This window comes from Streptomyces sp. NPDC058000 (assembly GCF_042886435.1).
In the GTDB taxonomy this organism is placed as follows: domain Bacteria; phylum Actinomycetota; class Actinomycetes; order Streptomycetales; family Streptomycetaceae; genus Streptomyces.
The window spans coordinates 54,857-110,942 of sequence record NZ_JBHVQS010000027.1 but is presented as its reverse complement, the minus strand read 5'-3'; the positions used below and the strand labels follow the sequence as shown (position 1 = coordinate 110,942).

The window sequence follows — 56,086 nt, the reverse complement described above, 5'->3', positions numbered from 1 at the left end:
GGGAGATCCTCCCGGTCTGGCTCACCGCGGCGCTGCTCGCCCGTGAGTTGATGTTGCTGATCGCGGTCGGGCTCCTCGGACGCCACGGATACGGTCCGCCCCAGGTGAACTTCCTGGGCAAAGCGGCTACGTTCAACTTGATGTACGCCTTCCCGTTGCTGCTGCTCAGTGACGGAAGTGGCTGGCTTCACTCACTCGCTGCTATTTTCGGATGGGCGTTCGCCGGATGGGGTACAGCGCTGTACTGGTGGGCAGGGATCCTCTACGTGGTCCAGGTCCGCCGGATCATCAGGGCGGACGCCACGGCCGACTGAGCTCGCCGAAGCGGCAGATCGTGCCAAGGCCCGGCGCCCGCGACGGGGGATACAGCGGGCGCTCTTGACAAGTGAAGTCGGCAAGACCGTCGTCTCTTCGAGGAGGACGCTTCCGACATGAAGGCCGTTGTGATGGCCGGCGGCGAAGGCACACGCCTTCGCCCCATGACGTCCAGCATGCCCAAGCCGCTGCTCCCCGTGGCCAATAGGCCGATCATGGAGCATGTACTGCGGCTGTTGAAAAGGCATGGTCTCACCGAGACCGTCGTGACCGTGCAATTCCTGGCCTCGCTCGTCCGGAACTATTTCGGCGACGGGGAAGAGCTCGGAATGGAGCTCACGTATGCCAATGAGGAAAAGCCACTCGGCACCGCCGGGAGCGTGAAGAACGCCGAGGAGGCCCTCAAGGACGATGCCTTCCTCGTCATCTCCGGTGACGCCCTCACCGACTTCGACCTCACCGATCTCATCCGGTTCCACAAGGAAAAGGGTGCCCTCGTCACCGTCTGCCTCACGCGGGTGCCCAATCCGCTGGAGTTCGGCATCACCATCGTCGACGAGGGCGGTCAGGTCGAACGATTCCTGGAGAAGCCCACCTGGGGTCAGGTCTTCTCGGACACGGTCAACACCGGTATCTATGTGATGGAGCCGGAAGTGTTCGACTACGTCGATCCCGATGTTCCGGTGGACTGGTCCGGTGACGTCTTCCCCCAGTTGATGAAGGAAGGCAAGCCCATCTACGGCTATGTCGCCGAGGGCTACTGGGAGGACGTCGGCACGCACGAAAGCTATGTGAAGGCCCAGGCCGATGTGCTCGAAGGCAAGGTCGATGTCGATATCGACGGTTTCGAGATCTCACCGGGAGTGTGGGTCGCCGAAGGCGCCGAAGTGCACCCGGATGCGGTGTTGCGCGGCCCGTTGTACATCGGTGACTACGCCAAGGTCGAGGCGGACGTGGAGATCCGCGAGCACACCGTCGTCGGCTCCAACGTCGTTGTGAAGAGCGGTGCGTTCCTCCACCGAGCAGTCGTGCACGACAACGTCTACATCGGTCAGCAGAGCAATCTGCGCGGCTGTGTGATCGGAAAGAACACCGACATCATGCGGGCCGCGCGGATCGAGGACGGCGCGGTCATCGGCGATGAGTGCCTCATCGGTGAGGAGTCGATCGTCCAGGGCAATGTGCGGGTCTATCCCTTCAAGACGATCGAGGCCGGTGCGTTTGTAAACACCTCGGTCATCTGGGAGTCCCGTGGGCAGGCGCACCTCTTCGGGGCGCGCGGGGTGTCGGGGATCCTCAACGTCGAGATCACCCCGGAACTCGCCGTGCGGCTCGCCGGTGCGTACGCCACCACGTTGAAGAAGGGCTCGACGGTCACCACGGCACGCGACCACTCCCGCGGTGCCCGGGCCCTGAAGCGCGCGGTGATCTCCGCGTTGCAGGCGAGTGCCATCGACGTCCGTGACCTGGAGAACGTGCCCTTGCCGGTCGCCCGGCAGCAGACCGCGCGGGGCAGCGCCGGCGGGATCATGGTGCGGACCACGCCGGGGGTACCGGACTCCGTAGACATCATGTTCTTCGACGAGCGGGGCGCGGACCTCTCGCAGGCCGGGCAGCGCAAACTCGACCGGGTCTACGCCCGGCAGGAATACCGACGGGCTTTCCCTGGTGAGATCGGTGATCTCCAATTCCCGTCCAGCATCTTCGACTCCTATACGGGAGCGCTGCTGCGGGCGGTGGACACCACGGGTATCAGCGATTCCGGTCTGAAGGTCGTGGTGGACGCCTCGAACGGCAGCGCCGGTCTGGTGTTGCCCAGCCTCCTGGGCCGGCTCGGCGTCGACTCGTTGACCATCAACCCCGGTCTCGACGAGTCCCGGCCGACCGAGACGGCCGATGCCCGCCGCTCCGGTCTGGTCCGGCTCGGTGAGATCGTGGCCTCGGCCCGGGCCGCGTTCGGTGTGCGCTTCGATCCGGTCGGCGAGCGGCTCTCCTTGGTGGACGAGCGCGGCCGGATCATCGAGGACGACCGTGCGCTGCTGGTGATGCTGGACCTGGTCGCCGCAGAGCGGCGCAGCGGACGGGTGGCGCTGCCGGTGACCACGACCCGGATCGCCGAGCAGGTGGCGGCGTACCACGGCACGCAGGTCGAATGGACGACGACCTCGCCGGACGACCTCACTCGGGTGGGGCGGTCGGACGGCACGGTGTTCGGTGGTGACGGGATGGGAGGTTTCATCATCCCGGAGTTCAGCAGTGTCTTCGACGGTGCCGCGGCGTTCGTCCGGCTGATCGGGCTGGTGGCTCGTACGCAGCTCACGCTCAGCCAGATCGACGCGCGGATCCCGCGGGCGCACGTCCAGCGGCGTGACCTGGCGACGCCGTGGGCGGTCAAGGGCCTGGTGATGCGGCACGTCGTGGAGGCGGCCGGCGACCGGGACGTGGACACCACCGACGGCGTGCGGATCGTGGAGGCCGACGGGCGCTGGGTGCTGGTGCTGCCCGACCCGGCCGAGGCGGTCACCCATCTCTGGGCGGAAGGTCCGGACGACGTCTCCGCCCAGCAGCTGCTGGACGAGTGGGCGGCAGTGGTGGACAGCGCCGGACGCTGACCTCCCCCCACCGGCGTGCCGCCCGATCGGCACGCCGGTGGGGCCATTGGGAGACCTCGGCGCCGACGTGCGACGATGTGCGGCATGTCGCCGCAGCGCCCCGATCGGAGCAACCCCCACCCCTCGGCCGGGCGTCCCGACGCGTCCATGTCGCTGCTGACCAACGTGATGGACCACAGCCTCGACGACGGATACGCCGAGGCCGCCGCGCGGAAGTCCGCCGAGGGCGTCAGCGGTCTGCCACGCACGCTGCGGGCGAAGTTGGGCCTGGCGGCCGGTCTGGTGCTGGCGGCGCTGGTGGTGACCGTAGGGGCGGCACAGGCCCGGGTGTCGGCGCCGACACTGGCCAAGGAACGCGAGGAGCTGATCCACCGCATCCAGAAGGGCACCGCCGAGGCCGACACCCAGCAGCAGCGGGTGGACACGACCCGGGACGCGGTGGACCGGATGCAGCGGGAGGCGCTGAAGCAGCACGGCGACGGCAAGGCCGAACTGCTCGCGCTGCTGGCCGGTTCCACCCAGGTCACCGGACCGGGCGTGAAGCTCGTCGTGGACGACGCCAAGGGGTCGGAGGCCGGGACCGGGGGCCCGCGGGAGAGCAGCGATTTCTCGGACACCGGGCGGGTACGCGACCGTGACATGCAGCGTGTCGTCAATGGCCTCTGGCAGTCCGGTGCGGAGGCCATCTCCGTCAATGGGCAGCGGCTTACGTCGCTCTCGGCGATCAGGGCTGCGGGAGACGCCATACTGGTCGACAACAAGCCACTGGTGCCGCCTTATACGGTGCTGGCGGTGGGGAACGGGCAGCGGCTGAGCACCGAGTTCCAGGACAGTGCCGACGGCCAGTATCTGCACGTGCTGCAGGAGAACTACGGCGTGCGCACCAGGATTTCCGTGGAGAGCGAGGTCACGCTGCCGCCCGCGCCCAGTTTGACCGTACGTACTGCAAAGCCGAAGGCCGGTGCCGCGAAGGCGGACGGCGCCGACACAGGGAAGGGCACATCGTGATCGCCGTACTGGGCCTCATCGTGGGAGTCGTGGTCGGAATTGTCGTCCGACCCGTGGTGCCGACGGTGGTCGAGCCCTACTTGCCGATCGCTGTCGTCGCCGCATTGGACGCCGTGTTCGGTGGTCTGCGGGCGATGCTGGACGGCATCTTCGACGACAAGGTCTTCGTCGTCTCCTTCCTGTCCAACGTCGTGGTTGCCGCCCTGATCGTCTTCCTCGGCGACAAGCTGGGCGTCGGCGCTCAACTTTCCACCGGCGTCGTCGTGGTGCTCGGTATCCGCATCTTCTCCAACGCTGCCGCGATCCGCCGGCACGTCTTCCGGGCGTGAGGCCGATGGCAGCGGACGAGACCCCGGAGCCGGAGCGCACGCCCGAGGAGCGGTCGGAGCGGAAGCCCGGCCCGGCGCAGGACGGTTCTCAGGAGCGCCCCGCCGAGCGGCGGCCGATGCCGCCCGAGCGACCCCGTAGGCCCGGAGGGGCGGAGGAGCGCACCGGCGGGCCGGAACCGGAGCGCGAAGAGCCGGAAGCGGGGCAGAAGGGGACGGAACCGGCAGTTGGTGCCGACACGGATGCGACGGCGGACAAGGAAGCCGTGCCGTCTCCGGCGACCGGTCGGCAGCGGCTGCGGGCCAGTCTGTGGCCGCCGCGATTGACCCGGGCTCAACTGATCGTCGCGTTGCTCCTGTTCATTCTCGGCCTCGGCCTCGCGATTCAGGTACGTTCCACCAGTGACAGCAGTGCGCTGCGGGGTGCACGCCAAGAGGACTTGGTGCGCATCCTGGACGAACTGGACAATCGCTCCCAGCGGTTGACGGATGAGCAGCGGCGCCTGGAAGGGCAGAAGACCGAGCTGGAGAACAGCTCGGACCAGGCTGAGGAGGCCCGTAAGCAGACCGTGGAGAAGGAACAGCAGCTGGGCGTACTGGCCGGGACCGTCGCGGCGCAAGGCCCCGGCATAAACCTGACCATCGACGACCCCCACCACTCCGTGGAAGCGGACAAACTGCTGGACACCATCCAGGAACTGCGGGCGGCCGGAGCCGAGGCCATCCAGGTCAATGACGTTCGCGTCGTCGCGAGCACCTCCCTCTCGGATCTCCGGGGCGGGGTGGAGATCGACGGCAAGCGCGTCACGCCGCCGTACCGGTTCAAGGTCATCGGGAAGCCGGAGGACCTGGAGCCGGCGCTCAACATCCCTGGCGGAGTGGTCCAGACGCTGGAAAAGGAGCAGGCCAAGGTGTCTGTGACCCGTGAGGAGAAGATCGTTGTGGACGCCTTGAGGGCGGCGAAGCGGCCTGACTACGCTCGGTCGTCATCCCAGTGAGGCATCTGCGTATGGTGATGGCCCGGCGAGGGCATGAGGTAGCGGGGGGTCGACGCACCGTGCGTGTGGTGTGTGGTGGAAACTGTCTGAAGGCCACGGACGTTCACAGGATGTCCGGATCGGCCGGTGTGTGCATCGAGGGTTCGTCCTGCCCCACGGGCGGGTCTGTGTCGTACAAGGGGAATCGCCCGTGAAGTTGTTTGGAAAGCTGTTCGGCAAGAGTGCGCGCCAGGAAGGCGACGGCGGCTCTGCGCGGCATCGCGCCCCGCGCCGGCCGGAGGAAGAAGGTGCGTCCGAGAACCGTCCGCTCTTCCGTGATGAGGTCGGCGGTCCGTCCGGGGGGCACGGCGCGGGTTCTGTTGACCCCTCCGGTGCCGGCCGCATAGGTTCCCAGGAACCATCAGCCGCACACACGGGTGGAGGGTCGACCTTGCCGGTTTGTACGAGGTGTGGGCACCGGAACGCCGAGGCGAGCCGGTTCTGCTCCAACTGCGGCGCGCCGCTGCGTGCTGGCGCCCAGCCCGAGCGGGCCTCCGAGACGACCTCGACGATCTCCATCTCGGGGATCGAGGCGTACGAGGCGGAGACGACCGGGCAGAACCTCTCGCCCGCGCTCTCCCCGGAGGCCCAGGCGGCCGTCGATGCCCTCCCGATGGGCTCGGCGCTGCTGGTCGTCCGCCGGGGTCCGAACGCCGGCAGCCGCTTCCTCCTGGACAGTGAGCTGACGACGGCGGGTCGTCACCCGCAGGGCGACATCTTCCTCGACGACGTGACGGTCTCCCGCAGTCATGTGGAGTTCCGCCGCGGTTCGGACGGTCGCTTCACGGTCACCGACGTCGGCAGCCTCAACGGCACCTACGTCAACCGCGAGCCGATCGACTCCGCGGTCCTCTCCAACGGCGACGAGGTGCAGATCGGCAAGTACCGCCTGGTCTTCTACGCGAGCCAGCGGGGCGTCGGTATCTGACCGCCAGGGAAGGCATATGCGCCACACACCGACAGGCGGTGCCGGCTCGTCCGGCGCCGCCTCCTCGGACCGCAAACCGATGAGCATCGGCACCGTGCTCACCGTGCTGCGCGAGGAGTTCCCCGAGGTCACCATCTCCAAGATCCGGTTCCTGGAGGCCGAGGGGCTGGTCGAACCGCAGCGCACGCCTTCCGGGTACCGCAAGTTCACCGCGGCCGACGTCGAGCGGCTGGCCGGCGTGCTGCGGATGCAGCGGGACCACTACCTCCCCCTGAAGGTCATCAGGGAGCATCTCGACGCCCTGGAGCGGGGCGAGCAGGTGCAACTGCCCGCTCCGGCGGCGCCGCCCCGGGATCTGGTCGAGGGCGTGACGGACCCGGACGAGGAGCGCCCGACGGCCGCCCGGATCGGCCGGGCGGAACTGCTGGCCGCCACCGAGGTGGACGAGGCGACGTTCGCCGACTGGGAGTCGTACGGACTCATCGTCCCCCACGAGGGCGGCGGGTACGACATCGAAGCGGTCACCGTCGCCAAACTCGTGGCGGACCTCGGTCGCTTCGGCCTGGAGCCGCGGCACCTGCGTGCCGTGAAGGCGGCCGCGGAGCGCGAGGCGGGGCTGGTCGAGCAGGTCGTCGCACCCCTTCGGCGGCACCGCAATCCGCAGACCCGGGCCCATGCCGAGGCCACCGCCAGGGAGCTGGCGATGCTGTCGGTGCGGCTGCACGCGGCGCTGTTGCAGAGCGCCCTTCGCGTCCGTCTGCCGTGAGCAAACGAGTGCCCGACTACCCAAACCTGCCGGGCACGGCCTAGGGTTGCTGTGTGAACGAGCTCGACGTCGTGGGTGTCCGGGTGGAGATGCCTTCCAGCCAACCGATCGTGCTGCTGCGGGAGGTGGGAGGCGACCGTTACCTGCCCATTTGGATCGGGCCGGGAGAGGCCACCGCCATTGCGTTCGCCCAGCAGGGCATGGTCCCTGCCAGGCCGCTGACACATGACCTCTTCAAGGATGTGCTCGAAGCCGTGGGGCAGGAACTCACGCAGGTCCGGATCACGGATCTGCGTGAAGGGGTCTTCTACGCCGAACTGGTCTTCGCCAGTGGCGTCGAGGTCAGTGCCCGGCCGTCGGACGCGATAGCGCTGGCGCTGCGCACCGGGACGCCGATCTTCGGTACCGACGGTGTGTTGGACGATGCGGGGATCGCCATCCCGGACGAGCAGGAGGACGAGGTGGAGAAGTTCCGCGAGTTCCTCGACCAGATCTCGCCCGAGGACTTCGGCACCAACCAGTGAATCGGCCAGGTGAACCACCTGTTTCCGGCCAACCTGTAATCCCTTCCCCGTGACAAGTCACGAGAAACCACTCGTAGGGTGATTATCACTCGGCGTGGCGAGCGCGGCGATCGTTGACGCACCCCGAGCGACTGCATACCGTCGATATGGCAGGTCCCGTCCGGGACGTGGAGGACGGAGGGCGGCGTGGCAATCACCGGCGACGGTACGGCGGCGGAAGGGGCATTGCCGCTCCACGCGGGCGCGGCGACGAACCGCAGCCCGGTACAGGCCGCTGCGATGTCGGGGGACCGCGAGGCGGAGAGCATCGGCTACCGCGGACCGACCGCATGCGCGGCGGCGGGCATCACCTACCGACAGCTGGACTACTGGGCGCGGACGGGCCTCGTGGAGCCCAGCATCCGGCCGGCCTACGGGTCCGGGACCCAGCGGCTCTACAGCTTCCGGGACGTCGTCGTCCTGAAGATCGTCAAGCGACTGTTGGACACCGGGGTGTCGCTGCAGAACATCCGCGCCGCCGTCCAGCATCTGCGGGCGCGGGGGCTGGACGATCTGACGCGGATGACGCTGATGAGCGATGGCGCGACGGTCTACGAGTGCACCTCGCCCGACCAGGTCGTGGATCTGCTCCAGGGCGGCCAGGGCGTCTTCGGGATCGCCGTGGGCGTGGTGTGGCGGGACGTGGAGGGTGCACTGTCACAGCTCCACGGGGAGCGGGTGGACACCGGCGAGACGCTGATCGGGAAGAACCCGCACGACGAGCTGGCGCGGCGCCGCAACCGGGCCGGCTGACGGCTCCCGGGCGGTTCACGGCCCGGGACCGGGTCGATTGTCAGTGGTGTGCGGCAGCATCAGTGGTGTGAGACGTGCGCCGACGATCCTGCATCTGGACATGGATGCGTTCTACGCGGCCGCCGAGCAGGCGGCCAAGCCGAGCCTGCGGGGAAAGCCCGTGGTCGTCGGCGGGATCGGGCCGCGCGGCGTGGTCGCCACCGCTTCGTACGAGGCGCGGGTCTTTGGAGTGCGTTCGGCGATGCCGACGGCGCAGGCGCGCCGGCTGTGCCCCAATGCCGCTTATCTCAGTCCCCGGTTCACGCTGTACCGCCAGGTGAGTGAATCGGTCATGGAGCTGCTGCGGGCGTTGTCACCGCTCGTGGAGCCGCTGAGCCTGGACGAGGCCTTCGTGGACCTGGAGGCCGGCGGGGTGGCGGCGGAGACTGCCGCGGCCCGGGCCGTGGGGGAGCGGCTGCGGCGCGACATCCGGGCGGCCACCGGGCTGACCGGTTCGGTGGGGCTGGCCGGCGCCAAGATGCTCGCCAAGATCGCTTCCGAGGCGGCGAAACCGGACGGCCTGGTGGTCATCGAGCCCGGTACCGAGCGGGAACTGCTGCGGCCGATGCCGGTGCGGACGCTGCCCGGGGTCGGGCCGGCGACGGCCGAGACGCTGCGCCGGGCCGGGATCCACACCGTCGCGGAGACCGCGGAGGCCGGTGAGGCGGAGCTGGTGCGGTTGCTCGGCAAGGCGCACGGCGCCGGGCTGTACGGGATGGCGCTGGGCCGGGACGAGCGGCCGGTGGTGGCCGAGCGGGACGCGAAGTCGGTGTCGGTGGAGGACACCTTCGAGGTCGACCTGACCGACCGGACGCGGGTGCGGACCGAGGTGCTGCGGCTGGCCGATCGGTGCGTGGCGCGGCTGCGGGCGGCCGGGCGGTCTGGGCGCACGGTGGTGATCAAGGTGCGGAACTACGACTTCTCGACGCTGACCCGGTCCGAGACGCTGCGCGGGCCGACCGACGACCCGGCGGTCGTCCGGGAGGCCGCCGTGCGGCTGCTGGAGACGGTGGACACCACGGGTGGGGTGCGGCTGCTGGGTGTGGGGGTGAGTGGGCTGGCCGACTTCACGCAGGAGGACCTGTTCGCCCAGCTGGCCACGGAGCGGGCGGCGGAGGAGCAGGCGGCGGGCGGGACGGCGGAGCCGGAAGGGGAGGCGGCTGGGGCGCCGGAGTCCGTTGTGGAGCTGCCGCGGCGCTGGCACCCGGGGCTGGACGTGGTCCACGAGGAGTTCGGCGCCGGATGGGTGCAGGGCAGTGGCGTGGGGAGGGTGACCGTGCGGTTCGAGACGCCGTGGTCCGCACCGGGGAGGGTGCGGACCTTCGCCGTCGATGATCCGGCGCTGCGGCCGGGCGAGCCTCTGCCGCTGGTGGGCGGACCGGGTCAGTCGTCCGCGCCGGCGATCCGCCCGAAGTCGGTGTCGCCGGCCGACGAGGCGGAGTCCGCGGCCGGCGGTGCGGAGATATCCAGGCGGTAGTGGTGGTAGAGCTGGAGTTCCTGCTCGGGGGAGAGGTGCCGGCCGACGCCGAAGTCCGGGGCATCCTTGATCAGCTTGCGGTCGTAGGGGATGTGCAGGCTGTCGCCGACCATCCTGCTCGGTTCCAGGGGAACGAACGCATCCCGACTGAACAGGCCGGTGCGGACGGCCGCCCATTCTGGTTCGCCCGTCGCGTCGTCGAGGTAGACCTCGTCGACGGTCCCTATTTTCGCGCCGTTCCGGTCGAACGCTTTGCGGCCGATGAGGCTCCGGGGATCGATATCGGTTTGCACGGTCCCTCCAATTGGTCGCAACTGCCTTGTGACAACTACGAAACGGCACATTTCATGCCTCGGCCACTCGAAGGATCGTTCCGGCAGTGCGCTGGTAGGCTGGCGAATGGCCGTCGACCCCATGCGGGAGAGTCCTTGTCGTTCGCGACCGGGGCGCCGAAGGAGCAAATCCTCCCCGGAATCTCTCAGGCACACGTACCGCATGGATGAGGTCACTCTGGAAAGCAGGGCGGGCCACGGGCATGCACATGCCTGAACCCTTCCTCACCGACGGTGAAAGCCGGACCGCAGCTCGCGGGCCGGTGAAGCTCTCAGGTTGAGATGACAGAGGGGGAGGCCGTCCGGGCACCAGCGCCGTGGTGCCCCTCGTAGGTCGTGCTGACCAGGAGGCCCCCGCAGATGACCACCAACCGCATCTCCCTGACCGAGCTGGAGCGCGGCACTCCGTTCGAGCACCGGCACATCGGGCCCGACCACGAGGCGCAGGCCAAGATGCTCGCGCAGGTCGGCTTCGGATCGCTGGACGAGCTCACCGCCACCGCCGTCCCCGACGTGATCAAGAGCGCCGAGGCGCTCGGCCTGCCGCAGGCCCGTACCGAGGCCGAGGTCCTCGCGGAGCTGCGCGCGCTCGCCGACCGCAACCAGGTCCTGTCGTCCATGATCGGACTCGGCTACTACGGCACGTTCACCCCGCCGGTGATCCTGCGCAACGTCATGGAGAACCCGTCCTGGTACACGGCCTACACGCCCTACCAGCCGGAGATCTCGCAGGGCCGCCTGGAGGCCCTGCTGAACTTCCAGACCGTGGTCGCCGACCTGACCGGACTGCCCACCTCCGGTGCGTCCCTCCTGGACGAGGGCACCGCGGCCGCCGAGGCGATGGCGCTCTCCCGCCGGGTAGGCAAGGTCAAGCAGGGCGTCTTCCTGATCGACGCGGACTGTCTGCCGCAGACCGTCGCCGTCATCCAGACCCGCGCCGAACCGACCGGCGTGGAGGTCGTGGTCGCCGACCTCACCGACGGCATCCCGGACGAGATCGCCGCGCGCGGTGTCTTCGGCGTGCTGCTCCAGTACCCGGGCGCGTCCGGCGCCGTGCGCGACCCGCGGGCGGTGATCGAGCGGGCGCACGAGCTGGGCGCGATCGTCACCGTCGCCGCCGACCTGCTGGCGCTGACGCTGCTCACCTCGCCCGGCGAGCTCGGCGCCGACATCGCGATCGGCACCAGCCAGCGCTTCGGCGTCCCGATGGGCTTCGGTGGGCCGCACGCCGGCTACATGGCCGTCCGCGAGCAGTACGCCCGCAGCCTGCCCGGGCGCCTGGTGGGCGTCTCCGTCGACGCCGACGGCAACAAGGCATACCGCCTGGCACTGCAGACCCGTGAGCAGCACATCCGCCGCGAGAAGGCCACCAGCAACATCTGCACCGCGCAGGTGCTGCTCGCCGTCATGGCCGGGATGTACGCCGTCTACCACGGCCCCGACGGGCTGCGTACCATCGCCCGCCGCACCCACCGGTACGCCGCGATCCTGGCCGAGGGCCTCAAGGCCGGCGGCGTGGAGCTGCTCCACGACGGCTACTTCGACACCCTGACCGCCCGGGCGCCCGGCCGGGCGGCCGAGGTCGTCGCCGCGGCCCGCGAGGCCGGCGTCAACCTCCGCCAGGTCGACGCCGACCTGGTCGGCATCGCCTGCGACGAGACCACCGGGCGCGCCCAGCTGGCCGGCGTCTGGGGTGCGTTCGGGGTCCACGGCGACATCGACGCGCTGGACGCGGCCGCCGCCGACGCCCTGCCGCAGTCGCTGCAGCGCACCGACGACTACCTCGGCCACCCGGTCTTCCACCAGCACCGTTCCGAGACCGCGATGCTGCGCTACCTGCGCACCCTCGCCGACAAGGACTACGCGCTGGACCGCGGCATGATCCCGCTCGGTTCCTGCACGATGAAGCTGAACGCCACCACCGAGATGGAGCCGGTCACCTGGCCCGAGTTCGGCCAGCTGCACCCCTTCGCCCCGGCCGACCAGGCCGAGGGCTACCTCACGCTCATCCGGGAGCTGGAGGAGCGGCTCGCCGCGGTCACCGGCTACGACAAGGTGTCCCTCCAGCCCAACGCCGGTTCCCAGGGCGAGCTGGCCGGTCTGCTCGCCGTCCGCGCCTACCACCGCGCCAACGGGGACGAGCAGCGCACCGTCTGCCTGATCCCGTCGTCGGCGCACGGCACCAACGCCGCCAGCGCCGTGATGGCCGGCATGAAGGTCGTCGTCGTCAAGACCGGTGAGGACGGTGAGGTCGACGCCGACGACCTGCACGCCAAGATCGAGAAGCACCGGGACGAACTCGCCGTCCTGATGGTCACCTACCCGTCCACCCACGGCGTGTTCGAGGAGCACATCACCCAGATCTGCGCCGCGGTGCACGAGGCCGGCGGTCAGGTCTACGTGGACGGTGCCAACCTCAACGCCCTGGTCGGCCTCGCCGAGCCGGGGAAGTTCGGCGGCGACGTCTCGCACCTCAACCTGCACAAGACGTTCTGCATCCCGCACGGCGGCGGTGGCCCCGGCGTCGGTCCGGTCGGCGTCCGCGCCCACCTGGCGCCGTACCTGCCCAACCACCCGCTACAGCCCACCGCGGGTCCGGAGACCGGCGTCGGCCCGATCTCGGCCGCCCCCTGGGGCTCGGCCGGCATCCTGCCGATCTCCTGGGCGTACGTCCGCCTGATGGGTGGCGAGGGCCTCAAGCGGGCCACCCAGGTCGCGGTGCTCAGCGCCAACTACGTCGCCAAGCGCCTGGAGCCGCACTACCCGGTGCTCTACACCGGTCCCGGCGGGCTGGTCGCCCACGAGTGCATCATCGACGTCCGGCCGCTGACCAAGGCGACCGGCGTGAGCATCGACGACGTCGCCAAGCGGCTCATCGACTACGGCTTCCACGCGCCGACGATGTCCTTCCCCGTGGCCGGCACGCTGATGATCGAGCCGACCGAGAGCGAGGACCTCGCCGAGCTGGACCGGTTCTGCGACGCGATGATCGCCATCCGCGCCGAGATCGACAAGGTCGGCTCGGGGGAGTGGGACAAGGACGACAACCCGCTGCGCAACGCCCCGCACACCGCGGCCGCGCTCGGTGGCGAGTGGACCCACCCGTACACCCGCGCGGAGGCCGTCTTCCCGGCCGGGGGTGCCACCGCTGAGAAGTACTGGCCGCCGGTGCGCCGGATCGACGGCGCCTTCGGCGACCGCAACCTCGTCTGCTCGTGCCCGCCGCTGGACGAGTACGACGCCTGATCACCTGGGCCACCGGTGACCGGTGGCAACATCAAGGGCCCTCGGCGGATGCGCCGGGGGCCCTGGTGTACGTGCCGGGTGGCGGCGGGATCAAGCGGCGGCGGTGACCCGGGTCGGGGCGATGACCTGCCCGTCCGGCAGCAGCTCACCGGTGTCCTCGAAGAGCAGGACGCCGTTGCACAGCAGGCTCCAGCCCTGCTCCGGGTGGTGCGCCACCAGGTGCGCGGCCTCCCGGTCGGTGGAGTCGGCTGACGGGCATGGCGGTTGATGCTGGCACATGGAAGTTGTCTTTCGCTGCGGAGTGGTGAACGTCGTGCGGCTCGATGAGGTGGTCATGGCCGCTCCCCCGTTTCATGTCAGTCCCAGTCTTGCCCCACGGACGGGATTCCGCAGGGATTTCGCAGCAGCGGTACACACTCGATAGTGACGCGTCACCCGTGCGGGCGGTTGCTCCCAATTGAGCGTGTGCCCCCGGGGGTTGGCGCGCCACCGGCGCACGGGGGCGGACACGGCGGTGCGCCCCGCGGTCGAGGAGTCCACGGGGCGCATCGGTGCAGGGCGGGCGTGCGGGTGAGGGGCGCCCGTCAGGCCGGTTCGCGGAGCAGGGGCGCCGGGCCCAGGCGGAGGGTCAGGCGGGGTAGGAGATCGGCGACCCGCTGCGGGAGGTGGGAGGCGATCCCGGGCGGGGCGGGCGCCAGCGGCACCAGGAGGTCACCGGTGGTGGGCATCCCGTCGGCGCCGTCCGCGGTGAGGTCGTGGTGCAGCCACAGGGTCAGCATGTAAAGCTCCGGCACGGACAGCAGACGTGGCTGGTAGGGCGCGGCGAGGGACTCGGCCTGGTGCAGGGCCCGCTCCGTGGCGGCGACGTAGGGGCCGTCGCAGAAGTGCGAGAACGTCCAGCCGTCGGCCGTGAGCCGGGCCTCGGCGGCGGCCACGGCGCGCTCTCGGCCGCGGACCAGGAAACGCCAGCCGGCGAGGCGGGTGCGCGGCGGACCGGTCTGGCTGACGTCGTCCCAGACGTGCACCGGCAGCGGGTGGTCGGGGCTCAGCGGCCCCTGATGGGTGCGGAGCGCGGAGGCCGGGGCCTCGCGGACCGCGGTGGGGGAGCCGAGGGCGCTGAGGACGCTGCGCAGGGCGGGCGCAGGGGCGGGAGGTACGTGCAGCGGCATGGCGGGTCGCCTCTCACTTAGGAGACACGGTGGAGCGTGGCAGTGCGGACGGCGCTGTCTGCGGGCGGGTCAGAGCCTGGCTGACCGGAGCTGCGGACCGGGTGGGTCGGCAGCGGTGCCGGGCACCGATGGGGGCACCGCCACGCTGACGCCAAATCTCTGCCTCGTCTGCGAAGTTTATACGACATACGTTCCGGAAGTGTTTCGGCTACCCGCCTTGCGGATTTCCGGCAAGGTGGAATTCGGCCCGGTGTACGGGGCGATTTCCGCCGCTTTGTGCGGGGGGCAGGGGAGGTCGCCTCGTAATTCTGCGACGGAGTGGTAGGCCGGAACCCGTCGGTGTTTTTTACGAGCGAATTGCGGACGGCGCTGGCCACCCAGATATGCCGGTGGAAAATGCCCCGTGCTCGTCTCCACGAGAGTAACGGTACCGGCATGCCCTTGAGGCGTTATCGATCAGATTGCCGGGGCATCATCGACCGTAGCCCGTGCTCGGGGTGCCGGGGCGGCGTCCCGCTGCCCGTGGTCGCCAGCCGTTCACTCTAGGAGGGACCCGCCGATGGGGGAGAAGGTCGCCGCGGACGGGATCGACCTGGCGGACCGGGAGCGCTATCGAAGAAAGCTGCACGACTGTCTGGAGGGATTGCACCGGCTCCTGGCGGAGAAGCGGTTCGACCGCCCCAAGAATCTCATGGGGCTGGAGATCGAACTCAATCTCGCAGGTGCCGACGGTCTCCCCCGCATGCTGAACTCACAGGTCCTCGAAAGGATCGCCAGCGGCGATTTCCAGACCGAACTCGCCCAGTGCAATCTTGAGGTCAACATCACCCCGCACCGATTGTCCGGCCGCGTTCTGGACCAGCTCTCCGAAGAACTCCGCACCGGACTCGGCTACGCGGAGCGAAAGGCCCGCGAAGTCGCCGCCCGCATCGTCATGATCGGCATTCTGCCGACCCTGCACGCCGACGACCTCACCGTCGCCAGCCTCTCCGCCAACGACCGCTACGTCCTGCTCAACGATCAGATGAGGGCCGCCCGCGGCGAGGACTTCGCCATCGACATCCAGGGCGTCGAGCGCCTGGTCACCCGGTCGCCGTCGATCGCCCCCGAAGCCGCCTGCACCTCCGTCCAACTGCACCTCCAGGTGACGCCCGGTCGGTTCGCCGCCGTCTGGAACGCGGCCCAGGCGATCGCCGCCGTCCAGATAGCCGTCGGCGCCAACTCGCCGTTCCTGTTCGGGCGGGAGCTCTGGCGCGAATCGCGGCCGCCGGTCTTCCAGCAGGCCACCGACACCCGCGCCCCCGAACTCCAGGCCCAGGGAGTGCGCCCGCGCACCTGGTTCGGCGAGCGCTGGGTGAACTGCGCCTACGACCTGTTCGAGGAGAACCTGCGCTTCTTCCCGCCGCTGCTGCCGCTGTACGGACCGCAGGATCCGCTGCGCGTCCTCGATGCGGGCGGGGTCCCCGACCTCGCCGAACTGGTCCTGCACAACGGCACGATCTACCGCTGGAACCGACCCGTCTACGCGGTCGCCGACGGCGTCCCGCACCTCCGCGTGGAGAACCGGGTCCTGCCGGCCGGTCCCACCGTCGCCGACGTCATGGCCAACACCGCCTTCTACTACGGCCTGGTGCGCGCCCTGGCCGAACAACCGCGCCCGGTGTGGACCCGGCTCCCGTTCAGTGCCGCGGCCACCAACTTCGACACCGCCTGCCGGCACGGCATCGACGCCACCCTCCGCTGGCCCCGGCCCGGCCGCGCCGGTGGCCTCACCGAGGTCCCCGCGGTACGTCTCGTCCAACAGGAACTGCTGCCGCTGGCGGCCGCCGGGCTGGACGCCTGGGGCATCGAACCGGCCGACCGGGACCACTATCTGGGCATCATCGAGGCCCGCTGCGCACGCCGGACCAACGGGGCGGCCTGGCAGGCCGCGGCGTTCCACCACGCGTTGCGGCAGGGCCTGCCCCGGGACGCCGCGCTGGCCGCGATGACCCGGCGCTACAGCGAGCTGATGCACACCGGGGAGCCGGTGCACACCTGGCCGGTGGCGTGGCCGGTCGGCGGGGCCGTCGTACCGGCGCAGCGGCGGACGGCGCCCGAGGGGAGCGTGTCGTAGCCCCGCCACGCGGCGCGTCCGGCGGGGCCGTCCGTCAGCTGATGCCGGTGCCGCAGTCGGTGCGGATCCGGCACCGTCCTGGTCCGGGCTAGCGGGGGCCGTGGCTGCCCGCCGCCATGATGGCCTTGAGGATCACCTCGCGGATCTGCGACGGGTCGTTGACCTGGTGCGCGGAGCCACCGGTGGGGGCCACGATCCGGTCCAGTGCCGCCCGGTCCGCCTGCGGGCCGATCGCGATGGCGATCAGCGGCACCGGCCGCTTGGGGTCGGCGAGCCGCTTGAGGTCGGCGGCCAGGGAATCCAGGTCGATGCTGCCGACGTCGTCGTTGGCACCGTCGGTGACGATCACCAGCGTGTTGAACTTCCCGGTGGTGTACGTCGCGGTCGCCCGCTGATAGGCGGCGAGGGTGGTGTCGTAGAGGCCGGTGGCGCTCTGTGGCACGGGGGCCAGCGAAGTGAAGGCGGCGGTGAGTTCATCGCGGTGGGTGCCGCCGTCCGCGCCGCGGTTCCCGAGCCGGCTGGTCGGCGACAGTTCCACGTAGTCCCGGTCGCCGTCCAGGTGGGTGGCGAACTTCCACAGTCCGATCTCGTCCTCGGGCGTGAACGTGGACAGCGCCTGGAGGAGGGAGTTCTTCGCGAGGTCCATACGGGACCGGCCGCCCTGCCCGGGGACGGACACGGCCATCGAGGGCGAGGCGTCGACGGCGGTGGTGATCCGGGCGCTCTGCACCGTGATGGTCCACATGCCCAGCAGCGCCTGGAGTTCCTTGGCCGACGGCGGGTCGGCGGGCGCGGCGGTGTACGGCTGTGGTGCGCGACCGCCGGCCGTGCCGGTCAGCTTCGGGTCGGCACTGCCGTTGCCGGCCCGGAAGCCGTGGTCGTGCAGGGTCTCCTGCCCCGAAGTGTCGTCCAGCAGGGTCATGAAGCGGTTGGCGGCGCGGCTCTGGTCGGCGCTCAGGGCATTGTCGTCGACGAGGGTGTACGGGTAGGTGAGCTGCGCGGTGCCGTCCGTCGGGTAGAAGAGGTCGAGCGGGGGGCCGCCGTCCCCACTGGCGTTGTGGGCGTACGCGGCCTGTTCGGAGAGGAGCACCGCCTGGTTGCGCCGCGGATTGCCCTGTTCGGCACCGGAGTCGTTGCGCGGCAGCGTGGCCAGCACCTGGTCGTCGCCGTCCGCGACCCGCTCGTAGAGGAGTTTGGCCGTGGCAGCGGTGCGGGTGGCGGCCTCGTCGGCGCTCTCGGCCTCCTTGTGGTTGGCGGCGTTGATACGGGCCAGGGAGAGCAGACCAGTGGCGCTGCGGGCCGGGTCGGCGACGCCCAGGCGCAGCGTCCCGCCGGTGGTCGCGGTCCGGGTCAGGGCGGTCCAGGAGTAGCTCTTCCCCGGCCAGCCGAGGGTCTGGGCGGCGTTGCGGACCGCGCCCAGGGCGATCGGCGAGGAGGCGAGGGTGCCGACGGACGTCAGGGACGAGCCCCGCTCGGCGGTGACCCGGTCCACCCACAGGTCGGAGTCCGGTACCCATACCTGGAACTCGGGGTCGGCGGGCCGCTGGGCGAGCGAGTCGGCGACCTCGGAGGAGGGCTGCGCGTTGATCTTGACGTCCAGGCATTTGCCGTCGGTGCGGACCGCGTCCTTGCGGGCCTCGTCCGCCACCGCTTCCAGCGCCGGGGCGATGTCGGGCGAGGCGACCACGGAGAGCTGCACGGCGTCGCCGCCGCACGCTTTGCCGAAGGGGAGGAGTCCGCCGCGCACCGCCACGATGGAGCCGGCGGCGGCCGCGACGACGACGGCGGTGGCGAGGGCGACCGTCCGCCGGCGGCGCGGGCGGGGGGACCCCGTGCCCGGTGGTGCGGAGTCGTCAGGCAAGCTGTGACGTCCCATGCGGTAGCGCCTCTCCTGATACTCGGCGGTCCGGAGCCCCGGACCGCCATCGGGATCGATGCGGACGGGAACACCCCACATGGAGGGCGCCCGTCCCCGGCCTGTCGCGAGCGATCTTCGTACCTGCTTTCGAGACCCTAGCGGTGCGACGGTGGTGAAGAGGCGGTATTGCGGAAGTGGAGGAACCTTTGCAGTCGGATACAAGTCCCGTGTCGGACGCGGACGTTCCGGGCGCGGGGAACGGCTCGGGGCGGCTGCTGGAGGCGGCCGGGGAGCCCGCCCGGAGCGTGCTGCGGAACGAAACACTGATCGTCCTGGCGCTCTCCCTAGGGGCCAGCGCGGTCTCCGCGCTCATCAGTTTCCTCGGGGCGCTGACCAGACCCGGCGGTCTCAAGCACCAGGCGGCGACGCTCAACGCCTCGCACGCCCCCGGCCGACCCTGGCTGGATCTCGCCTGGCAACTGTTCGGGATTGCAACCGCGCTGGTGCCGGTGGTGCTGGTGGCCCATCTGCTGCTGCGCGAACGGGTTGGCGGGCTGCGCGCCATCGGCTTCGACCGGCGGCGGCCCGGCTTCGACCTGGGGATGGGCACCGCACTGGCGGCGATCATCGGAGGGAGCGGCCTGCTGCTCTATCTGGGCGCGCGGGCGGCCGGGTTCAACCTGACGGTGGTGCCCGAGGCTCTGCCCGAAGTGTGGTGGAAGGTCCCGGTATTGATCGCTTCCGCGGTGCAGAACGCCGTCCTGGAGGAGGTCATCGTCGTCGGGTATCTGCTGCGCAGGCTTGGGCAGCTGGGGTGGACACCGTGGGCGGCGGTGGCGGCCAGTTCGGTGCTGCGCGGTTCGTACCACCTCTACCAGGGCATCGGCGGGTTCTTCGGCAACATGGTGATGGGCGTGATCTTCGCCCTGGTGTACCGGCGCTGGGGGCGGGTGGGACCGCTGGTCGCCGCGCACGCCCTGATCGACATCGTCGCGTTCCTGGGCTACGCGCTGCTCGCGGGGCGGGTGCCCTGGTTGCCCACGGCGTGAGGCGCGGCATCCGGTGGTGCGGGGCGGGTGGCCTGGTGGCCCCCGCCCCTTGCCGTACCGGGGTGGCGTCAGGGGGCGGAGAGCAGTTCGCCGTCGATGACGGTCACCGCCGAGCCGGACAGCAGTGTGCGGTCGCCGCGCAGCTCGGTCCGGACGAACCCGGTCCGGGCGCCGCCCTGGAGGCCGACCAGGGTGTCGCGGCCCAGGCGTGCCGACCAGAAGGGGGCGAGTGCGGTGTGCGCGCTGCCGGTCACCGGGTCCTCGGCGATGCCGACCGCGGGGAAGAAGCCGCGGGAGACGAAGTCGTAGCCGCCGTCGGGGTCTTCGGCGCGGGCGGTGGCGATCACGCCCCGGCCGCCGTGCCCGGCGAGCAGGGCGAAGTCCGGTGACAGGCCCCGCACGGCCTTCTCGTCGGCCAGCTCGATCAGCAGGTCGCCGACGTTGGGCCCGGTGTCGTGGGCGGAGCGGATCTCGGCGCCGAGCGCCCGGGTGACGGCGTCGGGCACGTTCACGGGGGTCAGCGGGGCGGTGGGGAAGTCCATGGTGATCGAGCCGCCGTCGTCGGCGGTGGTGATCAACACGCCGCTGCGGGTGCGGAACCGGACGGTGCCGGTGGCGGTGCCCGTGGTGTGCAGTACGTGCGCGGTGGCCAGGGTGGCGTGTCCGCACATGTTGACCTCGGCGGCCGGGGTGAGCCAGCGCAGCGCCCAGTCGGCGTCGCCGCCCGGGGGCAGCGGGTGCGCGAAGGCCGTTTCGGAGAGATTGACCTCGGTGGCGACGTGTTGGAGCCAGGCGTCCTCGGGGAACGCGGCGGAGTCGAACAGCACGACCCCGGCGGGGTTGCCGGCGAACGGGCGCTCGGTGAAGGCATCGACGATGCGGATCCTCATGGCCGGAGCGTAGGTTCGGCGCAAAGCCGCAGGCCAAGGCCAATCCCGGAAAACTGGACCCGGATGTCCTGGGCCGGCGCGGATTGTGCGGGTGCCGTCCACGGGTGAGTGGCCCGGGCTACTCACTCATGAGGTGACGTCATCGAAGGGCGTCGGGTCGGTTCGGTCGCTGACTCATGAACGACCGCTGTCGTGGGCTGTGAGCCGTGAGTCGTGAACTGCGGGCCGTGGGCGAAGTGACGGTGGTGTGAGGCGTGTTCACGGGCGCTGTAGCCACTCGGTGTACCAGGTGCGAAAACCGGGGCTCCTCGGGACGAAGCCGCCCCAGTCCGGGTCAATGCGCCAGACCTCACCCGCTCGTGGGCCGTTCAGGATCAGCCGGAGGTAGCTGCCGCAGCCCTCTTCGGCCAGCATGAGCGTGCCCCGGGTCAGTTCGACGGCCGGTGCGCCGATACGGCCGGGCAGGGGTTCGGTGAGGGGGAACGGTTCGGCGAGCCGGCCCGGCAGCCGGTCTTCTTCCCACTCGTCATCCACGGCCCACTCCTCGCCGGCCTCCGCACGGGGGACGGTCAACGGCATCAACCCGTGACCGGGACCGGCGGGCCCGTTACCCACCTGCGCGACGAAGGACCGGTACTCCGCCGGCAGATCGATGCCGTGGGCTGCCTCGAACGCCTCGATCTCCGGCTCCGGAAGCGCCGGCGCCAACTCGTACCGGTGACTGTCCGCCCCGAATCGCTCCCGCCCCGGGTCCCCTGCCGCCATCTGCCGTATCCGAACGCGTACGCCGCCCTCATCCCAGCTCTCCATCCGGCGACCGTAACAACGACCGCGGTGCCCGGCCCGCCGCGCCTTCGCGCTACCCGGCTGCCGGTGGCGGCGCCCCCCCCGGGGCACTGATGGCGTCCGGCCCTGGTCTCTGACCAGCGCGCTCGCGCTTCGGAGGCGCGGACTCGCAGCCAGCAAGGCTTCGGCGCCACGCGCTCGGGGATCGGCGTCACAGGACAGGACACCGGTGACCTGTGCCAGTGATCGCTGATCGATTGCCACTGAAGGATGATCAACACTAGTTTGTGCCACCGCAGGTTGATCATTCGATGTACAGGTACGCGGGGGACGTGGTGGGGGCACCTGTCGGTGTGTTCGAAGGGGCTGCCCTTGCGGCTTTTGACCTGGCCTTTTCCGTCAACGGCACGCTTGTACGCCGATCGCTGGGGGCCAGCTGGGCCGCGCCGTTCGAGGCTGTGGACCCGGTGCGAGAATTCAACTGGCACAAGGACGGTCGCGGGTTCGCCGGCTGGTACTACGCGGCGACGTTGCGGGATCACGTGGGCTATGAGTCGTGGCTGGAGCGGGACCGGCTGATCTTGCTGGACCGTGATCCGCAGGTGGTCGCGATCGCCTCGCAGCCGTTCTGGCTGCACTGGCACGACGGCACACGCAAGCGTCGGCACGCACCTGACTACTTCGTCCGGCTGGCCGATGGCCGCGCCCGCGTCGTTGACGTCCGTGCTGCGGACGAGATGGACGGGGCGATGCGCGAGGCGTTCGAGGCGACCCAACATGCCTGCAGAGCCGTGGGCTGGGAGTTCGAGTGGGTCGGGCGGCCCGAGCCGGTGTTCATGGCGAACATCCGCTGGCTGTCCCGATACCGGCGGGCCCGCTGCGGCCGACCGGTGGCGGTGGCGGATCGGCTCCGGGAGGTCTTCCGCGAACCGATGGGGCTATGGGAGGGCGCCGGGCTGGTCGGAGACCGGTTGCAGGTTCTGCCGGTGCTGTTCCATCTGTTGTGGTCCGGCGCTCTGATGACCGATCTGGCGGGAGGACTTATGGAGACCGACAGTCTCGTCTGGACGGAGGGAATCCGATGGGCAGCTTGAAGCGGCCGCCAGCCTTGGTGGTCGGCCAGAGGGTCCGGTTCGAGGGCCAAGTGAGGGGGGTTCTTGAGGTCACCGCACGGGCCGCGGTGCTGGAGGACGCCGAGGCACCGCACCGCGTTGTCGCTCTGATCGACCTATTCGAGACCGCGGACTTCGAGATCCTGTTCCAGCCCGAACGCATGCCTCTGCCCCAGTCCGGGCTGCTGGAGACCTTCGCACCCGAGGTGATGAAGCGGGCACTGTGGTGGGAAGGACACGTCCTTGAGGTCCTGCACGGGCTGCCGCCAGGCGCCGAACCGGGCACACCACCGCGACCGGGCTACGGACCGGGCACATCGGTGACCTCGCGCCAGAAAATCAAGGCGGCTGAACTCGCAGCCCTTGGCCACGAGATCAAAACCGGAGCGGTCGGCCTCCGGCGACGCCGTTACACGGAGGAAGGCCTGGTCGGCCTGGCTCGGCTGGTCGATCACCGCTCGGTCCGCAAGCACAAGGAGTTCGGTGACGTGCCCGACGCCGTCGTCGAGGCGATGCGGCAGGCGATCAAGGAGGGCGTCGAGACCTCCACACGCAACGGGGCCTACCTGATCTGGAGGACCGGGGAGATCATTCGGGAGAATGGCGGGAACCTGGCCGAGCTGCCCTCGCGACGGACTCTCTACCGACTGGTGGCGAAGCTGACGGCAGGCACGCATGCGACTGGGTCGGCCGTCACACGCAGGTCGAAGGCCCATGGGGCTGCTGCCCCGTTCGGTGAGTTGACGGTGTCGGCTCCGGGTGAAGTCATGCAGATCGACTCCACACCGCTGGACGTCATGGTCCGCCTCGACAACGGAGTGGTCGGCAAGGTCGAACTCACCGGCATGATCGACGTCGCCACCAGGACACTGGCCGCGGCGGTGCTCAGGCCCACGACGAAGTCCGTCGACGCCAGCGTGCTGCTGGCCCGCACGGTCACCCCGGAGCTGATGAGACCGGGCTGGGTCGACGCGCTGAAGATGTCCCGCTCGGTGCTGCCGCATGCCCGGATGCTGACCCTCGATGAGCGTCTGGAGCATGCGGCAGCCAAGCCGGTGATCGTCCCGGAGATGATCGTCTGCGATCACGGCAAGGTGTTCGTCTCGCGCAACTTCCGGGCCTCCTGCCGGTTCCTGGAGATCGACTTCCAGCCCACGCACAAGGGCTCGCCCTTCGAAAAGGGCCACATCGAGAAGATGCTCGGCTCCGTCGCCACGATGTTCGCCCAGTTCCTCCCCGGCTACACCAGCCGCAACACCGACCACCGTGGCCGTCACCCGGAGCGCGAGAACCTGTGGGCTCTGCCCGAACTGCAGGAACTACTGGACGAGTGGATCGTCGCCCACTGGCAGAACCGCCCTCACGAGGGGCTGCGAGATCCCGACCATCCGGGCCGGCTGTTCACGCCGAACCAGAAGTACGCCGCGCTGGTCGAGGCCTGCGGCTACGTCCCGGTCGCTCTCAGCGGCCAGGACTACGTGGAACTCCTCCCAGCGGCCTGGCGGGCCGTCAACTCCTACGGAATTCGGATCAACAACCGCACCTACGACGCCCCCGAGCTGGGGCCGATGCGACGGCGCGACTCAGGGGTCACCGCCAAGCGTGGGCTCTGGGAAGTCCACCGTGACCCCTACGACGTCTCCCGCGTCTGGGTACGCAACCACCGCGGCGAAGGCGAGTGGATCCAGGCAACCTGGAAGTACCTGAACCGCGCGCCCGTTCCCTTCGGTGACCTCGCCTGGGACCACGTCAGCCACCAGCTGCCCAAGGCCACGGAGGAAGAACTCGCCGAGGCCGTCTCCGCCCTGCTGACCCGCGCCCACGCCGGCCCTGAACAGCCGGCGGCAAACAACCGGAAGGCCAAGCGGTCCAAGGCGGACCGTCGTGTCACGGCCCGGACCAAGGCCACTACACCGGCAGCAGCCATGCCTCCGCCGCGACCGGAGACGCAACCCTCGCCGGAGCCGCCGGCGGAGGACGAGGAAACGATGGCCGAAGTGATCCCGCTGGGCATCTTCGACCCGCTTGAGGACCCCTGGAGACGTTCGTGAGCACGCCGCTGGCAGACCAGCCGGAAGACAAGTTCGGCCGCTATCTGACAGCCCTGCCCGGCTGGCGCGAGTTCATCGCGGAGGCGATCAGCGAGCCGATGGCCATGGTGACGCAGGACGAGTACGACGCCCTGACCAAAGAGGACAGGTATCAGTACGACGAGGACCGGCTCGACCACCATGCCCGCCTGCAGGTGGTCGCCACCTCAACCGTCCGGCACACCGTCACCTGCGGACGCCGCCTGGTCATCCTCAACCGCGGCGCCATCAGCGCCCGTCGGGGCCTTATCGTCACCGGCCCGGCCAACACCGGCAAGACGATCGCCCTGACCCAGCTCGGGCTGGCGCACGAGCTGCAGGACCGCCGCCGGCACCCTGGCCAGGACGAGCGCATACCGGCCATCTACATCACCGTCCCGCCCGCCGCGACACCCCGCATGATCGCGGCTGAGTTCGCCCGTTTCCTCGGCCTCCCGGTCCTGCGAAGCTCCAACATCACCGACCTCACCGAAGCCGTGGTCGGCGTCTGCACCAAGGCCCGCACCGGCCTCGTCCTGGTCGACGAGATCCACAACATCTCCCTGCACACCCGCACGGGAGCCGAGGCGTCCGACACGCTCAAGTACTTCTCCGAGCGCATCCCCGCGACGTTCGCCTACGCCGGCATCGACATCGAGGGCAGCGGCCTGTTGTCCGGCACACGCGGCGACCAGATCGCCGCCCGCTTCACCTCGGTGGCCACCCACCCCTTCCCCTACAACAAGGAGTGGAAGGGCCTGGTCGCGCAGATGGAGGCGAACCTCCTGCTGCACCAGCACACACGTGGCACCCTGACTCGCTTGGACCGCTTCCTGCACACCCGAACGGGCGGCATGATCGGCACCCTTGCCCATCAGCTCCGCGGAGCTGCCGTGGATGCCATCCTCACCGGCGCAGAGAAGATCACCAAGCCCGGCCTACTGGCAGTCGACCTGGACATCGCCTCTCGTCGCAGGCACCCCGGCGGCCTCTCGGACGCGGATAAGTGACCCACCCCACCGCGGACAGTGAGCCGATCGCTAAACTTCCCTTCCAGGTCCGGCCGATTGCCGGTGAAGGCTGCTACTCCTTCGTCGCCCGCCTCGCCCGCGCCAACTGCCTTCCGCCCGCCTACCTGCGGCGCTTCCTCGCAGGACCGCCCAGATATCAGGGCCGTCCAACTTGGGCACGGATCGCCGCCGTCACCGGCCGTGACCCCGAACAGCTACGGAAGACGCTCGACACCGTCAAGTGCAAGAGATGCGGCTCCGACTTTGCGGTCACCCGCACGTTCGGCGTCATGCCCGTTTACTGCTCGACTCGATGCCGCGTCCCCCAGAAGCATCCAGTCATGGAACCCTGCCGAATCTGCCGGCAGCCGATGAAGATCCAGTTCGGTCAACGTCACCGGCTCTGTTCCTCTGCCTGCCGCAGAGTGGCCTACCTCGAACGTCGTTCCCGCGAAGAGGACGCGGCTGACCGGCAGCCATTCCGCGATTGCGCCGCTTGCGAAGGCCCCATGCCGCCGACCCCTCAAATCGCCAAGCGCACCTGCTCGGAGACATGCGAACTGCAGGTCTCCCGCTGGGACCTGCTGATCGAGAGGGACGGGCTTCCCCTGCCTTCCAGGACATGCGTGTTCTGCGGCATCCCGATAGAAGCGAAGTCGCCCGCCGATCCCCCTCGCCGTTGGTGCAGCCGCCGTTGCCGCACATGGTCGTCTGGGGGTGCTGACCCATCCATCTTCTTCGGGCCGGTGTCCTGCGGCCAGTGCCAGAAACCCATTGACCGCCGCAAGGACGGCTGGACTCGGCGATGGTGCTCGCGTAAGTGCTATCGGTTGTCCCGTGGCTGGCCTGAGCAGCCGCGACGAAGTTAGGCCGTGCTTTGAACGTGGCTAGATGTACTGACCGGGCACGTTGATTGAGAACAGGGGACCTGATCGGCAATCACGATGCGGGGGTTGAGTGTCTGTCAGCCAGGTCCCTGGCGAGCTGACTGATGCGTGCGCGGGCCGTCTCAGGGGCGAGCACCTCGATGTGGTCGCCGAACTGAAGAAGCTGACGCACCGACTCGATGTCGGGGTAGCGCACGACGACGACGCACGAGCCTTTTTCCGCGTCGGAGACATGGTGGATGCGGGTGCCGAGGATGCGCCGCGCCAGGTCGAGACCCTTTTCCGGCAGGCGGATGGTCACGCTCACGCGATCTTGCTCCTCAGTGCGTTTCTTCAACTCGGCCCATCTGGTGCGGAGGGTTTCGCCTGGTTGGAGCACGGCTGGTGCGTCTAGCTGTTCGAAGGCCGACAGTCGTTCCAGAGCGAGCAGCCGGCTGTCGCCCTGGTCATCGGCGACGAGATACCAGCGACCTGATTTCGCCACGATCCCGTACGGGTCGACCACCCGTGTCGAGGCCTGGCTCTCGGCGCTGCGCCGGTACAGGATCCGAAGGCGTCGCCGGTGTCGCAGGGTCGAGGCCAGATCCGATACTTCGACCGCTGCCTGGGGGGCAGCAAACCACGCGGTGCTGTCGACAAGCACAAGGTCAGCCAGCCGCAGCGGGCTCGGCGACTCAGGTGCTGCAGCCTGGCGGGCGGCGATCTTGCGCTCGGCCGACTCCCACGCCGCAGTTAGGCCCATTCGCTCACGTAGTGCGCTGTCCAAGCCGGCCACGGATAGGGCCTCCAGTTCTGGTGGTTCCAGATGGGATGCGCTGAGCCGTGCACTGGGGAGCAGGACGATCCCGCCGTTCCGCCCACGTTCGGCATAGACGGGCACGCCCGCTGTCGATAGCGCCTCGACGTCCCGCAGCACAGTCCGCCGGGACACCTCAAGACGCGCGGCGAGCTCCGTGGTAGTGAGCCGCTGACGGGTCTGCAGGAGCAGCAGGAGATGCAGGAGCCTTGAAGCCTTCATGCTCACCCATGTTCTCAGAAAAGGTGACAGGTTCCGTCGCGATTGGGTGATCCACTGGGTGCTGGACCGAGAAATCAACGAGTTGAGGAGCACTCCATGCCCGCACCGAACCTGTTCCTGATCGGCGTCCGCGACGCCGAGGCCGCCACCGCCTTCTACAGCGACCTGTTCGAGATCGAACCGACCTTCACCAGTCCCCACTACGTAGCCTTCGAAGCTGCCCCCGGTGTCCTGTTCGCACTGTGGACGGGCTACAGCGAGCACGCGGTCCCGAGCCTCCCTCGTACGACAGAGATCGGACTCATGGTGCCGGGGCCATCGCAGGCGATTGACGAGATCTTCACGAGGTGGGCCTCGAAGGGGGTCCACGTTGTGCAGGAGCCGCATGATGCTGTCTTCGGCCGCACGTTCGTGATTACGGACCCTGACGGCAACCTCATCCGAGTCTCCCCGGTCGACTGACCTGCACTATCCCTCCTCGCATATCTCCAAGCTGAAGGGCCGGCCACACACCATGGCCGGCCTTTCACCCTGTCTAGGAGCTCAGAAATGTCGCATTCGAACGCGGCCCTCACCCCGCGTCACCGGCTGAAAGTCGCTCGACTCGTCGCTGACGACGGCTGGCCAATCAGCGAAGTCGCGGCCCGCTTCCAGGTGTCCTGGCCGACCGTGAAGCGCTGGCGACTCCGCGGACGAACCAGGGCGTGTTGTCCAGCCGCACCGTGCTGTCGCCGAGGTCTACGGCCCAAAGGCTCTCGACACTTGCCGGCGGCCAGCCGTCTTCGTCTATGTCCATGCGGAAGTGGACCTTCACATGGTCGTCACTGATGTTCGTCACCGAACCATCATCCACTTCGCATCCACCAGACCGGACGGCGGAGTGCGGAAGGCGGGCGCCTCCGGATCCGGCTGGCAGCCCGCCACGCTCGCCGACAGGCAGCCTCCAGGTGATCGGCTTCTAAAGCACGACCGGCAGGCGATCGATCACGGTCCCAGACCGTCGGCGCCGAGGCGATCAACCTTCACCGAGACAGGTCAAACACGCAATGGTCAGCCTGAGCTGGCACAAACAGCCATGCAGTCGCTCTTAGCTGACACAAACAAGCTTTGATCAACTCTCCCTGGCAACCGATCAACGATCGCTGTCACAGGTCAACCGGAAGGTGCGGGCGGACCCTTGTCTACCGAACGGTTCCGATATATCGTTGACGCATCGCGATCGATCAACGATTGCGAGCGATAGTGCATGCGTGATGCACCGACGATGAGAAGGAGGACGCACTATGCGTTCCCAGGGATACGAGTACGGACCCGAGCGCCGGCACGAGCACCAGGGCCCCGGGCACCGCGGTGGCCGCGGGGAGTTCGGCGGCGGATTCGAGCGCCGGCGGGCGGCCTTCGGTGGATTCGGCCCGCCTTTCGGCGGCCCGCCCTTCGGGGGTGGTCGAGGGCGCGGCGGACCGCGCGGCCGGGCCCGGCGCGGCGATGTGCGCGCCTCGATACTGGCGCTGCTCAAGGACCGCCCGATGCACGGGTACGAGATGATCCAGGAGATCGCCGAGCGCAGCGGCGGGGCGTGGAAGCCCAGCCCCGGCTCGGTCTACCCCACCCTCCAACTGCTGGAGGACGAGGGGCTGATCACCAGCGCCAGCGAGGGCGGCAAGAAGCTGTTCTCGCTGACCGACGCCGGTCGCGCCGAAGCCGACAGCGGCTCCGACGCCCCCTGGGAGGACGCCGGCCGTGGCGTCGACTGGGAGGCCATGAACGAGATACGGAAGGCGGGCGGCGGTCTGGTCGAGGCGTTCCGTCAGGTGTGGGCCACCGGCAGTCCCGAGCAGCGGGAGAAGGCCATGGCGGTGGTCAACAAGGCCCGCAAGGAGCTGTATCTGATCCTCGCCGAGGAGGACTGAGGCAGTCGGTCGGGGCGGCGGGGCCGGGCGGTGCCGCCGCCCCGGCGGCTCAGGTCACCAGGCCGGCGAGCTTGCGCAGCGACTCGTCCAGTGCGGTGCTCGCCGAGTCCGTCAGCTTGGCCGCCATCAGGGAGACCGCGGCGCCGGTGAAGGACCCGTCGATCCGGACCGTGGTGGCCCCGCCGTCGGGCGTCAACTGGTAGCGCATGCCGAGGTTGACGCCCATCGGGCCCTTGCCCTTGAGGGCGAGCAGTCGGCCCGGCTCCAGTTCCTGCACGGTCCAGCTCACCTCGGCGGGGAAGCCCATCAGCTTCATGTTCTCCGCGTAGGCCGCGCCCACCTGGAGGGGCTGCGGGCCGCCGTGCGGGAAATTGGTGTGGGTGGCGTTCCACTGCCCGTAGGAGTCGAAGTCGGTGAGCCGGCCCCAGACCTTCTCGGTCGGTGCCTCGATCCGGGTCTGGGCGGTGACATCGGCCATGCGAGCACCCCTTCGGTGACGGCTTCCTGGCTGGTGCGCGGAACGTAGTCGCACCAGGGCGAAGGTTCAATACCGATGACCCGGCTTTGCTGATGGATCGTCAGTTCTGGGTGGAAGCAGGGCCGCGACGGGCGGGTCGGCGGGCGGTCCACGTGATGTCGGCGCGGCCCGTGTGCCGGCTCCATCGGTAGCGGCGGCCGGTCCGGCCGTCGGTGACTGCACCGCACCAAACTGTCCGGCGTCACGTCGTCGACCCAGGCGGACGGGTATCGGCCCGCATGGTGCAGAAGCGGCGCCCACTTCCGGGCCGGCGGGTTTTTACGAGGCCGGACGGACGAGTGCACCCGTTTGCGATGGATGCCCGTCCTTCACGATCTCTCCGCATATCCTCCGTAAGGATGAGATCGTGTGTGGGGTTCCCCAACCAAGGTGGGATGCGCAAATGCTTCCCGCCGGGGATGCTCCAGCCTTTCAGGACTGGTGGGGTGGGGGCTGTGCAAAACCGTACTGCGTACAGCGGCGGGGAACGCTCCGCCCAGGAAGACCTCGACAGTCAGCTCACCGTGGAGCTGGCGTCGGTGGTTTCCGCTGCCCGCAGACGAGCCACCCGCGACGGCGACCGTCACGTCGACACCGCACACCTCCTCCACGGACTCCTGGAGTGGGACCCCGCGGTCCGCGAGGTCTTCGACGGCGGTCACCAGATCGCCCGCCTGCTCGGCTACCTCGTTCAACGCAGCATCGGCTACGGACTCCAATGGCACGGCACCGTCGAGGACTCCGGCGCGGTCCCCATGGTCACCGAAGGCGGTGTCCCCGGCTGGTCGCCGGCCGCGGCCGCCGCCATGGACGGCGCCCTCGACCGCGCGCACGCCCGCTATGCCACCCGCGCCGGCTGCCTCGACCTGCTCGCCGCACTGGTCGACGACCCCGAATCCCGAGCCGTCGAAGTCCTGCGCCGCGCCTCCGTCGACACCACCCGCCTCGCCGCCCGCCTCGACGGCGAACAGCGCCCCGGACCGGACTGACCAGGCCGCCGCGCACCGCCCCGCCCCGGCCGCGTATCGCCTGGTGAGACAGGAGTTTCGGGGGGTGACGCTGCTGACCGCGGCTGTCATGATGACCCGATGCACGCCTCATCGGGGAGCCGAGCAGGTCACACGACCAGCCCGGCCCAGGGAATCTCCGGGTCCAGGGGGACCCAGCAGCCGGCCACCCTCGGCCCGGACACCGCCCGGCGTTCCGGACGCGGCGCCGGGCTCGGTCTCGCCCTGGTCTCCGCGCTCGCCTTCGGCGGCTCCGGAGTCGCCGCCAAACCCCTGATAGCCGCCGGCCTCGAACCGCTGCACGTCACCTGGCTGCGCGTCACCGGCGCCGCACTGGTCATGCTCCCCGTCGCCTGGCGCCACCGGGACCTGCCCCGCCGCCGGCCCGCACTGCTCGCCGGCTTCGGACTGCTCGCCGTCGCCGGCGTCCAAGCCTGCTACTTCGCCGCGATCTCCCGCATCCCCGTCGGCGTCGCGCTCCTCATCGAGTACCTCGCCCCCGCCCTTGTCCTGGGCTGGGTGCGCTTCGTCCAGAAACGCCCCGTCACCCGCGCCGCCGCCGTCGGCGTGGTGCTGGCCGTCGGCGGACTGGCCTGTGTCGTCGAGGTGTGGAGCGGCCTCACCTTCGACGCCGTCGGCCTGGCCCTCGCGCTCGGCGCGGCCTGCTGCCAGGTCGGCTACTTCGTCCTCTCCGACCACGGCGGCGACGACACGGGCGACGCGGCACCGGACCCCCTGGGGGTCATCGCCTACGGCCTGCTGTTCGGCGCGGTCATCCTCACCCTCATCGCTCGCCCCTGGGCCATGAACTGGTCGGTACTGGGCGGCACCGCGGACCTGAACGGCGTCGGCGTCCCCGCCCTGCTGCTCCTCGCCTGGATCGTGCTGGTCGCCACGGTGACCGCGTACCTCACCGGCGTGGTGTCGATCCGCCGGCTCTCCCCGCAGGTCGCCGGAGTCGTCGCCTGCCTGGAAGCGGTGATCGCCACCGTGCTCGCCTGGGTTCTGCTCGGCGAACACCTCTCCGCACCCCAGATCGCCGGCGGCGCGGTCGTCCTGATCGGCGCGTTCATCGCCCAGTCGGCCAAACCGCCAACCGAACCGGGGGAGACCGGCACCGTCACCGCGGCGAGCATAGGAGCGCCCGCCACGGACGTCCACGAGCGCCAAAACGGGCCGCGGAACGACCGCTGCGCGGCACCGTCCGATGACGACTTGTCGACCGGTTCACCCGCGACATAGGCTGACGATCATGCATTCGACTGTGCTTCCCCCTCCCGCCGCGTAAGGCGGGCGGCGACCTCCGAGGAAAATCCCGGCCCGGGCGGAGTCCCGAGCTGGTCGACGCTGCCCGCACACGGGACCACGCGACCACTCCACGGCGCACCGCGCCGTCCTGGATTTCCCGGAGTACACCTCCCATGCACAGCACACCCCACTCCGCCCTGCCCGTGGGCCGGGGACTCGCCTACGTATCCCTCGCCGCCACCGCCTGGGGCACCGCCGGGGCGGCCGCCGCGCTCCTCTACCAGGGCAGCGGACTCGGCCCCGTCGCTCTCACCTTCTGGCGCACTTTCGGCGGCCTACTGCTCCTGCTCGCCGTACGGGCGGCGCGGCGGCACCGCACCGGCCGCACCGTCGGCACCAGCCCGCTCCCGGCCGAGACGCCGCGTCGCCGTGCCACGCGGGTCGCGGTCACCGGTATCGCCCTCGCCGTCTTCCAGGCCGCCTACTTCGCCTCCGTCGAAGCCACCGGCCTGGCCGTCGGCACCGTCATCACCATGGGAGCCGGCCCCGTCCTCATCGCCATCGGGGCACGCCTCACCATCGGCGAACGGCTGGGCGCCGGCGGCGTCCTGGCCGTCGGCGGGGCGCTGAGCGGTCTGCTCATCCTCGTCCTCGGCGGCGACGGCGCCGCCGAGGTCCGCCCGGCCGGCGTCGGCTACGCCCTGCTCGCAGCCGCCGCCTGCGCCGTGATGACCCTCGCCACCCGCCGCTTCGGCCGGGGCGGCAGCAGCGACCCGTACGCCTCGACCATCAGCGCGTTCGCGGTCGGGGCACTGTGCCTGCTGCCGCTCGCCGCGGCCGAGGGCCTCTGGCCGCACCTCCACGACCTGGGCCGCAGCCTGGTCCTCCTCGGGTACATCGCCGCCATCCCCACCGCCCTCGCCTACGGCCTCTACTTCGCCGGACTGGCCGCCGTCCGCGCCGCGACGGCATCCGTGATCTCCCTGATCGAACCGGTCTCGGCGGCGGCCATCGCGGTGCTGTTCCTCGGCGAGCACCTCACCACGTCGACGGCGGCCGGCACCGCGGTCCTGCTCACGGCCGTCGCGGCGCTGGCGGTGACGGAGGCACGCAGCCGCGGCCGCCGACTCGGGTAGCCGCACGGCGGCTGGTCCTACGGGACCAGCCGCCAGAACTGCCGCTTGTCCTTGTCCCGGACGACGACGCCCAGCCGGGCCAACTCGTCCCTCAGCTCCCGAGCGTCCTCGGCCGTCCCCGACTTGCCGAGGGCCCGCTCACGAGCGGTGAACAGGGCGTTCGCGCCGACCGGCAGTCCCGGGGTGTCGGGGACCCAGCGCCGGAACTCGTCCACGTGCGGATCGCCGTCCGACCAGGCGTAACCGTGCGCGCGGAACGCCTCGGCGAGACGCTGGGCGTTCAGGCTGCAGCCCTCCCGCGCGAGTTCGGCGGTGTCCGCGCCGAGCAGGACCAGCTCCTTCCCGTCCCGGAACGCCCGGTGGACCGCCTCGCGCGAGAAGGCCCGCGGCTTCGCCCGCCGGGTGAGGACCACCTCGTCGTCGGAGACGCTGACGGCGAGCTCCTCGTGCTGTCCGAAGAGCGCCACCGCCAACCCCAGCGCCGCGCCCACGCTCAGCACACCTATCGTCAGCCAGGGCTCCGGGATCGCGGTCAGCAGCCTGGCCGGGCCCTGCCAGGGCGCGTGCTCCAGCGTCACCAGCCACTTCGCGAGCAGCCGCACCAGCCAGCCGAGGCCGGCGCCGACCGCCGCGAACAGCACACAGACGGCGGCCACGACCGCGGACGAGTCGGCGAGGACCGTGGGACGGGCCGGCTGCCCGGGCTCCGCACGAGGTCCGGCCGGGCGCGTGGTGGGCTGCGGTTTCTCGATGTCCATGTGGCGGCTCCCCCTGGTGGAATGCGGACCGTGCACGGCCGCAATAATAAACCGAGTACGCGGTCTATTATTGTGCCCGCGGGCCCGGCCGACGCGCCCCGAGCGAGGTCACCGGACCGCCGGGCGAAACAACCGGACGCAAAGCCACGGGACGAAGGACGGCAGCGGCATGAGGAAGATCGACCCGGCGAAGCACCGGGCCCGGCGCCAACACATCCTGCACACCGCAGCCCAACTCTTCGCCGTCAAAGGCTTCGAGCGCACCACCACGGCGGAGATCTGCAAGGCGGCCGGTATGAGCTCCGGCAACCTGTTCCACTACTTCCCCAACAAGCGCGCCATCTTCCACGCCATCTTCGAGGACGACGGCGGGGAAGAAGGGGAGAGCAAGGCCGAGCGACTCGCCCGCGCACAGGCGAGCGACGACCCCTGGGGGGCGCTGCTGGAGGTCGTGGACCTCCTCACCGTCGACGCGATGGACCCCGTGGCCCCGCCGCTGGTCATGGAGGCCGTCGTGCAGGCTCACCGCGACCCCGAACTCGATGCGCTGCTCGGACGGGACAGCGCCCAGGAGCACGCCGCCGTCACGACCCTGCTCACCAGGGCCGCCGCCGCCGGCCAGATCGACGCCGCACTGGATCCGCACGACGCCGCGGCCTGGGTGCTGGCCCTGATCGCCTCGCTCTACACCAGCGCGGCCACCGACCCGACGTTCCGGCCCGCCGAACAACTACCCGTCCTGCGCCTCATCCTCCAGCGCTTCCTCCAGGCCCCACCGAGCGACGTACAGCCGCCGCAGGTGTAACAGGAGTAACGGATGTAGCAGGTGCAGCAGGTGTAAAGGGCGTAACGGGTCTACCAGGGCGCGGACTCAGCGTTCACCGTTCAGCGCTCGTCGGCGTCGTCGTCGGCGTCGGCGGCACGCGACCGGGGCTTGGCCCGCACATGGATGCGCTCACCCTGCCGACCGAAGAGGCTGAGGACCTCCACCGGGCCGTCACCCGTACTCCCGAACCAGTGCGGCAACCGCGTGTCGAACTCGGCGGCCTCGCCCGCCCCCATGACCAGATCACGGTCGGCCAGCACCAGCCGCAGTCGCCCGGCGAGCACATACAGCCACTCGTACCCCTCGTGCGTACAGACATCAGGTGTGCTCCGGGTCGCCGGAATCACCATCTTGAAGGTCTGCAACGGACCCGGATGACGGGTCAGCGGCAGCACCGTGGCACCGTGCAGGTGCCGCGGCTTCAGCCGGACCCGCGGATCACCGACCTCGGGGGCCCCGACCAACTCGTCCAGCGGGACCTGATGGGCCTGCGCGATCGGGAGCAACAGCTCCAGACTCGGACGGCGCTGCCCGGACTCCAGGCGGGACAGGGTGCTCTTGGAGATCCCGGTGACCTCGGCGAGCGCGGACAACGTGACCCCCCGCTCGGTCCGCAGCCGCTTCAGACGCGGACCGACCTCGGCGAGGGCATGGGAAATGGCGGCTGAGTGTTCCACACCCGCCATTGCACCGTGCCATTCCCGGATTCGGCAACAAAGATTGCTGAGAACGCGACGGATCACGCAGCCTGCGGGCGGAGGTGATCGCGATGAGCGAAACGAACAACGGCCCCGACAGCGGGGCGGAGAACCCTGCGCACGGCGCCCCCGCGCGCCACGCAGGCAACCCGGCCCGCGACACGGAGTGGGACGTCGTGGTCGTCGGAGCCGGCGCGGCCGGACTGAACGCGGCCCTGGTCCTGGCCCGCGCCCGCCGACGCGTGGCAGTGATCGACGGCGGAGCACCCCGCAACGCACCGGCCGACCGGATGCACGGCTTCCTCTCCCGGGACGGGATGCCACCGGCAGCCCTCCTGGAGGTCGGCCGCGCCGAACTGGCCACCTACGGAGCCGAACTGCTCACCGGCCAGGCGGCCGAGATCACGCCCGCCCTCGGCGTACGCCTCGCGGGCGGCCCCGAGCTCCGCGCCCGCCGCGTCCTGGTGGCCACCGGCCTGCGCGACGAACTCCCCGAGATCCCCGGCCTACGGGAGCGATGGGGCCGGGACCTCCTGCACTGCCCCTACTGCCACGGCTACGAGGTCCGCGACCAGCCGCTCGGCGTGCTCGGCACCCACCCGGGCTCGGTCCACCACGCCCTCTTGCTGCGGCAGTGGTCGCCCGACGTCGTCTTCTTCCCGCACACCATGGACCCGACCGACGACGAACGGGAACGGCTGACGGCACGCGGCGTGCGGATCGCCGAAGGCACCGTCACCCGACTGGCGACCGAGGGCGACCGGCTGCGCGGGGTCGAACTGGCCGACGGACGCGTGGTACCGCGCGCCGCGGTCTTCGTCTTCCCGCGGATGGTGCCGCACGACGCCCTGCTCACCGCACTGGGCTGCGCCCGGAACGAGGACGGCTGGGTGAGCACCGACCCCTCGGGCCGGACCAGCGTGCCCGGGGTGTGGGCCGCGGGGAACGTGGCCGATCCGCGGGCGCAGGTGGTGACGGCCGCCGGTATGGGGGCGGCCGCCGCCTTCGCCCTCAACCTCGACCTGGTGGCGGAGGAGGTCGAGCAGGCGGTCGCGGAACACCGGGCACCGGCGGAAGCGAGCCGCTGACCAGGGCCGCGAGCGAGCCGCCGACCCGAAGCCGCGAGCGAGCCGCCGACCCGCGGCCATCAGCGACGCAACGCACCGGAGGGAACCGCACTCCGTCCATCCGGTGCCCCGCTCACCGGGCGCGGGCCGAGCCGCCTACCGCCGCCCGCTCCACCGGCTGGCGGCTGGCGCGGAACCGCCGTCAGCCGCCAGCCGGCGCTGCTGGTGCCGGCGCGCCGCGGCATCACCAGGGCCGCCCCGCTCCGCGAGCCGCTCCGAAATGCGGTGCTGGACCGTCTCGGTCCGCTTCCCGCCGTACTTGAACTTGGCCCGTACGTCGTGCACTTCGAGGCGCAGCCCACGGATACCGGACAGCTGCCGCCCGTACGGGGCCGCGCCGGCCACGATCGGGGCCGAGCCGCCGCCCGGCTGGAAGTGCGTCGTCTGGCGCTGGAGCAACTCGGCCTTGGCTTCCGGATCGTCCACCACATACGCCGTACAGACGAGTTGAACCGCGGCGTAGAAGCTGGTGGGGACCCCGTGCTCGGGCGGCTGGCCCTCGTCCGCCTGCCACGGGCCGGGGATGAAGGTGTAGTCGTCGACCACGCTCAGCAGGACCGTCGGCCGGTCCTCCAACGCGGACCACAGGGGATTGGGGCGGGCGAGATGGGTGACGGCCTCGCGGCGCGCGGGGTCGTAGGCGAAGTGCAGCGGCTGCACCCACGGGGGGTCGCCGGGGGAGCCGTTGACCGCGAGCTGCCCGAAGTCGTGGGCGGTGAGCCACTCCTGCCATTCGGCGTCGTCGGTGGGGGCGTCCCAGGGGTGGATGAGCATCGGCGATCCTCAGCGGGCGGAGAGGTAGGCCGGCGCGGAGATGCCGGGGGCGAGGTCGTCGGCCGGTATCGGAGCGCCGTACACGGGAGAGACGGGCAGGACGCCGCTCCAGTGCGGGAGGGCGAGGTCCTCGGGCTCGTCGTTGGGGCCGCCGGTGCGGATCTTCGCGGAGACCTCGTGCAGATCGAGGCGGAGCACGGCCGTGGCGGCCAACTCCTTGGCGTTGGCGGGCCGGGAGTCCGCGGCGCGGCCGGGCAGGACGTGGTCGACGAGGGCGTCCAGGGCGGCCGTCTTCTCGGCCTCGTCGGTGACCTGGTGGGCGGTGCCGTGGACCACGACGCTGCGGTAGTTGATGGAGTGGTGGAACGCGGACTTGGCGAGGACCAGGCCGTCGACGTGGGTCACCGTGATGCAGACCGCCAGACCGGGGTCCGCGCTCTGCTCGCCGGCCATCCGCAGCGGGCGCGAACCGGTCGAACCGTGCACATAGAGACGGTTGCCGACCCGGCCGTAGAGCGTCGGCAGGACGACCGGGGCGCCGTCGCGCACGAAGCCGAGGTGGCAGACGTAGCCCTCGTCGAGGATCGCGTGCACCGTCGCCTCGTCATAGTGGGCGCGCTCCCGGGAACGGGTGGGGGTGGTGCGCTCCGTCGCGGCAAAAGACGTACCCTCAGCCATTGCGAACTCCATTGCACTAGTACATAATCAACTTTGTGCTAGGAGAATATCGGATCGAAGGGCGGCGCGCATCGGACATTGCCGCAAGTGTGGAGCGAGCCGTCGGTGCGGGCGAGCTCCAACCAGGCGAAATCCTGCCCCCGCTAAGGGAGTTGGCTGTCTATCTGGAGGTGAATCCCAATACGGTCGCAGCCGCATACCGCACGCTCCGCGACCGCGGAGTGATCGAAACGGCCGGCCGGCGCGGCAGCCGGGTCCGCCCCAGGCCCGCCAGCACCTCACGCGAAGCACTGAGAGCGGTGGCACCACCCGGTGTACGGAACGTCGCGGACGGCAACCCCGACCCGACCCTGCTCCCCGCGCTGGAAGAGGCACTGGCCGAGGCCGCCGCACGCAACACCCGACGCCCCGTCCTCTACGGCATGCCCGCCGTCGACGACGACCTCGAAGCACTCGCCCGAGCGGCCTTCACCCGCGACGGCGTGCCAGAAGGCCCCATCGCCGTCGCCAGCGGATCACTCGACGCCATCGAGCGTGTCCTCGCGGCACACCTGCGCCCCGGAGACGCCGTGGCGGTCGAAGACCCCGGCTGGGGCAGCCTGCTGGACCTCATCCCCGCCCTCGGCCTCCGCCCCGTACCCGTCGGCGTGGACGACGACGGCCCGATCCCCGAGCGCATGGCCGCAGCACTCAACGGAGGAGCCCGCGCGGTCGTCGTCACCGACCGCGCACAGAACCCCACCGGCGCCGCCATCAGCGGCCCCCGCGCCGTCGAACTCCGCACCCTCCTGAGCCAACACCCCGGAGTGCTCCTCATCGAGGACGACCACGGCCACGGCATAGTCGACCTCCCACTGCACCCGCTCTCCGGCATCACCGACCACTGGGTACTCGTCCGCTCGACGGCCAAGGCATACGGACCCGACCTACGCCTCGCGGCACTCACCGGCGACACCGTCACCATCGACCGGGTCCGCGGCCGCCAACGCCTCGGCCCCGGCTGGGTCAGTCACCTGATCCAACACGCGGTCGCACACCTCTGGAGAACAGCCGCGATCGACCCCAAGGCCATCGCCGGCGCATACGGCGAGCGACGGGACGCCCTGATACACGCCCTGAAAGAACGCGGAGTCCCGGCGCGCGGCCGCAGCGGAATGAACGTCTGGGTACCGGTCCCGGACGAGACCGGCGCGGTCGCCCTCCTCGTGCACTCCGGCTGGGCCGTCGCCCCCGGCGCGCGCTTCCGCATGCAATCCCCGCAAGGCATCCGGATCACCGTCTCCGGCCTCACCGCCGATGACATCAACCCCCTGGCCGACGCGGTGGCCGAGGCGACGGGTAGGGGGGAGGCGCGGAGGTATGAGTGAGGGGCGGGGGGCGTAGAGGGAGGGGGGAGGGGGTTGGGTGTGTTGGGCGGGTGGTGAGGGGTGGGGTGGGGGGGAGGGCCCCCGGGGGCGGGGGGGAGGGAGAGAGGCGAGCGAGTTGCACAGGGGGAGGCGGTGCGCGCAGAAGCCGGCGAAGTCGCGGGAGTGGAGCGAGGGGAAGCGCCGGCGGGGGAGGCTGAGAGCGGATAGCCCCCGAGGGGATTCGGGGGCTGAGGAAGCGGAGGCAGAGCTTTCTGGCGATTGGCTTCGGCTTCGGCTTTGGCTTGGGTGGTGCGGTGGACGGGTGGTTGTGCGTGGCTACGGGGTGCGGGGCTTGCTCTGGGTGAGTGCGGCGCCGGCCAGGACGATGAGGGCGCCCAGAGGGGTGTTCCAGGTGAGGCGCTCATTGAGGAGGGCCACGCCGGACACGGTGGCGATGACGGGGATGAAGTAGGTGACCATCTGAGCGGTGGTGGGGCCGACTTCCGCGACCATGCCGTACTGCAGGAGGAACGCGACGCCCGTGCCGAGGGCGCCGAGGGCGAAGACGGCGAGCAGCGGGACGAGGGGGAACGAGGTCGGCATCGGGGTGAACAGCGCAGTGACCACGGCCACTTGGAGGGTGGCGAGCAGCAACTGGGTGCTGGACATGGCGAGGTGTGAGTGCTTGTCCCGGGCGAGGGTGCGGCGGACGTAGATCCAGCCGATGGGGTAGCTCAGCGAGGCACCCAGCGCCATGGCGGTGCCCGTCAGGTCGGTGCCGGAGAAGCCCTGCCAGGCGCCGAGGACGGTGAGCACGCCCAGGAATCCGATGCCGAGCCCCGCGACCCGGCGCCGGGTGGGGCGGTCTTCCGAGAGGGCCACGACCGACAGTGCCATGCCCCACAGCGGCGAGGTGGCGTTGCAGATGCTGGCCAGGACGGAGGGGATCGTCAGCTCGGAGTACGCGAAGAGCGAGAACGGTAGTGCGTTGAGGAGGAACGCGGCGACCGTGAGGTGGCCCCAGGTCCGCGCCGAGCGTGGGAGCCGTTCCCGCTTGATCACGAGGAACACCAGCAACACCAGCGCGCCGAAGGCCACCCGCCCCAACGTGACCTGCAACGGTGCGAACCCCTCGGTCCCCACCTTGATGAAGAGGAAGCTGAATCCCCAGACCAGGCAGAGGACGGCGAATCGGATCTGCCAGGCGAAGGCGCGGCGCGCGGGCCCGTCCTGGGTGGGGCCGGAGGCGACCTTGGTCCTGGCAGTGAGTACTGGTGCCGGCGTAGGTCCGGGGGTGGGGGTGTCGATGGAGGTGGCGGGCGCGGTGGCCGCGTCGGTGGTGCTCATGGCGTCTACGATGCAGCGATTCAAATTCGTAGCACAAGTAATAATTAATGGCAGGTATCGCTTAGCATTGCTTATATGTTGAACCTTGATCGGCTACGGACATTGTCTGCGATCGCTCGGCACGGTTCGGTCAGTGCGGCCGCCGAGGGGCTGCATGTGACGACGTCGGCGGTCTCCCAACAGATCGCCAAGCTGGAACGCGAGACGGGGCAGCAACTGCTGGCGAAGAACGGGCGGGGGATCCGGCTGACCGATGCCGGACGCCTGCTTGCCGATCACGCGGCTCGGATCCTCTCCCAGGTGGAGCTGGCGCAGGCCGAGCTGGAAGCCCATCGTGGTCGGCCGGTGGGTGAGCTGAGGATGGGTGCCTTTCCGACCGCGGTGCGCGGACTGTTCCCCGCTGCGCTCGCTGCCCTGCGCGCCGAACACCCGCAGCTCCGCCCGCGGTTGCACGAGATGGAGCCGGACGACTCGGTGCGCGGCGTGGTCCGCGGTGACGTCGATGTGGCCGTCGTACTGGACTGGTACAACCGGCCGTTGTCACTGCCCGACGGGTTGGCGAAGGCGCCGTTGCTCGACGATCCGTCGGATGTGGCGATGCCGTCGGACCATCCGTTGGCCGGGCGGCAGTTCGTCGAGCTGGAGGAGTTCGCGGACGATGAGTGGATCTCCTGGCCGCGGGCGGAGTTCTGCCATGACTGGCTGATGTTCACCTTGCGTAGCAAAGGCGTGGAGCCCCGTATTGCGCATATGGCCGAGGAGCATCAGACCCAGCTCGCCCTGATCGCTGCGGGGGTGGGCATCGCGGTGTCGCCGAGGTTGGGGCGCGGGCCGGTGCCGGAGGGCGTGAGCGTGGTGCCCGTACGCCATCCCATGCGGCGCCACGTATACGCCATCTGGCGCGCGGATGCCGACCGTAGGCCCTCGATCCGGGCAGCCGTGGCGGAGCTTCGGAAGGCCGCGGAGGCGGTGGATGCCGTGGATGCCGGGATGGGGATGGGGGATGGTCGGCCGCCGAGTGGGGGAGGCGGCTGAGGGGTTGGGGGTGGTTGAGGGGGCGGGAGAGGGAGGCCGCTGTGGGCGGTGGCTCTTGGGCTCCGTTGGTCTCGCTTCGCCTCCCCTCCCGCCCCTGCCCCCGCCCCCTCCGCCCCCCACGGGAACGCTCCTCACCCAGTCGCGGATTCCGGGCGGGCGATGTCCTGGATGATTCCCAGTTCGAGCAAGTCCTGCGGGCGGATGTGGAGTTGGTCGGCGGTGTGATGGATTTCGTCCGGGCCGCGTTTGAGGATGGCGGCGGCCATTTCCGGGGCGATCACGGAGAAGTAGCTGTCCGGGGTGGCCCAGAGCCGGTTCGGGGCGGCCAGGGCCAGTGCGCCGCCCGAGCCGCCTTCGCCGATGAGGAGCGAGGTGACCGGGACGCGGGCGGCGGCGAGCGCGGCGAAGGTGTCGGCGATGGCTGCGCCGGCGCCTGCGCGTTCGGCATCAGCGTCGTTGGCGGCGCCCGGGGTGTCCACGAGGGTGAGGACCGGAATGCCGAGTCGGTCCGCGAGCCGTATCAGCCTGGTCGCGGTGCGGAAGCCGGCCGGGCGGGTGGCTTTACCGCACTGGGCCGCGAAGGCGATGGTGCGGCCGTCACGGCGGCCGAAACCGCAGCGCATCCCGAGGTCGCGCCCGCCGCACCGGTCGCCGCTGATCTCCTCCCAGTCGTCGAAGTACGCCCGCAGATACGCCTCGGCGCGCGGGCGCCGGGCGTCGCGGGACCGCTCCACCGCGTCCCAGCCGGTTTCCGGCAGACCGGTGGTGCCCAGCGCGGACGGAACGGGGGCCGGCTGGGGTGGTTCGCCCAGTGGTGTGGGAGCGGCGCCGAGAAGGTGGAGCCAGCGCTGGAGTGCGGCGCGGAGAGCGTCGGCGGGGACGACGGCGTCTACCTGGCCAGCCGCGAACTGCCCCTCGGCGGAGTATGCGTGGGGATCGGCGTCCGGCGGGCGTACGCGTGAGCCGGCGAAGCCGACTTGGGCCTTGGGAAGCGCGAGGATCACATCGGCTCCAGCGCCCAGCGTCGCCCAACCCCCGCCGGTGGTCGGGTCGCGGAGCACCGCGATCTGCGGTAGTCCCGCGGCGCGGTTGAGCGCTGACTGTCGGGCCACCCGCTGGAGTTGCGACAGGGCGCGCATGCCCTCTTGCATCCGGCTGCCACCCGTGGCGATCAGCGACACGAGGGGTAGACGCCGCTCGCGTGCCTCGGTGTAGGCGGCCTCCAGCCGGTCGCCGGTGCGTTCGCCGAGGGAACCGCCGAGGAAGCCGAACTCGAAGGACAGCACCACGGCTTCGGTGTTGCCGATCGTGGCGAGCGCGGTGAGCACCGATTCCTCCTCGCCGGTCCGGTCGCGGGCGCGCTGCCGGGAGGCGTCGTAACCGTGCCAGCCGAGCGGGCCGTCGGGGGGAGGGAGTGGGACGCCCGGTGCATGTGAGGGTGTGGGGGGCTCTCCTGGGGCGGTGGTGGGGGTGAATTCGGTGGAGGAGTCGATGACGGCAGCGATGGCTTGACGGGCCGTCAGGCGAAGGCTGGGCAGCGGGGCCGCGTCGCGCGCCGGGTGCTCATGCATCGCCGGCTCCGGCGGGGGGTGCCGCGGCCCGCAGGTCCCGCTTGAGGATCTTGCCCATGTCGTTGCGCGGGAGCGCGCCGAGGAAGTGCACGATGCGCGGCCGCTTGTGGGGAGCCAACTGGCGGGCGACGTGATCGGCCAACTCCTGGGCGGAGGGAGGCGAGCCGGCGGCGGGGCCGGCCTCGGGCACGATCCAGGCGACGATCCGCTCGCCCAGGTCCTCGTCGGGCTCACCGGTGACGGCCGCCTCGGCGACACCGGGGTGCGCCAGGAGGGCGTTCTCGATCTCGCCGGCGCCGATCTTGTAGCCGCCGCTCTTGATGAGGTCGGTGGCTTTGCGGCCGACGATGCGGTAGTTCCCTGAGGCGTCCCGCACGGCCATGTCGCCGGTGCGGAACCAGCCGCCGTCGAAGGCCGCGGCGGTGGCGTCGGGGCGGTTGAGGTACTCGGAGAAGAGATTGGGGCCCCGCACCTGGATCTCGCCGACCGATTCGCCGTCGCTTGCCTCGATGGCCTGGCCCGCGTCGTCGACGAGGCGGACGTAGACCCCGGGGAGGGGGACGCCGACCGTGCCGGTGGCGTCGGGGCCGTCCGCGCGCACGCTGGTGTTCATCAGCGTCTCGGTCATGCCGTAGCGCTCGATCACTCGGCGGCCGGTGGCGGCCGTGAGCCGCTCGTGGTCGGTGAGGGGCAGTGCGGCGGAGCCGGAGACCAGCAGCCGGGCGCGGCCCAGCGCCTTGGCGAGGGCCGGATTCTCGCCGGCGTCGAGGGCGAGGCGGTGGTACATCGTCGGTACGCCGAAGAGCATCGTGCCGTCCGCGGACAGCTCCCGGGCGACCGCTTCGGTGCTGAAGCGGCCCACGTGGTGGACGCTTCCGCCGCGGCGCAGCGGGCCGAGGACACCGAGGATCAGGCCATGGACGTGGAACAGCGGCAGGGCGTGGACCAGCACGTCGTCGGCCGTCCACTGCCAGGCGTCCTCCAGTGCGTCGAGGGTGCGGGCGAGGGCGCGGCGGGGGAGGACGACGCCCTTCGGTGGGCCGGTTGTCCCGGAGGTGTAGACGATCAGGGCGGGGGACTCGTCGCCCGGCTCCGGGGGGAGTGGACCGGGCACCGGCTCCTCGGCGGGCGCGGTGACCTCCACGTCGATGCGGGGGAGTGTGGCCAGCGGGCCCGGCAGGGTGGTGCCCGGCTCGGCCAAGACCAACGAGGGGGCACTGTCCGTCACGATGTGCGTCAGCTCACGCTCACCGATCTTCGGGTTCACCGGCACCGCGGCCACCCCGGCGAGCAGTGCGGCGACCACTCCGACGGACGTCTCCAGCGTCGGCGTCGCCCAGACCGCGAGCCGGGGCGCGCTGCCGGGGGCGAGTGCGCCGATCCGTTCGGCGAGCGGGCCGGCCACCGCGGCCAGTTGGCGATGGGTGAGGGTACGGTCACCGAAGCGCAGCGCGGGTGCGGGCGAGCCGTCGCGCAGGGCGGGGAAGAGCACGTTCACCGGGTCTCCTTCGTTCGTGTCGGCTGCCGGCCCGGTGGGCCGGAGCTGTCCCGATCCCGCACGCGCCGCCGCGCGGAACGGGCTGACGAAGACCACTCTCGCAGAGACCGCCGACGTTGTGATCGACGCGCCGCCTGCCTGTGGATAACTCGGCCGGCGCGACGGGCCGGGGCGGCTGCCCGCGGCGGTCGCGCGACGCGAGGTGTCGGGCGCTCAGTTCGGGATCTTGCGGAAGTCCCAGGACACCACCGACTCGGGCGTCAGGCGCAGCCAGGCGTGCCGGCCGTCGTGCGGCATCTCCTTGAGCCCGAAGTTCTTCTCCGCGAACAGCCTTTCCGGAGTGACCAGTTCCGGACAGTTGCCTCCCGTGCGCGGCGCCTCGCCGACGAACTCCGCGCGGCCGGTGAGTTCGACGCCGCGCAGCTCCGCGTACTCGTGCCCGTCGTCCACGACCACCGCGATCCGCGGGTCCTTGCGCAGCTGCGCCCACCGCTTGCTCCGGGTGATCGAGTACAGCCAGAGCGCCGTCCCGTCCCAGACGAACCACAGCGCGCCCACATGCGGCGTGCCGCCCGTACCGACCGTGGCGACCCGGCAGGTCCGCTGCGCGGCCAGAAAGGCGTCCAACTCCGACGGGGTCATCATGATCCGGCGGCCGCGCCGTTGGGGCGCTGCCGTCCGGGGCGTGCCGGCCGTGCGCGGTGTCTCGGTCATCCTCGCCGCCCTTTCCCCAAGTCTGCCAAGTCTGATGGAGTGTCAGAAATCATGGGGGCTCTTCCTGCCGGACGCAATGGTCGGTACCCTCGCGCCTCCCGGCCCGCCGCCCCGGCGCCCGCCCGTAGAGCGCGGACGCCGGGGCGTCTTCCGCAGAGGGGAACGCCGATGCCTTCGGACACCCGGCTCGTCGAGCAGCTGGACCCGGCCACGACCGTGCTGCTCACCGTCGAATGCCAGCGCGGCGTGGTCGGCACCGACAGCGCACTGCCCGAACTGGCCGAAGCGGCCCGCAGCTCAGGGGCGCTGATGCGGATCGCCCGCCTGGTGGCGGCAGCTCACGACGCCGGTATCCAGGTGTTGCATGCGGTCGCCGAACGGCGCCCCGACGGCCGCGGCGCCAGCCGCAACGCCCGGCTCTTCCGTGCGGCCGAGCGGCTGCCGGTGCGCCAGACCATCGGGTCGACCGCGGTGCGCGTCGCCGACCCCATACCGGTGTCGGAGAGCGACCTGGTGGTGCGCAGACTGCACGGCCTCTCGCCGATCGCCGGCACGGATGTGGACGCGCTGCTGCGCAACTTCGGGTGTCGCACGCTCGTCATCACCGGAGTCTCGGCGAACGTGGCGATCCCGAATGCCGTGTTCGACGCGGTCAACCTCGGTTACACGGCGGTCGTTCCGGCCGACGCCATCGCGGGGGTGCCCGCCGACTACACCTCCGCGATGGTCCGCAACACCCTGTCCCTGGTGGCCACCGTGACGACCACTGAGGACGTCCTCACCTGCTGGCAGCACCCACGGCGCGCCCGCTGACCAGACGGCGGGGCGCGTCAGCGTCCGGTGGGGCCCTCCTCGGGAGCGGGCAGCGCGTCCGTAAGGAAGTCCCGCTGGACGCGCAGCAGATTGGCGTTGACCGCGTCGTCGGCGGGGAGGTGCGTGGCACCGGGCAGCGGCAGTACGGTGTGCGGCCGGCCCGCCGCCAGCAGTTCCGCGGAGAAGCGGAGGGTGTGCGCAACGGCGACGTTGTCGTCCGCCAACCCGTGGATGAGCATCAGCGGGCGGCGCAACAGATGGCCGTGGCCGGTCAGGGAGGAGTGCGCGTAGTTCTCCGGCTGCTCATCGGGGTGGCCCAGGAACCGCTCCTTCCAATGGGTGTCGTACATCCGCTGGTCGGTGGGCGGGGCACCGGCGACCGCGGCGTGGAAGACGTCCGGGCGGTGCAGGACCGCCGCCGCGGCCAGGAACCCACCGAACGACCAGCCGCGGATCGCCACCCTCCCCAGATCCAGGTCCGGGAAGCGCTCCCCGACCGCGCGCACCGCGTCCACCTGGTCCTCCAGCGCGGGCCCCAAGAGGTCGCCGTACACGGCCTTCTCCCAGACGGGCCCCCGACCCGGAGTGCCCCGCCCGTCCGTCACCAGGACCGCGAAGCCCTGTTCGGCGAACCACTGGGACACACCGCTGGTCCACCCCCGCGCCCGTACGGCGAGCTGCAACGACGGGCCCCCGTACGGGTCGAGCAGCACCGGCAGCTTCCCTGTGCCCTGCCGGTACCAGGACGGGAAATACAGCACCGCCCGCAATTCCCGTTCCCCAAGGGTGAGGTGGAGCTGTCGCGGAACGATCACCGGTTCCTCGGCGAGCGAGGCGATGCCCAGAGAGGAGCGCTGCGCCGGACCGTCGCCGTCCTGGACGACGCGCACCTCGTGCCCCCGTGGTGTGAGGCCCGCCAGGACGGTCGTCCCACCGCGCCCGACGCCGGTCCAGACACCGGGATCTCCGCTCAGCCGGCGGCACCCGGCACCGGGCTCGTGGCGCCACACATGGGTCTCCGTCGGATCCTGGCTCGCCGTGAACAGCACCCGTTCGCCCTCGACGCCCAGGACCGCGCGCAGTTGTAGCCCCTCGGGCGTGACCCGCCGCCCGTCCACGGTCAGGCAGCGGGTGTCGCCGTCGTCCTCCGGGAGCACCAGGCCGCCGGAGGCTGTCCGGGCCGGGGTGCCGGGCACCAGTTCCACCCAGGTGGGATCGGTCCGCTCGTGCCGCACCTCGGTGGCGCCGGTCAACGGATCGACCGCGAGCGTCCGCAGTACCCGCTGGTTCCGGCTCTGCACGGCCACGAACGGGCCGTGCGCGTCCCAACCCGCATCGACGACGTACTCGTACCGCGCGCGGTCCCAGGACACCTCGGTGCGGCCGCCGTCCAGGGTGAGCAGATGCAGCGTCACCTCCGCGTTGGCGGTGCCCGCCGACGGGTAGCGGATCACCTGCGGCGGCCGGGCCGGGTCCGCCGGATCGCTGAGGTAGCGCCGCGCCACCGGCGAGGTGTCGACCCGCGCCACCAGGAGGCCACGGCCGTCCGGTGCCCACCAATAGCCGCGCGACCGACTCATCGACTCGGCGGCGATGTACTCGGCGAGCCCGTAGGAGACCTCCGGTCCTTCCGGGCGCGCCAGCTGCCGGTCGTCGCCGTCCAGCCCGACGACGTGCAGCGCCCGCCCGCTCACGTACGCGATGTACCGCCCGTCCGGCGACGGCCGAGGATCGACCACCGGCCCGGCCGCCGGCACGGTGAACGGTGCACCACCATCGGTCCGCACCAGCCACAGCGCACCGGACAGCGCGAACGCCACCACCCGTACCGCGTCATCGGTCGCGTACCCCACCACGCCGACCGAACGCTCCCGCGCCCGCTCCCGACGTAGCCGTTCCTCCTCGGGGACGTCCTCGGAACCCCCACCCACCAGGAGCACCGGATCGGCCAACAGCCGCTCCTCACCTCCCTCGTGCTGCCACAGCCGCCCTACGGGATCGCTACCCGACCCGGTACGCACGAACAGCACCCGTCGCCCGTCGGGAGAGACGCTGAACTGCCTGGGCACACCGAGGGAGAAACGCCGGGTGCGAGCGAACTGCTCAGGAAATCGGTCGGAGTTGGGGGAATCAGCGGTGTCGTCGGTGCCTGGGGTGTTCTCGGTGTCCTCGGTCTGTCGTTTCACGGTGGTGTCCTCCATGGGGTGCAGCAAAGACGGCAGCCGCATACCTGGACAGGTGTGCGGCGTGTGTGGTGACCGTGGTGCAGAGTGTGCGCATGCCGTAGTCGGGCGTCGCTAGGTGGGGGAACGTACGACCCGGCTACAGGGCCGGGTAAGTCGCTGGCAGGACGCAGCGGGTGATCCGGAATCCGAAGCCGCTGATGGCTCGTTGTCGTCCTGCCGGGCGTCTGCGCGGGGACGACGGCGGCCTGCGGTGATCGCAGAGGCGACGGTCGAACGGAGTCAGCGGATCATACCCGGACGCCGACAGCGGGCGCAGGCGAACGGTGAGAATCGCAGCGTCGACCGCACCCGGGTGACGTTGACGATGCGCATGCCGCACCGTCGGTAGACCGCAGTGCATCGAGATTTGCCGTCAGTGGCGATCAGCTATACGCGGCGGACGTCGGCCTGGCCGGTCGTCAGGGTGCCTCGTCGCCCGCCCCCGAGGTGCCCTGCGCCGGCCGCGAGGCAAGCCAGGCGCACAGTGCGGCCAGGGGAAGTTCAGCCGCGACGGCCATGGCCGTCGCAGCCGCCAGTTCGAGGCCCGGGGCAGCGGCGACGAGGTCGACGCACGCGTCGGCGAGGAGGAGCACGGACGCGGCGGCCGCAGGGGCGCGATGGCGGACGTCGGCGCGCAGCAGGCGGGTGCCGGCGGTGAGCAGGGCGGCGGCCTCCAGCGCGTCGAGGGCGACCCAGGCCGCCGCCTCGGCGGGTGGCAGGGTGCCGGCGAGGTAGCCGAGCCACGGCAGCAGGGCCAGACCGGAGGCCGCCAGTATGCGGCCCTGCCAACGGTGCGCGCGGCCGAGGTGGACCGGTTCGCCACGGCCGACGCCGGTCTTTGCGCAACGTCCGTCGTCCGCAAGCGGGCTGAAGGCGAGGAGGGCCATGGCGGAGGAGGTCCTTCCGGTGTCACGAACCCGACTTTCGGGCTCGTGACCAACGCTCCACTCTCCACCGGCCCCGGTCAGTAACACCGGTGTCCGACTTGGGGTGGCACCAGCTACACCCTCGTTCCGGACACAGGCGTGATAGCCCCCGCTGACCTGGGCGTTTACCGTCGTACCCATGACCCGACCCGACGTGCGGCCACGCCGCCCGGCCCGCATACGAGCGCAGATCGCCTTCCTGTACACCGGCGTCCTGCTGCACGGTGCCGCCCTCCTGCTGTGGGTGTGGTTCAGCGTCACCGTCGCCTACGCCCCCGGCGGCGCCGTGGTGGCGTTGGCCTTCGCCACTGTCGGCGCGACGGCCGTGACCTGGCTCCAGCGCCGCCGCTTCGCGGCGTACGCGGACACCGGCATCCCCCGCACCCCACCGGTCAAGGGGCGCAACGACCTCCAGCGCGCCTGGCGCCGGCTGCGCACCGGCCCGTACTGGCGCCAGCTCGGCTACCACCAGCTCGCCGGGCCGGTGCTGGGCGTCGTCGAGGCTCTGGTGCTCGCCCTATGGGTGGGCAGCATCGGCGGCATCACCTTGTATGGCTGGTACTGGGTGTTTCCACAGGAGTGGGCTTTCATGCAGTGGGCCAACGTCGACGGTTGGCTCCTGGCCGTGGCCGGGCTGGCCGTGCTGCCGTTCCTGCCGCGGCTGACTGGTTCCGTGGTCCGGTTGGAGTCGGTGATCGCCCGGCGGCTGCTCGGGCCCAGCCGGGCCGAGGAGTTGGAGCGGCGGGTCGAGGACCTGGCCGAACGCCGGGCCGAGACGTTGGCCGCCGCCGACGCCGAACGCCGCCGCATCGAACGCGATCTGCACGACGGTGCCCAACAGCGGCTGGTGTCCCTGGCGGTCAACCTGGGCCTGGCCCGGGCCACCCTCACCGATCTGCCGCCCGAGGCCCGTGCGGTCATCGACGAGGCCCACCGCGAGGCGAAGGAGGCCCTTGAGGAGCTCAACCACCTGGTGCGCGGCCTGCACCCGCACGTCCTGGACGACCGCGGACTGGACGCGGCACTCTCCGGCATCGCCGCCCGCGCGCCCCTGCCCGTCCAGGTCACCGTCGACGTGGCCGAGCGGGCCGCGCCCGCCGTGGAGGCGGTGGCCTACTTCGTCGTCTCCGAGGCACTGGCGAACGTCACCAAGCACGCACGGGCGAGCCGCGCCGAGGTCGCGGCCATACGGGCCGGTGACAGGCTGCGGGTGCGGGTCACCGATGATGGCAGGGGAGGGGCGGACCCCTCCGGGGGAACCGGCCTGACCGGGCTCGCGCACCGCGTGGCCTCTGTGGACGGCACCCTCGCCATCGACAGCCCCCCAGGGGGCCCGACCGTCATCACCGTGGAGCTGCCGTGCACGCTGAGAAGCGCGCTGTGATCGCCGAGGATTCCGTTCTGCTCAGGATCGGGGTGGTCCGAGTCCTGGAGACGGCCGGGTTCGAGGTGGTGGCCGAGGCCGGGGACGCGGAGGGACTGCTGCGGGCCGTGGAAGAACACCGCCCGGACATCGCCGTCGTCGACGTCCGTATGCCGCCCGGCTTCACCGACGAGGGGGTGCGGGCCGCACTGGTCATCCGGCAACAGTGGCCGGACACCGCCGTCCTGATGCTGTCCCAGTACGTCGAGGAACGCTACGCCGCCGAACTGCTCGCCGCGAACACCAGCGGCGTCGGCTACCTCCTCAAGCAACGGGTCGCCGATGTCGAGGAGTTCATCGAGGCGCTGCGCCGGGTCGCGGCCGGCGGCACGGCCCTGGACCCGCAGGTGGTGGCCCAGCTGCTGGTACGGCGCCCCAGCGACCCGTTGGAGCGGCTGACCGAGCGCGAGCGCGAGGTACTGGCACTGATGGCCGAAGGCCGCTCCAACGCGGGGATCGCCGCCCAACTTGTGGTCAGCGAAAGCGCGGTGGCCAAGCACATCAACAGCATCCTGGCGAAACTGGACCTGCCCAAGGCGGAGGGCGACCACCGGAGGGTACTGGCCGTACTCCGCTTCATGGGGGTGGGCGGGTAGGGGGTGACGCCGGCTACGGCTCCGCTTCCGGAGCCGGTTCGGCCTTGGCCTTGGCCCTGGCTCGGGCGTAGTTGTGATCGCGTCGTTCTACGATGTTGCGCTGCTTGTACGCCTCGGCGTCAAAACCAGGCGCGTGATCTGCGGCGCGGTTTCGTCAGCAAGCCCGGGTATCTGCGCTGCGGAATGCGGAATACGGAGCAAGGCGGCCGCGGTTACCCCTTCAACCGCACCGGTCGGCGGCAGCCGATCGACCCGGTGCCACCGAAAGGACGTTGACCCACCATGGCTGGAACCTTCGTGATCGGCGCGGGGCCTGGCATCGGCCAGGCAGTGGCCCGCCGGTTCGCCCGTGAGGGCTCGTCGGTCGCAGTGCTGGCCCGCTCCCGGTCCACCGTCGACGGGGCCGTCGCGGCGGTCGAGGAGGTCGGAGGCAAGGCGCTCGGCCTGCTGGCCGACGCAGCCGACGAGATATCGCTACGGTCCGGGCTGGATGCCGCCGTCGAGCGGCTCGGCGTCCCGGACGTGCTGGTGTACAACGCCGCGTGGGTCCGCTACGACCGCCCCGGCGAACTGTCGGCCACGGAGCTGGCGGCGACTCTACGGGTCAACGTGGTCGGCGCGGTGAGCGCGGTGACGCACCTGGCTCCGCGCATGGCGGCCGCCGGCGGAGGCACCGTCCTGCTCACCTCCGGTATGCCAACCGCCCGCGTCACGGCAACCAGTCTGTCCATAGGCAAGGCCGGGCTGCGCGCGGCCCGCGCGGTGCTCGCTGACGAGTTCGGACCGCAAGGGGTGCACATCGCCACCGTCACCGTCGGCGGGCCGGTTTCCCCGGGTTCTCCCCTCGACCCCGACCGGATTGCCGAGCACTACCTACGGCTCGCCCGGCAGTCGGCCGACCAATGGGAGAGCGACGTCCTGATCGACGGCGAAACGGTCAACTAGAAGCCCGGCGTGGCCAATGCCGCTGCGGTGCTCTCCGCCAGAGCGGGGGCGAACCGCAGGGTTTGGTGTCCGGCGTCGCCGGTCGTACCTCGGCGATCGAGGAGGCGGTGCCGGTGCTCGGACCCGGCGGCTGCTTCGTCGTTGCTGACATCCGCAACACCCGCCAGTACGGCGCTGATCTGCGACGGCTGGGTTTGCGTAACCTCACCCGCCGCGGTGTGGGAGCGCGGATGTGGTGAAGTGGCCGCTGGATGCCGACCACGGTTGTGTCCGCCACCAAGCCGGGATGAGCTCGGGATGAGCTACCTTCCGGGCCTCAATGACGGCGATTGCGGTGATCACGATGATTGCGGTGATTGCGGTGCTCTCTGGGAATTCGGTGAACGCGTGGCGGATCGAGGGTAGTCGCAGGTACCTGGCGCGCGTGTCCGATGGATGCGAGGGGGGGAGGAAATGCTCGACCGAGTGGCCGGTCCGGCGTGGTTGACTGCCCGCGTGACGGATTTTGACACGGCACGGGTCTTTTGTGGTCCCGATGGCCGTTTTGGAAACGTGCTTGGTCTTGTCCGGGATGGCGCTGCTGTCCCCACGGAGAACGAGCGGCTGGCCTTCGCCAGGGAGCTCGGCCTCAGCGAGACTGTTTTCGTCGATGATGCTGCCCGGGGAGTCATCGACATTTACACCCCCACCGCACGGCTTCCGTTCGCCGGTCACCCCTGTGTGGGAGCCGCCTGGCTGATCGGAGTGTCCCAACTGGTCACTCCCGCCGGGGTGGTGAGGGTGCGGCGTGAGGGGGAGTTCACTTGGATCGAGGCACAGGCTGCCTGGTCGTCGGGGCGCACGCTGCGTCAGTATGACTCGGCGGCGGAGGTGGAGGGGCTCGCGGTGCCGCCGCCCGGAGAGTGGATCTATGCCTGGGCCTGGCAGGACGAGGCGGAGGGTCGGGTTCGGGCGCGAGGGTTTCCGGGCCGGGGAGACGGTATCGACGAGGACGAGGCCACCGGAGCCGCGGCCCTGCTTCTGACGGCCCGGCTCGGCCGTGACCTCACCATCACCCAGGGGCGCGGTTCGCAGATCGTGACGGCAGTCGGCCGGGAGGGGGCGATCGGCATTGGCGGACGGGTACGAAGGGGCGCCGAGGGGTTCTGACCCGGCGCCAAGGGCGAATCTTGATCCGTGCCGCCGTGCCGCCGTGCCGCCGTGCCGCCGTGCCGCCGTGCCGCCGTGCCGCCGGGACGTAGGGGTGCTGGGTCGTACCGGTCGGGCCGACCGGGACCCGAACGGCGAGGACAGCGAGGTCATGGCGGTCGTCTCGCGGTCGTCTCGCGGTCATAGTGGTCATCTACGGGCACGGAGAGCCAACGTGCTCCGCGTTTGGCGGCGGGGGCGGTCCCGGGGTTCGTTCAGCGGTGGCGCCATACGAGGGTGTAGCGCCAGAACAGCCGGCGGCGCACTCGCGCGTCGGGGAGGACCGCACGGGCCTCGCGGACGATGTCGGGGAAGGGCATGTCCGCTGGTCGGGTCAAGGCGGTCATCGAGACGGGGCGGGGTGCCGTGCGGCCCTTGTTCTTGAGCCAGCCGATGGCCGCGTTGAGCGGGCTGGCTGCGGTTCCGAGCAGGTAGTCGGTGGGAGTCGTAGGGCGGGACAGCCCGACAAGCACAAGGGTTCCTCCGGGCGCCAGGTGCCCGCGGAACACCGTGAGAGCCTCGACGAACGGCAGGTGGTGGATCGCGGCGACGCAGGTGATGACGTCGTATGCGTCGGCCGGGAACCCGGTCAGGGCGTCTTGGGCCGTGAAGGTCACCGGCGTTGCCGGAGCAGTCAGTTTGCGCGCCTGGGCGATGATCGTCGGGTCGGAATCGATTCCGTGCACCTCGTTGGCGCGGGTGGCCAAGAGTCTGGCCAGGTCACCACTGCCGGAGCCGACGTCCAGGGCGGTGTCGCAGTGCCTGGGGAACTGTCGCAGGATCCAGCGGTGGTAGTGGGCGTTGTGGTCCCAAGGGTGGGCGGCATTGAAGTGATCGAGCGCCCGAAGGATGCGGTGCGGCAGAGACGTCATGTCGGCACTTCACCAAATTCCTGGTTCCTCGGTCCTGGTTTCTCGGTCCGGGCTCTTCAGTCCTGGTTCTTCCGACACCGTAATCGACTGAGGGCGGAAGGTCGGCGCCTCCGACCGGACGGGGAATAGGCGTCTACCGGCCTGCTGACCCGGCCAACTCGCCTCGGGGCAGGGCGTGTTCGAGGAGTGTCTGCGCGGCTGCGCGTGCGTGCCGGCCGTAGTCCGCCTGGTTCAGCACCATGGCGCGGCTGGCCGCCCCGTCCGCGAGGGTCACCAACTGCTCGGCGAGCGCGTCGGGTTCGGCGCAGCCCAGTTCCGCCACCAATGCGGTGACCAGTCGCACCATCAGCAGCTTCTGCTCGCGGGCGTAGGCGTGGATCGGGTTCTCCGGGTCGGGGAACTCCGCGGCGGCATCGATGAACGGGCACCCGCGTACCGAAGCGCCGTCCGTGGCGGGCTGGTCGAACAGTCGAAGGATCCGCTCCCGAGGGCTGAGTTCCTCAAGGGTCAGCACGCCCTCCAGGGTCCTCCCCGACGTCGCGAGCGTCTGCAAGTGGGCGAGCACCAGGTCGCTCTTGGTACGGAAGTGGGCGTAGAGCGTGCGCTTGGAGACCGGCGCTTCCTCCGCGACCTGTTCCATGCCGGTCGCGGTGATGCCCTGGTGCGCGAACAACCGGTCGGCGGCAGCCAGGATGCGCTCCCGCGCGCCCCGCCCTCGCTGTTGCGTCGTCCCCTTCGCCGTAACCATGCCGGAAGTGTACGCCTGCGTTTACTTCCGGCATGGCGACTGGGTAGAGTCGGTGCGACTTAAGTAAACGGTTGCGTTTACTTCATTCATCGTGAGGAGAGTTCCATGACTCCGTCCGTGGGTCCGTCAATGAGCGCGTCCGCGAGCGCGTCCATGAGTCCGTCCATGTGCGCGTCCGCGAGTGCGTCCGGGCGTACCGAGTTGAGTGGTTGCGCGGAGAAGTTGATCCGCGGCCGGCGCGCCGTGCGGGCGTTCCGGGGCGACGTCGTGGCCCCGGAGGCGATGCGCGCGATCTTCTCGCTGGCCGGCACTGCGCCGTCCAACTCCAACGCGCAGCCGTGGCAGGTGGAGGTGGTCAGCGGCGCATTGCGCGATCGCCTGGCGGATTCCCTCCAGGCGGCCCACGTCGCGCGCCGCGTCTCCGTCGACTTCCCGTACAGCGAGGACATGTACTCGCCCGTGCAACAGGGTCGACGGACTGACTTCGGTGCCCGGCTCTACGGCGCACTGGGCATCGGCCGCGACGATCATGCGGCCCGCGGCGCCTACGATGCCGAGAGCCTGCGGTTCTACGGCGCACCACACGTCGCGTTCCTCTTCGTCTCCGACCGTGCCGATGCCCGGCTGGCCGCGGACGTGGGCGCCTATCTGCAAACGCTGCTCCTGGCGATGACCGCGTACGGCGTGGACAGCTGCCCGCAGGGGTTACTGAGCTTTTATGCCGACACCGTGCGCGGCGAACTCGGCATCAGTACGGGGAAATTGCTCGTGGGGGTCTCGTTCGGCTACGCGGA

At 70.5% G+C, this 56,086-nt stretch carries 53 protein-coding genes, 1 pseudogene and 1 riboswitch (2 of these 55 cut by a window edge); of the genes and pseudogenes, 34 read left to right on the top strand and 20 right to left on the bottom strand.

From position 1 onward, the window contains the following. From ACFVT2_RS24810 to ACFVT2_RS24765, 10 genes are all read left to right on the top strand, one after another. Positions 1-314: the 3' portion of a CDP-alcohol phosphatidyltransferase family protein gene (locus ACFVT2_RS24810; RefSeq protein ID WP_390021426.1), read on the top strand. The gene continues 295 nt to the left of window position 1, outside the view; the window shows 314 of its 609 coding nt (coding positions 296-609); the start codon falls outside the window, past its left edge; it ends in the stop codon at positions 312-314. A 117-nt stretch (positions 315-431) separates the two neighbouring features. Continuing rightward, the gene (locus ACFVT2_RS24805; RefSeq protein WP_390021425.1) at positions 432-2,927 is read left to right on the top strand and encodes a sugar phosphate nucleotidyltransferase; all 2,496 of its coding nucleotides are present in this window, start codon (positions 432-434) and stop codon (positions 2,925-2,927) included. Positions 2,928-3,011: 84 nt separating this feature from the next. Further along, a complete protein-coding gene (locus tag ACFVT2_RS24800) occupies positions 3,012-3,935 on the top strand; it encodes a DUF881 domain-containing protein (RefSeq protein WP_390021423.1) in 924 nt (307 codons plus the stop codon). Then, positions 3,932-4,264 (top strand): small basic family protein, encoded by a 333-nt coding sequence (locus ACFVT2_RS24795; RefSeq protein WP_016578706.1) that lies wholly within the window; start codon positions 3,932-3,934, stop codon positions 4,262-4,264. The genes ACFVT2_RS24800 and ACFVT2_RS24795 overlap by 4 nt, the downstream gene beginning before the upstream one ends. Before the next feature lie 5 nt (positions 4,265-4,269). Then, a complete protein-coding gene (locus tag ACFVT2_RS24790; protein WP_390021422.1) occupies positions 4,270-5,259 on the top strand; it encodes a DUF881 domain-containing protein in 990 nt (329 codons plus the stop codon). Between the two features lie 118 nt (positions 5,260-5,377). After that, positions 5,378-6,226 carry an FHA domain-containing protein gene (locus ACFVT2_RS24785; RefSeq protein WP_390021438.1) on the top strand — a complete coding sequence of 283 codons (849 nt, stop codon included), beginning with the start codon at positions 5,378-5,380 and terminating at the stop codon, positions 6,224-6,226. Positions 6,227-6,242: 16 nt separating this feature from the next. After that, entirely contained in the window at positions 6,243-6,992 is a 750-nt protein-coding gene (locus ACFVT2_RS24780) for a MerR family transcriptional regulator (protein ID WP_390021421.1), read from the top strand. 53 nt (positions 6,993-7,045) lie between these two features. Then, a complete protein-coding gene (locus ACFVT2_RS24775) occupies positions 7,046-7,516 on the top strand; it encodes a bifunctional nuclease family protein (RefSeq protein WP_016571419.1) in 471 nt (156 codons plus the stop codon). Positions 7,517-7,702: 186 nt separating this feature from the next. Continuing rightward, positions 7,703-8,308, top strand: coding sequence for a MerR family transcriptional regulator (locus tag ACFVT2_RS24770; protein ID WP_390021420.1), 606 nt, complete (start codon positions 7,703-7,705; stop codon positions 8,306-8,308). 67 nt (positions 8,309-8,375) lie between these two features. After that, a complete protein-coding gene (locus ACFVT2_RS24765; RefSeq protein ID WP_390021418.1) occupies positions 8,376-9,824 on the top strand; it encodes a DNA polymerase IV in 1,449 nt (482 codons plus the stop codon). On the opposite strand, the gene ACFVT2_RS24760 is transcribed toward ACFVT2_RS24765, so the two are convergent. Then, positions 9,731-10,117, bottom strand: a complete 387-nt coding sequence (locus tag ACFVT2_RS24760; protein WP_390021416.1) for a PRC-barrel domain-containing protein — start codon at positions 10,115-10,117, stop codon at positions 9,731-9,733. The genes ACFVT2_RS24765 and ACFVT2_RS24760 overlap by 94 nt on opposite strands. Before the next feature lie 114 nt (positions 10,118-10,231). After that, positions 10,232-10,328: riboswitch (glycine riboswitch) on the top strand. Between the two features lie 188 nt (positions 10,329-10,516). Here ACFVT2_RS24760 and gcvP point away from each other — a divergent pair. Then, positions 10,517-13,402: an aminomethyl-transferring glycine dehydrogenase gene (gcvP, locus tag ACFVT2_RS24755; protein ID WP_390021415.1), complete on the top strand. Its 2,886-nt coding sequence runs from the start codon at positions 10,517-10,519 to the stop codon at positions 13,400-13,402. A 90-nt stretch (positions 13,403-13,492) separates the two neighbouring features. Here the strand turns inward: gcvP and ACFVT2_RS24750 are convergent, their stop codons facing one another. Both ACFVT2_RS24750 and ACFVT2_RS24745 read right to left on the bottom strand, forming a co-directional pair. Then, on the bottom strand, positions 13,493-13,681 hold the full coding sequence (locus tag ACFVT2_RS24750; protein ID WP_308303825.1) for a DUF5999 family protein: 189 nt from the start codon (positions 13,679-13,681) through the stop codon (positions 13,493-13,495). Positions 13,682-13,986: 305 nt separating this feature from the next. Continuing rightward, positions 13,987-14,571, bottom strand: a complete 585-nt coding sequence (locus tag ACFVT2_RS24745) for a hypothetical protein (RefSeq protein WP_390021413.1) — start codon at positions 14,569-14,571, stop codon at positions 13,987-13,989. 559 nt (positions 14,572-15,130) lie between these two features. On the opposite strand from ACFVT2_RS24745, the gene ACFVT2_RS24740 reads away from it, so the two are divergent. Further along, a complete protein-coding gene (locus tag ACFVT2_RS24740) occupies positions 15,131-16,687 on the top strand; it encodes a glutamate-cysteine ligase family protein (protein ID WP_390021411.1) in 1,557 nt (518 codons plus the stop codon). A gap of 88 nt (positions 16,688-16,775) precedes the next feature. Here ACFVT2_RS24740 and ACFVT2_RS24735 read toward each other — a convergent pair whose 3' ends face one another. Beyond that, positions 16,776-18,563 (bottom strand): substrate-binding and VWA domain-containing protein, encoded by a 1,788-nt coding sequence (locus ACFVT2_RS24735; RefSeq protein ID WP_390021409.1) that lies wholly within the window; start codon positions 18,561-18,563, stop codon positions 16,776-16,778. Between the two features lie 254 nt (positions 18,564-18,817). On the opposite strand from ACFVT2_RS24735, the gene ACFVT2_RS24730 reads away from it, so the two are divergent. Continuing rightward, positions 18,818-19,594, top strand: a complete 777-nt coding sequence (locus ACFVT2_RS24730; protein ID WP_390021437.1) for a CPBP family intramembrane glutamic endopeptidase — start codon at positions 18,818-18,820, stop codon at positions 19,592-19,594. Positions 19,595-19,662: 68 nt separating this feature from the next. Here the strand turns inward: ACFVT2_RS24730 and ACFVT2_RS24725 are convergent, their stop codons facing one another. Further along, the gene (locus ACFVT2_RS24725; protein ID WP_390021408.1) at positions 19,663-20,484 is read right to left on the bottom strand and encodes a PhzF family phenazine biosynthesis protein; all 822 of its coding nucleotides are present in this window, start codon (positions 20,482-20,484) and stop codon (positions 19,663-19,665) included. A gap of 258 nt (positions 20,485-20,742) precedes the next feature. Continuing rightward, a complete protein-coding gene (locus ACFVT2_RS24720; RefSeq protein WP_390021407.1) occupies positions 20,743-21,294 on the bottom strand; it encodes an SMI1/KNR4 family protein in 552 nt (183 codons plus the stop codon). Between the two features lie 287 nt (positions 21,295-21,581). On the opposite strand from ACFVT2_RS24720, the gene ACFVT2_RS24715 reads away from it, so the two are divergent. The 4 genes from ACFVT2_RS24715 to ACFVT2_RS24700 are packed head-to-tail and all read left to right on the top strand — an operon-like array spanning position 21,582 to position 26,330. Continuing rightward, positions 21,582-22,364, top strand: a complete 783-nt coding sequence (locus ACFVT2_RS24715) for a TnsA-like heteromeric transposase endonuclease subunit (RefSeq protein WP_390021405.1) — start codon at positions 21,582-21,584, stop codon at positions 22,362-22,364. Continuing rightward, positions 22,352-24,433 carry a Mu transposase C-terminal domain-containing protein gene (locus ACFVT2_RS24710; RefSeq protein ID WP_390021404.1) on the top strand — a complete coding sequence of 694 codons (2,082 nt, stop codon included), beginning with the start codon at positions 22,352-22,354 and terminating at the stop codon, positions 24,431-24,433. The genes ACFVT2_RS24715 and ACFVT2_RS24710 overlap by 13 nt, the downstream gene beginning before the upstream one ends. Continuing rightward, positions 24,430-25,461: a TniB family NTP-binding protein gene (locus ACFVT2_RS24705; protein ID WP_390021402.1), complete on the top strand. Its 1,032-nt coding sequence runs from the start codon at positions 24,430-24,432 to the stop codon at positions 25,459-25,461. Before ACFVT2_RS24710 ends, ACFVT2_RS24705 begins: the two co-directional genes overlap by 4 nt. Continuing rightward, positions 25,458-26,330 (top strand): TniQ family protein, encoded by an 873-nt coding sequence (locus tag ACFVT2_RS24700; protein ID WP_390021401.1) that lies wholly within the window; start codon positions 25,458-25,460, stop codon positions 26,328-26,330. The genes ACFVT2_RS24705 and ACFVT2_RS24700 overlap by 4 nt, the downstream gene beginning before the upstream one ends. A 70-nt stretch (positions 26,331-26,400) precedes the next feature. On the opposite strand, the gene ACFVT2_RS24695 is transcribed toward ACFVT2_RS24700, so the two are convergent. Beyond that, positions 26,401-27,366: a helix-turn-helix transcriptional regulator gene (locus tag ACFVT2_RS24695; protein WP_390021400.1), complete on the bottom strand. Its 966-nt coding sequence runs from the start codon at positions 27,364-27,366 to the stop codon at positions 26,401-26,403. A gap of 96 nt (positions 27,367-27,462) precedes the next feature. On the opposite strand from ACFVT2_RS24695, the gene ACFVT2_RS24690 reads away from it, so the two are divergent. From ACFVT2_RS24690 to ACFVT2_RS24680, 3 genes and pseudogenes are all read left to right on the top strand, one after another. Further along, positions 27,463-27,828, top strand: coding sequence for a VOC family protein (locus ACFVT2_RS24690; protein ID WP_046929261.1), 366 nt, complete (start codon positions 27,463-27,465; stop codon positions 27,826-27,828). 87 nt (positions 27,829-27,915) lie between these two features. Beyond that, positions 27,916-28,047 (top strand): annotated as a pseudogene (locus tag ACFVT2_RS24685) (helix-turn-helix domain-containing protein); the annotation flags it as partial. Positions 28,048-28,649: 602 nt separating this feature from the next. After that, on the top strand, positions 28,650-29,276 hold the full coding sequence (locus tag ACFVT2_RS24680) for a PadR family transcriptional regulator (protein WP_390021399.1): 627 nt from the start codon (positions 28,650-28,652) through the stop codon (positions 29,274-29,276). 49 nt (positions 29,277-29,325) lie between these two features. Here the strand turns inward: ACFVT2_RS24680 and ACFVT2_RS24675 are convergent, their stop codons facing one another. After that, positions 29,326-29,754 (bottom strand): SRPBCC family protein, encoded by a 429-nt coding sequence (locus tag ACFVT2_RS24675; protein ID WP_390021398.1) that lies wholly within the window; start codon positions 29,752-29,754, stop codon positions 29,326-29,328. Between the two features lie 494 nt (positions 29,755-30,248). On the opposite strand from ACFVT2_RS24675, the gene ACFVT2_RS24670 reads away from it, so the two are divergent. The 3 genes from ACFVT2_RS24670 to ACFVT2_RS24660 all read left to right on the top strand — a co-directional run bounded on the left by ACFVT2_RS24670 (position 30,249) and on the right by ACFVT2_RS24660 (position 33,184). Next, entirely contained in the window at positions 30,249-30,782 is a 534-nt protein-coding gene (locus ACFVT2_RS24670) for a Clp protease N-terminal domain-containing protein (RefSeq protein WP_390021397.1), read from the top strand. A 99-nt stretch (positions 30,783-30,881) separates the two neighbouring features. Continuing rightward, positions 30,882-32,042 (top strand): DMT family transporter, encoded by a 1,161-nt coding sequence (locus tag ACFVT2_RS24665; protein WP_390021395.1) that lies wholly within the window; start codon positions 30,882-30,884, stop codon positions 32,040-32,042. 179 nt (positions 32,043-32,221) lie between these two features. Beyond that, on the top strand, positions 32,222-33,184 hold the full coding sequence (locus ACFVT2_RS24660) for a DMT family transporter (protein ID WP_390021394.1): 963 nt from the start codon (positions 32,222-32,224) through the stop codon (positions 33,182-33,184). A 17-nt stretch (positions 33,185-33,201) separates the two neighbouring features. On the opposite strand, the gene ACFVT2_RS24655 is transcribed toward ACFVT2_RS24660, so the two are convergent. After that, positions 33,202-33,942: a hypothetical protein gene (locus tag ACFVT2_RS24655; protein WP_390021392.1), complete on the bottom strand. Its 741-nt coding sequence runs from the start codon at positions 33,940-33,942 to the stop codon at positions 33,202-33,204. Positions 33,943-34,111: 169 nt separating this feature from the next. On the opposite strand from ACFVT2_RS24655, the gene ACFVT2_RS24650 reads away from it, so the two are divergent. Beyond that, entirely contained in the window at positions 34,112-34,747 is a 636-nt protein-coding gene (locus ACFVT2_RS24650; protein ID WP_390021390.1) for a TetR/AcrR family transcriptional regulator, read from the top strand. 80 nt (positions 34,748-34,827) lie between these two features. On the opposite strand, the gene ACFVT2_RS24645 is transcribed toward ACFVT2_RS24650, so the two are convergent. Further along, positions 34,828-35,454, bottom strand: a complete 627-nt coding sequence (locus tag ACFVT2_RS24645; protein ID WP_390021389.1) for a helix-turn-helix domain-containing protein — start codon at positions 35,452-35,454, stop codon at positions 34,828-34,830. A gap of 83 nt (positions 35,455-35,537) precedes the next feature. Between ACFVT2_RS24645 and ACFVT2_RS24640 the strand changes: the two genes are divergently transcribed. Beyond that, entirely contained in the window at positions 35,538-36,554 is a 1,017-nt protein-coding gene (locus ACFVT2_RS24640) for an NAD(P)/FAD-dependent oxidoreductase (RefSeq protein ID WP_390021387.1), read from the top strand. Between the two features lie 135 nt (positions 36,555-36,689). On the opposite strand, the gene ACFVT2_RS24635 is transcribed toward ACFVT2_RS24640, so the two are convergent. After that, entirely contained in the window at positions 36,690-37,367 is a 678-nt protein-coding gene (locus tag ACFVT2_RS24635) for an FMN-binding negative transcriptional regulator (protein WP_390021386.1), read from the bottom strand. Between the two features lie 9 nt (positions 37,368-37,376). Continuing rightward, positions 37,377-38,045 carry a pyridoxamine 5'-phosphate oxidase family protein gene (locus ACFVT2_RS24630; RefSeq protein ID WP_390021384.1) on the bottom strand — a complete coding sequence of 223 codons (669 nt, stop codon included), beginning with the start codon at positions 38,043-38,045 and terminating at the stop codon, positions 37,377-37,379. A 35-nt stretch (positions 38,046-38,080) separates the two neighbouring features. Here ACFVT2_RS24630 and ACFVT2_RS24625 point away from each other — a divergent pair, with 35 nt between their 5' ends. Then, positions 38,081-39,412, top strand: coding sequence for an aminotransferase class I/II-fold pyridoxal phosphate-dependent enzyme (locus ACFVT2_RS24625; RefSeq protein ID WP_390021383.1), 1,332 nt, complete (start codon positions 38,081-38,083; stop codon positions 39,410-39,412). Positions 39,413-39,727: 315 nt separating this feature from the next. On the opposite strand, the gene ACFVT2_RS24620 is transcribed toward ACFVT2_RS24625, so the two are convergent. Continuing rightward, positions 39,728-40,738, bottom strand: a complete 1,011-nt coding sequence (locus ACFVT2_RS24620; RefSeq protein ID WP_390021381.1) for a DMT family transporter — start codon at positions 40,736-40,738, stop codon at positions 39,728-39,730. Positions 40,739-40,813: 75 nt separating this feature from the next. Here ACFVT2_RS24620 and ACFVT2_RS24615 point away from each other — a divergent pair, with 75 nt between their 5' ends. Beyond that, positions 40,814-41,773, top strand: a complete 960-nt coding sequence (locus ACFVT2_RS24615) for a LysR family transcriptional regulator (RefSeq protein ID WP_390021380.1) — start codon at positions 40,814-40,816, stop codon at positions 41,771-41,773. A 131-nt stretch (positions 41,774-41,904) separates the two neighbouring features. Here the strand turns inward: ACFVT2_RS24615 and ACFVT2_RS24610 are convergent, their stop codons facing one another. The 3 genes from ACFVT2_RS24610 to ACFVT2_RS24600 all read right to left on the bottom strand — a co-directional run bounded on the left by ACFVT2_RS24610 (position 41,905) and on the right by ACFVT2_RS24600 (position 45,556). After that, a complete protein-coding gene (locus tag ACFVT2_RS24610) occupies positions 41,905-43,344 on the bottom strand; it encodes a carboxyl transferase domain-containing protein (RefSeq protein ID WP_390021379.1) in 1,440 nt (479 codons plus the stop codon). Further along, on the bottom strand, positions 43,337-44,842 hold the full coding sequence (locus tag ACFVT2_RS24605) for an acyl-CoA synthetase (RefSeq protein ID WP_390021377.1): 1,506 nt from the start codon (positions 44,840-44,842) through the stop codon (positions 43,337-43,339). Before ACFVT2_RS24605 ends, ACFVT2_RS24610 begins: the two co-directional genes overlap by 8 nt. A gap of 213 nt (positions 44,843-45,055) precedes the next feature. Beyond that, a complete protein-coding gene (locus tag ACFVT2_RS24600; RefSeq protein WP_390021376.1) occupies positions 45,056-45,556 on the bottom strand; it encodes a pyridoxamine 5'-phosphate oxidase family protein in 501 nt (166 codons plus the stop codon). A gap of 168 nt (positions 45,557-45,724) precedes the next feature. Here ACFVT2_RS24600 and ACFVT2_RS24595 point away from each other — a divergent pair, with 168 nt between their 5' ends. Further along, positions 45,725-46,369: a cysteine hydrolase gene (locus ACFVT2_RS24595; RefSeq protein ID WP_390021375.1), complete on the top strand. Its 645-nt coding sequence runs from the start codon at positions 45,725-45,727 to the stop codon at positions 46,367-46,369. A gap of 17 nt (positions 46,370-46,386) precedes the next feature. Here the strand turns inward: ACFVT2_RS24595 and ACFVT2_RS24590 are convergent, their stop codons facing one another. Then, a complete protein-coding gene (locus ACFVT2_RS24590) occupies positions 46,387-48,438 on the bottom strand; it encodes a prolyl oligopeptidase family serine peptidase (RefSeq protein ID WP_390021436.1) in 2,052 nt (683 codons plus the stop codon). Positions 48,439-49,013: 575 nt separating this feature from the next. After that, the gene (locus tag ACFVT2_RS24585) at positions 49,014-49,481 is read right to left on the bottom strand and encodes a hypothetical protein (RefSeq protein WP_390021374.1); all 468 of its coding nucleotides are present in this window, start codon (positions 49,479-49,481) and stop codon (positions 49,014-49,016) included. Positions 49,482-49,659: 178 nt separating this feature from the next. On the opposite strand from ACFVT2_RS24585, the gene ACFVT2_RS24580 reads away from it, so the two are divergent. The 5 genes from ACFVT2_RS24580 to ACFVT2_RS24560 all read left to right on the top strand — a co-directional run bounded on the left by ACFVT2_RS24580 (position 49,660) and on the right by ACFVT2_RS24560 (position 53,633). Next, positions 49,660-50,904, top strand: coding sequence for a sensor histidine kinase (locus ACFVT2_RS24580; protein WP_390021373.1), 1,245 nt, complete (start codon positions 49,660-49,662; stop codon positions 50,902-50,904). Continuing rightward, positions 50,901-51,539 (top strand): response regulator, encoded by a 639-nt coding sequence (locus ACFVT2_RS24575; protein ID WP_390021435.1) that lies wholly within the window; start codon positions 50,901-50,903, stop codon positions 51,537-51,539. Before ACFVT2_RS24580 ends, ACFVT2_RS24575 begins: the two co-directional genes overlap by 4 nt. Before the next feature lie 282 nt (positions 51,540-51,821). Continuing rightward, positions 51,822-52,484, top strand: coding sequence for an SDR family NAD(P)-dependent oxidoreductase (locus tag ACFVT2_RS24570; RefSeq protein WP_390021372.1), 663 nt, complete (start codon positions 51,822-51,824; stop codon positions 52,482-52,484). A 65-nt stretch (positions 52,485-52,549) separates the two neighbouring features. Then, positions 52,550-52,723, top strand: a complete 174-nt coding sequence (locus ACFVT2_RS24565; RefSeq protein WP_390021370.1) for a hypothetical protein — start codon at positions 52,550-52,552, stop codon at positions 52,721-52,723. A gap of 256 nt (positions 52,724-52,979) precedes the next feature. Further along, positions 52,980-53,633, top strand: a complete 654-nt coding sequence (locus ACFVT2_RS24560; RefSeq protein ID WP_390021434.1) for a PhzF family phenazine biosynthesis protein — start codon at positions 52,980-52,982, stop codon at positions 53,631-53,633. 254 nt (positions 53,634-53,887) lie between these two features. On the opposite strand, the gene ACFVT2_RS24555 is transcribed toward ACFVT2_RS24560, so the two are convergent. Beyond that, complete coding sequence (locus ACFVT2_RS24555) at positions 53,888-54,544, bottom strand: class I SAM-dependent methyltransferase (RefSeq protein ID WP_390021369.1); 657 nt, start codon at positions 54,542-54,544, stop codon at positions 53,888-53,890. Between the two features lie 133 nt (positions 54,545-54,677). Beyond that, the gene (locus tag ACFVT2_RS24550) at positions 54,678-55,292 is read right to left on the bottom strand and encodes a TetR/AcrR family transcriptional regulator (protein ID WP_390021368.1); all 615 of its coding nucleotides are present in this window, start codon (positions 55,290-55,292) and stop codon (positions 54,678-54,680) included. A gap of 165 nt (positions 55,293-55,457) precedes the next feature. On the opposite strand from ACFVT2_RS24550, the gene ACFVT2_RS24545 reads away from it, so the two are divergent. Next, on the top strand, positions 55,458-56,086 hold the 5' portion of the coding sequence (locus tag ACFVT2_RS24545; RefSeq protein WP_390021433.1) for a nitroreductase. It continues 73 nt past the right edge of the window; only the first 629 of its 702 coding nucleotides appear in the window; it begins with the start codon at positions 55,458-55,460; its stop codon lies off the right edge, out of view.

Bases quoted from the DNA above. Each gene is read 5' to 3' on its own strand.
- ACFVT2_RS24780 (WP_390021421.1), top strand. From the start codon at position 6,243: ATGCGCCACACACCGACAGGCGGTGCCGGCTCGTCCGGCGCCGCCTCC.
- ACFVT2_RS24800 (WP_390021423.1), top strand. From the start codon at position 3,012: ATGTCGCCGCAGCGCCCCGATCGGAGCAACCCCCACCCCTCGGCCGGG.
- ACFVT2_RS24695 (WP_390021400.1), bottom strand. From the start codon at position 27,366: ATGAAGGCTTCAAGGCTCCTGCATCTCCTGCTGCTCCTGCAGACCCGT.
- ACFVT2_RS24790 (WP_390021422.1), top strand. From the start codon at position 4,270: ATGGCAGCGGACGAGACCCCGGAGCCGGAGCGCACGCCCGAGGAGCGG.
- ACFVT2_RS24610 (WP_390021379.1), bottom strand. From the start codon at position 43,344: ATGCATGAGCACCCGGCGCGCGACGCGGCCCCGCTGCCCAGCCTTCGC.
- ACFVT2_RS24735 (WP_390021409.1), bottom strand. From the start codon at position 18,563: ATGGGACGTCACAGCTTGCCTGACGACTCCGCACCACCGGGCACGGGG.
- ACFVT2_RS24675 (WP_390021398.1), bottom strand. From the start codon at position 29,754: ATGGCCGATGTCACCGCCCAGACCCGGATCGAGGCACCGACCGAGAAG.
- ACFVT2_RS24615 (WP_390021380.1), top strand. From the start codon at position 40,814: ATGTTGAACCTTGATCGGCTACGGACATTGTCTGCGATCGCTCGGCAC.
- ACFVT2_RS24640 (WP_390021387.1), top strand. From the start codon at position 35,538: ATGAGCGAAACGAACAACGGCCCCGACAGCGGGGCGGAGAACCCTGCG.
- ACFVT2_RS24745 (WP_390021413.1), bottom strand. From the start codon at position 14,571: ATGCCGCTGCACGTACCTCCCGCCCCTGCGCCCGCCCTGCGCAGCGTC.
- ACFVT2_RS24740 (WP_390021411.1), top strand. From the start codon at position 15,131: ATGGGGGAGAAGGTCGCCGCGGACGGGATCGACCTGGCGGACCGGGAG.
- ACFVT2_RS24595 (WP_390021375.1), top strand. From the start codon at position 45,725: ATGCCTTCGGACACCCGGCTCGTCGAGCAGCTGGACCCGGCCACGACC.
- ACFVT2_RS24645 (WP_390021389.1), bottom strand. From the start codon at position 35,454: ATGGCGGGTGTGGAACACTCAGCCGCCATTTCCCATGCCCTCGCCGAG.
- ACFVT2_RS24660 (WP_390021394.1), top strand. From the start codon at position 32,222: ATGCACAGCACACCCCACTCCGCCCTGCCCGTGGGCCGGGGACTCGCC.
- ACFVT2_RS24630 (WP_390021384.1), bottom strand. From the start codon at position 38,045: ATGGCTGAGGGTACGTCTTTTGCCGCGACGGAGCGCACCACCCCCACC.
- ACFVT2_RS24570 (WP_390021372.1), top strand. From the start codon at position 51,822: ATGGCTGGAACCTTCGTGATCGGCGCGGGGCCTGGCATCGGCCAGGCA.
- ACFVT2_RS24635 (WP_390021386.1), bottom strand. From the start codon at position 37,367: ATGCTCATCCACCCCTGGGACGCCCCCACCGACGACGCCGAATGGCAG.
- ACFVT2_RS24620 (WP_390021381.1), bottom strand. From the start codon at position 40,738: ATGAGCACCACCGACGCGGCCACCGCGCCCGCCACCTCCATCGACACC.
- ACFVT2_RS24650 (WP_390021390.1), top strand. From the start codon at position 34,112: ATGAGGAAGATCGACCCGGCGAAGCACCGGGCCCGGCGCCAACACATC.
- gcvP (WP_390021415.1), top strand. From the start codon at position 10,517: ATGACCACCAACCGCATCTCCCTGACCGAGCTGGAGCGCGGCACTCCG.
- ACFVT2_RS24725 (WP_390021408.1), bottom strand. From the start codon at position 20,484: ATGAGGATCCGCATCGTCGATGCCTTCACCGAGCGCCCGTTCGCCGGC.
- ACFVT2_RS24715 (WP_390021405.1), top strand. From the start codon at position 21,582: ATGTACAGGTACGCGGGGGACGTGGTGGGGGCACCTGTCGGTGTGTTC.
- ACFVT2_RS24600 (WP_390021376.1), bottom strand. From the start codon at position 45,556: ATGACCGAGACACCGCGCACGGCCGGCACGCCCCGGACGGCAGCGCCC.
- ACFVT2_RS24805 (WP_390021425.1), top strand. From the start codon at position 432: ATGAAGGCCGTTGTGATGGCCGGCGGCGAAGGCACACGCCTTCGCCCC.
- ACFVT2_RS24665 (WP_390021395.1), top strand. From the start codon at position 30,882: ATGCACGCCTCATCGGGGAGCCGAGCAGGTCACACGACCAGCCCGGCC.
- ACFVT2_RS24710 (WP_390021404.1), top strand. From the start codon at position 22,352: ATGGGCAGCTTGAAGCGGCCGCCAGCCTTGGTGGTCGGCCAGAGGGTC.
- ACFVT2_RS24690 (WP_046929261.1), top strand. From the start codon at position 27,463: ATGCCCGCACCGAACCTGTTCCTGATCGGCGTCCGCGACGCCGAGGCC.
- ACFVT2_RS24655 (WP_390021392.1), bottom strand. From the start codon at position 33,942: ATGGACATCGAGAAACCGCAGCCCACCACGCGCCCGGCCGGACCTCGT.
- ACFVT2_RS24555 (WP_390021369.1), bottom strand. From the start codon at position 54,544: ATGACGTCTCTGCCGCACCGCATCCTTCGGGCGCTCGATCACTTCAAT.
- ACFVT2_RS24720 (WP_390021407.1), bottom strand. From the start codon at position 21,294: ATGGAGAGCTGGGATGAGGGCGGCGTACGCGTTCGGATACGGCAGATG.
- ACFVT2_RS24580 (WP_390021373.1), top strand. From the start codon at position 49,660: ATGACCCGACCCGACGTGCGGCCACGCCGCCCGGCCCGCATACGAGCG.
- ACFVT2_RS24750 (WP_308303825.1), bottom strand. From the start codon at position 13,681: ATGTGCCAGCATCAACCGCCATGCCCGTCAGCCGACTCCACCGACCGG.
- ACFVT2_RS24680 (WP_390021399.1), top strand. From the start codon at position 28,650: ATGCGTTCCCAGGGATACGAGTACGGACCCGAGCGCCGGCACGAGCAC.
- ACFVT2_RS24550 (WP_390021368.1), bottom strand. From the start codon at position 55,292: ATGGTTACGGCGAAGGGGACGACGCAACAGCGAGGGCGGGGCGCGCGG.
- ACFVT2_RS24585 (WP_390021374.1), bottom strand. From the start codon at position 49,481: ATGGCCCTCCTCGCCTTCAGCCCGCTTGCGGACGACGGACGTTGCGCA.